At 63.8% G+C, this 56,511-nt stretch carries 51 protein-coding genes and 2 pseudogenes (2 of these 53 running past the window's edge); 29 read left to right on the top strand and 24 right to left on the bottom strand.

Annotation, left to right across the window (positions count from 1 at the left end):
- The 3 genes from ACE103_RS21520 to ACE103_RS21510 all read right to left on the bottom strand — a co-directional run.
- On the bottom strand, positions 1-360 hold the 5' portion of the coding sequence (locus tag ACE103_RS21520) for a hypothetical protein (RefSeq protein WP_375774801.1). Its footprint begins 75 nt before the window's first position; 360 of the gene's 435 nt are visible here — the first part of the coding sequence; its start codon is at positions 358-360; its stop codon lies beyond the left edge, outside the window.
- Between the two features lie 90 nt (positions 361-450).
- Positions 451-3,201, bottom strand: a complete 2,751-nt coding sequence (locus ACE103_RS21515) for a decarboxylase (RefSeq protein WP_375774800.1) — start codon at positions 3,199-3,201, stop codon at positions 451-453.
- A gap of 187 nt (positions 3,202-3,388) precedes the next feature.
- Positions 3,389-5,083, bottom strand: coding sequence for a SulP family inorganic anion transporter (locus ACE103_RS21510; RefSeq protein WP_375781157.1), 1,695 nt, complete (start codon positions 5,081-5,083; stop codon positions 3,389-3,391).
- Positions 5,084-5,247: 164 nt separating this feature from the next.
- On the opposite strand from ACE103_RS21510, the gene ACE103_RS21505 reads away from it, so the two are divergent.
- Together ACE103_RS21505 and ACE103_RS21500 are read left to right on the top strand one after the other, a co-directional pair.
- A complete protein-coding gene (locus ACE103_RS21505; RefSeq protein ID WP_375774799.1) occupies positions 5,248-6,135 on the top strand; it encodes an alpha/beta hydrolase family protein in 888 nt (295 codons plus the stop codon).
- 160 nt (positions 6,136-6,295) lie between these two features.
- Positions 6,296-6,742, top strand: coding sequence for an invasion associated locus B family protein (locus ACE103_RS21500; RefSeq protein WP_375774798.1), 447 nt, complete (start codon positions 6,296-6,298; stop codon positions 6,740-6,742).
- 16 nt (positions 6,743-6,758) lie between these two features.
- Here ACE103_RS21500 and ACE103_RS21495 read toward each other — a convergent pair whose 3' ends face one another.
- From ACE103_RS21495 to ACE103_RS21485, 3 genes are all read right to left on the bottom strand, one after another.
- Positions 6,759-7,133: a response regulator transcription factor gene (locus tag ACE103_RS21495; RefSeq protein WP_223975028.1), complete on the bottom strand. Its 375-nt coding sequence runs from the start codon at positions 7,131-7,133 to the stop codon at positions 6,759-6,761.
- A gap of 176 nt (positions 7,134-7,309) precedes the next feature.
- Positions 7,310-7,942, bottom strand: coding sequence for a response regulator transcription factor (locus ACE103_RS21490; protein WP_375781156.1), 633 nt, complete (start codon positions 7,940-7,942; stop codon positions 7,310-7,312).
- Between the two features lie 82 nt (positions 7,943-8,024).
- On the bottom strand, positions 8,025-9,113 hold the full coding sequence (locus ACE103_RS21485) for a sensor histidine kinase (RefSeq protein WP_375774797.1): 1,089 nt from the start codon (positions 9,111-9,113) through the stop codon (positions 8,025-8,027).
- A 325-nt stretch (positions 9,114-9,438) separates the two neighbouring features.
- Here ACE103_RS21485 and ACE103_RS21480 point away from each other — a divergent pair, with 325 nt between their 5' ends.
- The gene (locus ACE103_RS21480; protein WP_223975031.1) at positions 9,439-10,107 is read left to right on the top strand and encodes a helix-turn-helix domain-containing protein; all 669 of its coding nucleotides are present in this window, start codon (positions 9,439-9,441) and stop codon (positions 10,105-10,107) included.
- An 8-nt stretch (positions 10,108-10,115) separates the two neighbouring features.
- On the opposite strand, the gene ACE103_RS21475 is transcribed toward ACE103_RS21480, so the two are convergent.
- Both ACE103_RS21475 and ACE103_RS21470 read right to left on the bottom strand, forming a co-directional pair.
- Complete coding sequence (locus tag ACE103_RS21475) at positions 10,116-10,553, bottom strand: potassium channel family protein (protein ID WP_375774796.1); 438 nt, start codon at positions 10,551-10,553, stop codon at positions 10,116-10,118.
- Between the two features lie 5 nt (positions 10,554-10,558).
- Entirely contained in the window at positions 10,559-11,632 is a 1,074-nt protein-coding gene (locus ACE103_RS21470; protein ID WP_375774795.1) for an AI-2E family transporter, read from the bottom strand.
- 404 nt (positions 11,633-12,036) lie between these two features.
- Between ACE103_RS21470 and ACE103_RS21465 the strand changes: the two genes are divergently transcribed.
- Positions 12,037-12,435 carry a hypothetical protein gene (locus ACE103_RS21465; RefSeq protein WP_375774794.1) on the top strand — a complete coding sequence of 133 codons (399 nt, stop codon included), beginning with the start codon at positions 12,037-12,039 and terminating at the stop codon, positions 12,433-12,435.
- A gap of 36 nt (positions 12,436-12,471) precedes the next feature.
- Here ACE103_RS21465 and ACE103_RS21460 read toward each other — a convergent pair whose 3' ends face one another.
- Entirely contained in the window at positions 12,472-12,789 is a 318-nt protein-coding gene (locus ACE103_RS21460; protein ID WP_375774793.1) for a hypothetical protein, read from the bottom strand.
- 26 nt (positions 12,790-12,815) lie between these two features.
- Here ACE103_RS21460 and ACE103_RS21455 point away from each other — a divergent pair, with 26 nt between their 5' ends.
- The gene (locus ACE103_RS21455; RefSeq protein ID WP_375774792.1) at positions 12,816-13,592 is read left to right on the top strand and encodes a B12-binding domain-containing protein; all 777 of its coding nucleotides are present in this window, start codon (positions 12,816-12,818) and stop codon (positions 13,590-13,592) included.
- A gap of 8 nt (positions 13,593-13,600) precedes the next feature.
- On the opposite strand, the gene ACE103_RS21450 is transcribed toward ACE103_RS21455, so the two are convergent.
- Positions 13,601-13,780 (bottom strand): hypothetical protein, encoded by a 180-nt coding sequence (locus ACE103_RS21450; protein ID WP_375774791.1) that lies wholly within the window; start codon positions 13,778-13,780, stop codon positions 13,601-13,603.
- 199 nt (positions 13,781-13,979) lie between these two features.
- Positions 13,980-15,611: an aspartate 4-decarboxylase gene (gene aspD / locus ACE103_RS21445; protein WP_375774790.1), complete on the bottom strand. Its 1,632-nt coding sequence runs from the start codon at positions 15,609-15,611 to the stop codon at positions 13,980-13,982.
- A 323-nt stretch (positions 15,612-15,934) separates the two neighbouring features.
- Here aspD and aspT (ACE103_RS21440) point away from each other — a divergent pair, with 323 nt between their 5' ends.
- The 3 genes and pseudogenes from aspT (ACE103_RS21440) to ACE103_RS21430 all read left to right on the top strand — a co-directional run.
- Positions 15,935-17,626 (top strand): aspartate-alanine antiporter, encoded by a 1,692-nt coding sequence (gene aspT, locus ACE103_RS21440; protein ID WP_223975043.1) that lies wholly within the window; start codon positions 15,935-15,937, stop codon positions 17,624-17,626.
- A 14-nt stretch (positions 17,627-17,640) separates the two neighbouring features.
- Positions 17,641-19,335 (top strand): aspartate-alanine antiporter, encoded by a 1,695-nt coding sequence (gene aspT / locus ACE103_RS21435; RefSeq protein ID WP_375781155.1) that lies wholly within the window; start codon positions 17,641-17,643, stop codon positions 19,333-19,335.
- Between the two features lie 166 nt (positions 19,336-19,501).
- Positions 19,502-20,281: pseudogene (locus tag ACE103_RS21430) on the top strand (acyltransferase family protein); the annotation flags it as partial.
- Positions 20,282-20,307: 26 nt separating this feature from the next.
- On the opposite strand, the gene ACE103_RS21425 reads toward ACE103_RS21430, so the two are convergent.
- Positions 20,308-20,646: an alpha/beta fold hydrolase gene (locus ACE103_RS21425; RefSeq protein WP_375781154.1), complete on the bottom strand. Its 339-nt coding sequence runs from the start codon at positions 20,644-20,646 to the stop codon at positions 20,308-20,310.
- A 224-nt stretch (positions 20,647-20,870) separates the two neighbouring features.
- Here ACE103_RS21425 and ACE103_RS21420 point away from each other — a divergent pair, with 224 nt between their 5' ends.
- Together ACE103_RS21420 and ACE103_RS21415 are read left to right on the top strand one after the other, a co-directional pair.
- Positions 20,871-21,341, top strand: coding sequence for a helix-turn-helix domain-containing protein (locus tag ACE103_RS21420; protein ID WP_223975049.1), 471 nt, complete (start codon positions 20,871-20,873; stop codon positions 21,339-21,341).
- Between the two features lie 85 nt (positions 21,342-21,426).
- Positions 21,427-21,594, top strand: coding sequence for a hypothetical protein (locus tag ACE103_RS21415; RefSeq protein ID WP_298372499.1), 168 nt, complete (start codon positions 21,427-21,429; stop codon positions 21,592-21,594).
- Between the two features lie 12 nt (positions 21,595-21,606).
- Here the strand turns inward: ACE103_RS21415 and ACE103_RS21410 are convergent, their stop codons facing one another.
- Positions 21,607-22,425: an aminoglycoside phosphotransferase family protein gene (locus ACE103_RS21410; protein WP_375774789.1), complete on the bottom strand. Its 819-nt coding sequence runs from the start codon at positions 22,423-22,425 to the stop codon at positions 21,607-21,609.
- Between the two features lie 200 nt (positions 22,426-22,625).
- On the opposite strand from ACE103_RS21410, the gene ACE103_RS21405 reads away from it, so the two are divergent.
- Positions 22,626-22,883 (top strand): hypothetical protein, encoded by a 258-nt coding sequence (locus ACE103_RS21405; protein ID WP_223975052.1) that lies wholly within the window; start codon positions 22,626-22,628, stop codon positions 22,881-22,883.
- 49 nt (positions 22,884-22,932) lie between these two features.
- On the opposite strand, the gene ACE103_RS21400 is transcribed toward ACE103_RS21405, so the two are convergent.
- The 3 genes from ACE103_RS21400 to ACE103_RS21390 all read right to left on the bottom strand — a co-directional run bounded on the left by ACE103_RS21400 (position 22,933) and on the right by ACE103_RS21390 (position 32,206).
- The gene (locus ACE103_RS21400) at positions 22,933-24,243 is read right to left on the bottom strand and encodes a PQQ-dependent sugar dehydrogenase (protein ID WP_375781153.1); all 1,311 of its coding nucleotides are present in this window, start codon (positions 24,241-24,243) and stop codon (positions 22,933-22,935) included.
- Positions 24,244-24,411: 168 nt separating this feature from the next.
- Positions 24,412-25,905, bottom strand: a complete 1,494-nt coding sequence (locus ACE103_RS21395) for a sensor histidine kinase (protein ID WP_375781152.1) — start codon at positions 25,903-25,905, stop codon at positions 24,412-24,414.
- Between the two features lie 16 nt (positions 25,906-25,921).
- Positions 25,922-32,206: a HAMP domain-containing protein gene (locus ACE103_RS21390; protein WP_375774788.1), complete on the bottom strand. Its 6,285-nt coding sequence runs from the start codon at positions 32,204-32,206 to the stop codon at positions 25,922-25,924.
- A 283-nt stretch (positions 32,207-32,489) separates the two neighbouring features.
- On the opposite strand from ACE103_RS21390, the pseudogene ACE103_RS21385 reads away from it, so the two are divergent.
- Both ACE103_RS21385 and ACE103_RS21380 read left to right on the top strand, forming a co-directional pair.
- Positions 32,490-32,846, top strand: a pseudogene (locus ACE103_RS21385) (PAS domain-containing protein); the annotation flags it as partial.
- Between the two features lie 12 nt (positions 32,847-32,858).
- Positions 32,859-34,442, top strand: a complete 1,584-nt coding sequence (locus tag ACE103_RS21380; protein WP_375781151.1) for an ATP-binding protein — start codon at positions 32,859-32,861, stop codon at positions 34,440-34,442.
- A gap of 363 nt (positions 34,443-34,805) precedes the next feature.
- Here the strand turns inward: ACE103_RS21380 and ACE103_RS21375 are convergent, their stop codons facing one another.
- Entirely contained in the window at positions 34,806-35,072 is a 267-nt protein-coding gene (locus ACE103_RS21375; RefSeq protein ID WP_375774787.1) for a hypothetical protein, read from the bottom strand.
- A 115-nt stretch (positions 35,073-35,187) separates the two neighbouring features.
- Here ACE103_RS21375 and ACE103_RS21370 point away from each other — a divergent pair, with 115 nt between their 5' ends.
- Entirely contained in the window at positions 35,188-35,388 is a 201-nt protein-coding gene (locus tag ACE103_RS21370) for a DUF3072 domain-containing protein (RefSeq protein WP_223975059.1), read from the top strand.
- 101 nt (positions 35,389-35,489) lie between these two features.
- Positions 35,490-35,744 carry a hypothetical protein gene (locus ACE103_RS21365; protein ID WP_223975061.1) on the top strand — a complete coding sequence of 85 codons (255 nt, stop codon included), beginning with the start codon at positions 35,490-35,492 and terminating at the stop codon, positions 35,742-35,744.
- Between the two features lie 160 nt (positions 35,745-35,904).
- Here the strand turns inward: ACE103_RS21365 and ACE103_RS21360 are convergent, their stop codons facing one another.
- Positions 35,905-36,162 carry a hypothetical protein gene (locus ACE103_RS21360; protein ID WP_223975063.1) on the bottom strand — a complete coding sequence of 86 codons (258 nt, stop codon included), beginning with the start codon at positions 36,160-36,162 and terminating at the stop codon, positions 35,905-35,907.
- Positions 36,163-36,274: 112 nt separating this feature from the next.
- On the opposite strand from ACE103_RS21360, the gene ACE103_RS21355 reads away from it, so the two are divergent.
- Positions 36,275-38,344, top strand: a complete 2,070-nt coding sequence (locus ACE103_RS21355) for an ATP-dependent helicase (RefSeq protein WP_375774786.1) — start codon at positions 36,275-36,277, stop codon at positions 38,342-38,344.
- 145 nt (positions 38,345-38,489) lie between these two features.
- Here ACE103_RS21355 and ACE103_RS21350 read toward each other — a convergent pair whose 3' ends face one another.
- Entirely contained in the window at positions 38,490-39,221 is a 732-nt protein-coding gene (locus ACE103_RS21350; RefSeq protein ID WP_223975068.1) for an adenylate/guanylate cyclase domain-containing protein, read from the bottom strand.
- 82 nt (positions 39,222-39,303) lie between these two features.
- Positions 39,304-39,555 carry a PilZ domain-containing protein gene (locus ACE103_RS21345; protein ID WP_223975071.1) on the bottom strand — a complete coding sequence of 84 codons (252 nt, stop codon included), beginning with the start codon at positions 39,553-39,555 and terminating at the stop codon, positions 39,304-39,306.
- A gap of 270 nt (positions 39,556-39,825) precedes the next feature.
- Between ACE103_RS21345 and ACE103_RS21340 the strand changes: the two genes are divergently transcribed.
- The 3 genes from ACE103_RS21340 to ACE103_RS21330 are packed head-to-tail and all read left to right on the top strand — an operon-like array spanning position 39,826 to position 42,857.
- Positions 39,826-41,232 (top strand): MFS transporter, encoded by a 1,407-nt coding sequence (locus tag ACE103_RS21340; protein ID WP_223975073.1) that lies wholly within the window; start codon positions 39,826-39,828, stop codon positions 41,230-41,232.
- Positions 41,233-41,243: 11 nt separating this feature from the next.
- On the top strand, positions 41,244-42,431 hold the full coding sequence (locus ACE103_RS21335; RefSeq protein ID WP_375774785.1) for an acyl-CoA dehydrogenase family protein: 1,188 nt from the start codon (positions 41,244-41,246) through the stop codon (positions 42,429-42,431).
- Between the two features lie 24 nt (positions 42,432-42,455).
- Positions 42,456-42,857: a VOC family protein gene (locus ACE103_RS21330; RefSeq protein ID WP_375774784.1), complete on the top strand. Its 402-nt coding sequence runs from the start codon at positions 42,456-42,458 to the stop codon at positions 42,855-42,857.
- 260 nt (positions 42,858-43,117) lie between these two features.
- Here ACE103_RS21330 and ACE103_RS21325 read toward each other — a convergent pair whose 3' ends face one another.
- The gene (locus ACE103_RS21325) at positions 43,118-43,870 is read right to left on the bottom strand and encodes a Spy/CpxP family protein refolding chaperone (protein WP_374708067.1); all 753 of its coding nucleotides are present in this window, start codon (positions 43,868-43,870) and stop codon (positions 43,118-43,120) included.
- Positions 43,871-44,325: 455 nt separating this feature from the next.
- Here ACE103_RS21325 and ACE103_RS21320 point away from each other — a divergent pair, with 455 nt between their 5' ends.
- From ACE103_RS21320 to ACE103_RS21290, 7 genes are all read left to right on the top strand, one after another.
- Entirely contained in the window at positions 44,326-45,666 is a 1,341-nt protein-coding gene (locus tag ACE103_RS21320; RefSeq protein ID WP_223975081.1) for an ABC transporter substrate-binding protein, read from the top strand.
- A gap of 118 nt (positions 45,667-45,784) precedes the next feature.
- Positions 45,785-46,723, top strand: a complete 939-nt coding sequence (locus ACE103_RS21315; RefSeq protein WP_375774783.1) for a carbohydrate ABC transporter permease — start codon at positions 45,785-45,787, stop codon at positions 46,721-46,723.
- On the top strand, positions 46,723-47,634 hold the full coding sequence (locus tag ACE103_RS21310; RefSeq protein ID WP_223975086.1) for a carbohydrate ABC transporter permease: 912 nt from the start codon (positions 46,723-46,725) through the stop codon (positions 47,632-47,634). The genes ACE103_RS21315 and ACE103_RS21310 overlap by 1 nt, the downstream gene beginning before the upstream one ends.
- A gap of 31 nt (positions 47,635-47,665) precedes the next feature.
- Positions 47,666-48,766 carry an ABC transporter ATP-binding protein gene (locus ACE103_RS21305; RefSeq protein WP_375774782.1) on the top strand — a complete coding sequence of 367 codons (1,101 nt, stop codon included), beginning with the start codon at positions 47,666-47,668 and terminating at the stop codon, positions 48,764-48,766.
- Positions 48,767-48,795: 29 nt separating this feature from the next.
- The gene (locus ACE103_RS21300) at positions 48,796-49,785 is read left to right on the top strand and encodes a hydroxyacid dehydrogenase (protein ID WP_223975088.1); all 990 of its coding nucleotides are present in this window, start codon (positions 48,796-48,798) and stop codon (positions 49,783-49,785) included.
- 69 nt (positions 49,786-49,854) lie between these two features.
- The gene (locus ACE103_RS21295) at positions 49,855-51,279 is read left to right on the top strand and encodes an amidase (RefSeq protein ID WP_375774781.1); all 1,425 of its coding nucleotides are present in this window, start codon (positions 49,855-49,857) and stop codon (positions 51,277-51,279) included.
- 91 nt (positions 51,280-51,370) lie between these two features.
- Complete coding sequence (locus ACE103_RS21290) at positions 51,371-52,009, top strand: hypothetical protein (protein ID WP_375774780.1); 639 nt, start codon at positions 51,371-51,373, stop codon at positions 52,007-52,009.
- An 89-nt stretch (positions 52,010-52,098) separates the two neighbouring features.
- On the opposite strand, the gene ACE103_RS21285 is transcribed toward ACE103_RS21290, so the two are convergent.
- The gene (locus tag ACE103_RS21285; protein ID WP_375774779.1) at positions 52,099-52,623 is read right to left on the bottom strand and encodes a DUF1993 family protein; all 525 of its coding nucleotides are present in this window, start codon (positions 52,621-52,623) and stop codon (positions 52,099-52,101) included.
- Between the two features lie 86 nt (positions 52,624-52,709).
- Here ACE103_RS21285 and ACE103_RS21280 point away from each other — a divergent pair, with 86 nt between their 5' ends.
- Together ACE103_RS21280 and ACE103_RS21275 are read left to right on the top strand one after the other, a co-directional pair.
- Entirely contained in the window at positions 52,710-53,483 is a 774-nt protein-coding gene (locus tag ACE103_RS21280) for a transporter substrate-binding domain-containing protein (RefSeq protein WP_375774778.1), read from the top strand.
- Positions 53,484-53,669: 186 nt separating this feature from the next.
- Positions 53,670-54,470 carry a DUF2147 domain-containing protein gene (locus ACE103_RS21275; RefSeq protein WP_375774777.1) on the top strand — a complete coding sequence of 267 codons (801 nt, stop codon included), beginning with the start codon at positions 53,670-53,672 and terminating at the stop codon, positions 54,468-54,470.
- A gap of 72 nt (positions 54,471-54,542) precedes the next feature.
- On the opposite strand, the gene ACE103_RS21270 is transcribed toward ACE103_RS21275, so the two are convergent.
- Both ACE103_RS21270 and ACE103_RS21265 read right to left on the bottom strand, forming a co-directional pair.
- A complete protein-coding gene (locus ACE103_RS21270) occupies positions 54,543-54,947 on the bottom strand; it encodes a cupin domain-containing protein (RefSeq protein WP_375774776.1) in 405 nt (134 codons plus the stop codon).
- A gap of 23 nt (positions 54,948-54,970) precedes the next feature.
- Positions 54,971-55,669 carry a ribonuclease activity regulator RraA gene (locus ACE103_RS21265; protein WP_223975097.1) on the bottom strand — a complete coding sequence of 233 codons (699 nt, stop codon included), beginning with the start codon at positions 55,667-55,669 and terminating at the stop codon, positions 54,971-54,973.
- 213 nt (positions 55,670-55,882) lie between these two features.
- On the opposite strand from ACE103_RS21265, the gene pxpB reads away from it, so the two are divergent.
- Positions 55,883-56,511, top strand: the 5' portion of a protein-coding gene (pxpB, locus tag ACE103_RS21260; protein WP_375774775.1) for a 5-oxoprolinase subunit PxpB. Its footprint extends 103 nt past the window's final position; the window shows 629 of its 732 coding nt (coding positions 1-629); its start codon is at positions 55,883-55,885; its stop codon lies off the right edge, out of view.

The following is a 56,511-nucleotide window of genomic DNA, read 5'->3' as shown; positions in this document are numbered from 1 at the left end:
GATCACACCATTGGCATTTTGCAATTGCACGCCGCCGGCGCCCGCGGCGATCGCACCACCGGCACCTGCGGCGCTATAGGAGCCCTCGATTGAGGCAGGCCCCCTGAGATTGATGGCGCGCCCGACGAACTTGGTGGTCGAAGCGCCGATCGTGAAGCCAACGCTCATCCCCGACACTGTGAACGGATAATGCTTGCCGCGCAGCGTCAATACGCCCTCGCCGCCTCCGACACCCACGATGAAGCCGCCCTTGGTGAAGATGACGGCGACCGAGCCGGTTTCGGCCAGTGACGGCGTGCTGAAGCCGGCCAATCCCATCACCACCGCAGCAAGAGCTCCGATCAAACTCACTTTCCTCATGACTCTCTCCAGAAACCGGTTGCGTTACGACTTGTTGTGCAAGGATCATCGCTGCGAGAACGCGACGACGCCTTGCGAGATCTCGTGCCCTTATGATGCGGCCTTCAGTTTCGGCGCTCCCGCCCGCGGCTTGCCCATCCTGCCCAGCGCCTCGGTGGTCACGAGCTTCAGACCCTCGGCCGCATCGTAGCCATGGATTTCCTTCACATCGAGCTTGCGCATGAAGTCGATGGTCTCCTGCGTGATGACCTGGCCAGGCACCATGATCGGGAAGCCCGGCGGATATGGGATCACGAAGCTCGCGGAAACGAGATCGGGCCCGCTCTTCAGCCGCCGGTCGATCTCGGGATCGTTCAGGCGAATGTATTGGCATCCAGCCGCATCATAAGCTGAATAGAACCCACCGCGGATGTCGCCCTCGTTCGTCTTCGTGCCCGCGTCGCCGCGATAAGCGTCGTGGAAATGCGAGAAGTTCGGCAGGTCGGGCACGTCCTTCATCAGGCTGTTGACCCGCGCGTCGAAATCGCGCCTGCCGTTCGCTCCGCCCTTGGCCAGGCCGCGATCGATTTCGCCGGAGACTTCGGCCAGCACCCGGACCAGATGCGCGACGTCGCTCCGCGTGTTGTTGATGTTGGACTGGATCAGGACCGAGTTGCGCGAGGTCTTGTTGACCTGGATGTTGTAGCGGCTGGCGAGCAGGCCCTTGAACTGCGTTCCGTCGTAGCCGGCCGTGCCGCAGACCAGCGTCATGCGGGTCGGATCGAGGCAGAACTCGTCGTCGTTCAGGCTCTTCAGCGCACTCGCCCAGTTGGTGCCATCAGCCAGATAGTCGGTGAACCCGCTCTGGCGATAGGCCTTCGGCACCATCGCATCCGCGCCCAGAACGCGGAAGTACCGGGAGATCAGCGGATTGGTGTTGACCGCATTGCGGATGGCGAACGCGATCTCCATTGCATTGGCCACCAGTCCGTAACCCTCGAGCTCCATCTGCCGGCGCGAGACGTCGAGGCTTGCGATCAGCTGCTGGTTCGGACTGGTCGACGCGTGCGTGAATATGGCCTCCTTGAACTGCGCTTCGACGGTGTGGAATTCGATGTCCTTGACGGCCAGCATCGAGCCCTGCCGGATCGCCGACATCGACTTGTGCGTCGAATTGGTCTGGTATACCCGCAACCGGATCTGGCGCGGGTCGGGAATCAGCCGGGTCTTGAGCAGCACCTCGTCCGAGGGGTTCTTGCCGAGTTCGGCCTGCTGCTTCTCGTAAGCGGCAACCGATTTGGGATCGCGCATCCAGGCTTCGATCTCGTTGGCCGCGCCCATCGCGGTTCGCCGCCGCAGGAACGGCGAGAACCGCGCGAATCCAAACCAGGCCTCGTCCCAGAGGAAGATCAGGTCGGGCTTGATCGCGAGGCATTCCTCCATCACCCGCCGCGTGTTGTAGATGTGACCATCGAAGGTACAATTGGTCAGGTCGATCATCTTGACCCGGTCGAGCCGGCCATCGGCCTTCGCATTCAGCAGCGCCTGCTTGATCGTCTTCAGGGGCACTGCGCCGTACATCGAGTATTCCGTCATCGGGAATGCCTCGACGTAGAGCGGCTGTGCGCCCGCCAGCACCATGCCGTAGTGGTGCGACTTGTGGCAGTTGCGATCGACGATCGCGATGTCGCCGGGACCCAGCAGCGCCTGCACCGCCATCTTGTTGGAGGTCGAGGTGCCGTTGGTGACGAAGAAGACGCGGTCGGCGCCGAGCGCGCGAGCGGCCTTCTCCTGCGCCTTCTTGATGTTGCCGGTCGGCTCCAGCATGCTGTCGAGGCCGCCGGTGGTGGCGCTGCTCTCGGCAAGGAACAGATTCAGCCCGTAGAACTCGCCCATGTCGCGGATCCAGTCCGACTTGAACACGGACTTGCCCCGCGCGATCGGCAGCGCGTGGAAGGTTCCAATCGGCCGCTGCGCATATTTCTTCAGATTGTCGAAGAACGGCGTATCGAAGCGATCCTGCACGCCTTCCAGAATTGACAGATGCAATTCGAGGATATCCTCGACCGAGTAGAACACCCGGCGCGCCACGTCGGCCTCGGGATTGCCGGCCAATTCCTCGACGTCGCGGTTGGACATCAGGTAGAGATCAAGCTCGGGACGGATCCGCTTCAGGATATGGGCCAGCCGGAGCGCGGACGCGTCGGACTCGTCGTTGAGCCCCATGGCGCCGGTCATGGCACGGAGCACAGGCGCGTCGTGGCGCGAGCGCAAGCCAAAGCCTTCGTTGATCACCACCGCCGCAATGTTGGGATTCAGCATTGCCGCACAGAAGGCGTCCTCGAGACTGCCCACGACCACGGGCTCATAGATGAAGGCGTCGACCGGACGCCGCAGCCTGCGCCATTCCGAAAGCAGTCCCGGCCAGTTACCGGCCGGCACCCCGGTCACGATCAGGGTCTCGAAGTAGGGACGGCGGCCCGCCGATTGTCCGAGCGTTGGCGGAAGCAGATCGGGAACGTCGCCATTGCCGTCGTCCTGCGTGCTCCAGTCACCGGCGTGCTGGCGGAAGGACTTTGTTTGAAGTGCCTGCACGATCCGCGTCGCAAGCATATGCGAGGTGGCGGCGTCCCCCGCCGCCGCGGCTTCCTTCAGTGCCGCCATCAAACGAAGGCCCGGGTAGCCGTGAAACTCCTCCGTGACCGCAAGCGCCGACAGCGCCGCGTCATACGCGGCACGGTCGCCGCCTCCGCTCCACCGCTTTGCCGCCTCAACCAGATCGCGCCAATTGTCGGCGCGTCCGCCGGGTCCGGAAAAGAACTGGTCGATGCGCTGCTGTGCCGGCTTCGCGTCGTTGGCCATGAATGACTCCTGATCTCGTGATCCTGGCGCTGGTTCTGTCCGATCGTAGGAACCGGGCGCAACGCTCCCTTTGATCCAAGTCAAGCCGATGCCGGATTGAGACGCGTCTCACAGCCGCCGATAGGCGCCACGCCTTGCGATGCGACAGGGCTACTGTGTCCGGGCGCGATCCGCTCGGTCGCACACGCTAGGTGTTTGCCGGCGACTTCCTGTTGTCCAACACACTGTCAAGCGTGCGCATCCAGTCTCCACGATCGGTCTTGTCGGCAAGGCCATCCGCCTGAAGCAGGTCGCGCAATTGCGCGTGCGCCCCGACGATGCGAAACGTAATTCCGCGCGATGCGAGTTCCTGGTGAAGATCGTGGAGCATGCGCGACCCCGCGAGGTCGATGAATGGCGAGGCCGACAGGTCACAGGCCACCAGCTTGACGTCGGGGGACATCCGAAGCGCCGCCAATACCGTCTCGAAGATCGTCTCGGCATTGACATAAAGGAGAGAGGTTTCCGGGCGAAACGCGAGGATCCCGGCCAAGGGCTCCACGTCGTCGTGCCGCGCCCGGTCGGAATAGCGGCCGCTGCCAGGGAGACGGCCGAGAAACGCGATATTCGGCTGGGACGCGCGCAACAGCAGCAGGAAGATGGTGGCGACAGCGGCCAGCAACACACCCTGCAGGATTCCGAGGAACAGCACGGATACCAGCGCGATGAGCGCGGCATAGAAATCGATCCGGCTGATCCGCCACATTCTGGCGAGCGCGGGAATGTCGACCAGTTTGTAGACGGCCGAAAAGACGATCGCGGCAAGCACGGTCTTCGGCAGATTGGTCAGCAGACCGGTGAAGAACAGCAGGCAGAGTGCGAGGGTCACGGAGCAGAACACCAGCGCCAATGGCGTCCGCGCGCCGGCTGCGTCATTGACGGCCGATTGCGACAGGCCGCCCGCAACGGGGTAGCCGTGCCCAAGGGCTGCCGCGAGGTTGGCCGCACCGAGTCCCAAGAACTCCTGCCGGACATCCAGCGGGTAGCCGTGCTTTGCCGCAAAGCTTCGCGCGGCGGATACGCCTTCCACATAGGCCAGCACCAGGCACCCGGCGGCGATGGGAAAGAGATCGTCAAATTCGAGCAGGCCAAATGTCGGCAACGCAAGGACCGGCAACCCGGTTGGGATCTTTCCGGTCACCGGCAATCCCATTTCCGCAAGCCCGAGCACGGAGACGGTGAGGATCGACAGCGCGACCACCGCCAGCCCAACAGGCTTGCCGGGCAGCCTGCGCTCGCCGAGCAACAGCAGCATGGTCGCAGCCACACCGATGCCGAGCACCAGCGGCCTGGTATCGCCTAGCTGGCCGGCAAGCTTGATCGCGCGGTCGAAAAAATTGTGGCCGCCGCCTGCGACGCCGAACAGGCTCGGCAGCTGGCTCATGATGATGGTGAGCCCTGCCCCGGCCTTGAAGCCCACCAGAATGCTATCGCTGATCAACCGCACTAGCAGGCTGAGCTTGAACAGCCAGGCGATCAGGCAGAGCACTGCCACGCTGAAGGCAACAACGCTGACGATCTGCCCGTAACGCGTGGCATCGCCGCCGGCCAATACGCCGACAGCGCCAGCGATCATCAGCGAGATCGCCGAGGTCGGTCCGACCGCGAGTTGCCGGGAGGAGCCCAACAGGGCGTAGCCTACGCCGCCAAGCAGGTAGCCATAGACGCCGATCTGCGGCGGCAGGCCGGCGAGGCCCGCATAGGCCAGCGACACCGGTATGGCGTAGGCCGCCAGCGTGACCCCGGCAATGGCATCGCCGCGCAGCCAAGAGGCGCGATAGCCGGCGAGCCAGTTGGCCGGAGGAAACCGGCGTATCCAACTCGTCTCCCCCTGGATCGACATCAAGGCCGCCGTTTGAAGCTGCAGTGGTCGCTCGTGGTCGCGCCAGAGGGCCGGATGCTCGTTGACTCAGATCAAGCCTCGTTGCCGGCGATGTGCTTCTTACCTTGCTCGGCTCGATCATCCTGACCGGCACATTTGCCGGAAGACCCGCTGGAGCGCATGGCATGCGTCAGCACCGCTTACGGACCCTCGCTGCCGCAACGCTTCTGTTGCTTGGCCTGACAGCTCCCGCACGCACCGATGATCAAGGCACATCCCAGCGCATCCAGGAGGAGATCTGGGCGTTGCCGCTTCCGCTACCAATGTTCGCCTACCTGGTCCGCCCCGTGGGCGACGGTCCCTTCCCGCTGGTCATCATGAATCATGGCGTGTCGCTGAACGCCAGGGATCGCAGCTTCTTCCCGCTGGTGGAATTTCGCGATGCCGCAATGTGGTTTGCGCGGCGCGGCTATCTCGTGGTGGCACCGGTCGGGACCGGCTATGGCGCGGCGGCGATCGATATTCCCGAACGCGGTCTCTACGGCCCGTTCTTCTCCAAGGTCGGGAAATGCACCAATCCGAATTTCCTCGATCCGGGTCTCGCCGTCGCGCAGGTCGATCTCTGGATCATCGACTACATGGCAGCCGAAAAGCGCATCGTGCCGAAAGACGTCATCGTCGTCGGACAGTCGGCCGGCGGCTGGGCAGCCATCGCACTGTCGAGCCTCAACCCTCCGCAGGTCAAAGCCATCATCACCTTCGCGGCCGGCCGCGGCGGCCGGGTCGATGGCAAGCCCAACAACAATTGCAATCCTGACAAACTGGTCGAAACGACCGGCTTCTTTGGCCATACCTCACGGGTGCCCATGCTGTGGCTCTATATCGAGAACGACACCTTCTTCGGTCCAGCCCTGTCAAAGCGAATGCACGAGGCCTTCACGCGCGCCGGCGGGCGGGCCGAATACCATCTATTGCCGCCGTTCGGCGACGAAGGGCATTTCCTGATCGGCTCTCCCAATTCGATTCCCATCTGGTCGCCATTGGTCGAACGATTTCTGGGCAACGTTCGCTAGGCGGCCAAGCCTCGCTGAAGGAGAATCTATGGTCCGATATGGTGCTTTGGTTACTTCAATGCTGTTTGTGGCGAGCGTCAGTGCCACGCACGGTCAACAGACGCCCTCACCGCCGGCTGCGGTGAAGGATGGTGACGAGGTCGCTCCGCGGGGAGCGCGCGTGGCGCGCGACGTCAAGTATGGCGAGTGGCGAAAGCTCTGCTTCAACGCAGCAGGCGCCAAGACATTATGCCGGACGTCGATCACCGGCACGCTCGGCACCGGCCAGACCGCCGTTCGCATCGATCTGGTCGAGCGTGAGGACGGGACCGCGCGCCTCCAGCTCTTCCTGCCGGTCGGGATGTATCTGCAGGCCGGGGTCAAGCTATCGGTTGACCAGATGGAAGTTCATCGCCTGCCCTACACCTGGTGCGTGACCAATATGTGCATTGCGGCCAATGTTGCCGATCCGAAGCTCCTCGAGGAGATGGACGGCGGAAAGTCGCTGTCGATCGTCACCGTCGACACCAGCATTCTGACGGTGACAACCTCGGTGCCGCTCGACCGCTTTGCGACCGTGCGCAAGGGGGCACCCGCGCTGACACTCGATCAAGCCATCGACGAATGATTGAGGCTCGCAGCCGCTAGACTACGCCGGCCAGCAGCCGCTCGATCGGCTGCATCAATGAATTCGCCGTGAATGGCTTGGTCAGATAGGCCACGCATCCCGATGCCATCGCCGCCATGCGTGTCGCCGGGTTGTCATTCCCGGTAATGTAGATGACCGGGACGTCGACGCCCAGATCCGTCAGTTGGTGACGCAGTTCAATCCCGGAACCATCACTGAGATTGATATCCAGGATGAGGCACAGCGCGCTGTCGAAGCTGCCATGCTTTAGCAGAGCGCTTCCGGTCTCGAACAATCTGGATGCGAATCCATATTCCCTGAGCAGCCGCCCGATTCCACGGAGCATGGAGGGATTATCATCCACGACGAAGACAAATTTCGCGGTCGGCAAATCCGGAGGCCTTCACTCGTTGTTGAATCAAAAGCCCGATTTTTGCCTAACGTCGGCACCTGGACGACGGGCGCATCGGAATCTCACCGGCACGCGACATCGCCGCGGCCAATACCGGAGATATCCGCCGTCACATGGTTTTCATATTGTACCTTGGGACAGGCGGCCGCAGCGGATTATCCCCTGACCGCGCCACCAAGTTGGCGCGTGCCGAGCCGCTCCGCGATCGAGACCAGCTCGGCCAGTGACTGCACCTGCATCTTCTCCATGACCTGATGACGATGCGCCTTGATCGTGCGTTCCGTCGTGCCGAGCTCATAGGCAACCTGCTTGTTGATCCGGCCGCACACGATCAGATCGAACACCTGCCGCTCGCGTGGGGTCAACCTTGCCAGCAGCGCGCGGAGTGAGTCGAACCTGGCTCGCTGGCTACGGGCCAACTCGTGCCGCGCGACGGCGCGCTCGATCGCCTCGATCAGCTGGTCTGACGCGATCGGCTTGGTCAGGAAATCCTCGGCTCCCGCCTTGATCGCCTGGACGGTCGTGGCCGTGTCGGCATATCCGGTGAGAAATACAATCGGGAGCGTGGATTGCAGCTCGTTCAGACGGCCCTGCAGCTCGGGACCACTCATTCCGGGAATGCGCACGTCCAACAGGATACAGCCGGCCTCTTCGTCGCCGGGCAATCGATCGAGCAGTTGCCGGGCCGACGCATACGTCAGAACACGATAGCCCGCGAGCTTGAGCCTGCGCTCAAGTGCCGTACGAAACGAGGCATCGTCATCGACGATATGCACGTAAGCGTGCATGACGCCCTCTCCTGCGCGATCGACAGCGAGATCCTGCATTCGTATTATCACGGCCTCCTACCAAGAAAAGACCCCAAACGAGCTATGCAGCGAGCGGCAACGAAAGATGAAAAGCCGCTCCGCCGCCCGACTGGTTCTCGGCCCAGATCTGACCGCTATGCGCCAGAACGATCGTCCGCGCGATGGACAGGCCAATGCCCATGCCCTGCTCCTTCGTCGTGAAGAACGGATCGAAAATATCGTTCAGCCTGTCCTGGGGAATTCCCGGACCTGAATCGCAGATGGAAATCATCGCCAGCGCGTCGCCGTTGACCTCGGTACGGCCGATGATCGTGCGCCCGTAGGGCATTTTGGCCATCGCGTCCATGCTGTTGACCACAAGGTTGAGAATGACCTGCTGCAACTGAACCGGGTCACCCGTCACCCGCAGGGTCTCCGGTGAGGTCTGCAGGTAGATCGCGACGTTGCGCGCCGAGGCCTGCAGCTTGAGGAAATCGAACGCTTCCCGCATGGTCTGATTGAGATCGATCTCTTTCTTCTCAAATGGCGCACGCTTCAGCAGACTGCGCATCCGACGGATCACCTCGCTCGCGCGCAGATCATCGCGCTTGATGTCGGAAATGATCTCCCGGACCTCCTGAAGGTCGGGCGTCGGCGAAGCCAGGATCAGCTCCGCGGTCTCGGCATTGGTCAGGATCGAGCCAAGCGGCTGGTTGAGCTCATGGGCAATGGAGGACGACAGCTCTCCGGCGGTCGCCTGCCGATTGACGTGGGCAAGCTGGGACAGCTGATTGCGGGATTCGACCTCGGCCTTCCGCCGCATGTGCCGCTCGTGCAGCAGGAACGCGATGAGCAAGGTCTGGGCTAGTATTGCAGCGGCGAGCGCGATCGCCCGCCAGCGGTACCTTTCAATAAAACTCGGTTCACGGAGGCGACTTTGGCTGCCTTGCGGCAGCGCTGCATCGGCTGCCAATTGAAGAGCGGCTTCACGCCGAAATCCGCCTTGATAAGCCTCGCGACCGAAGCGACTGAAATCGAGGCTCTCCGTGTCGACGGTCGTCGGCGCGGGGCCGTGCGCGCTCACGGCATCCCTCAGCCCGACGAACACCTGATCGTAGAACGGACCACGCCGATCGGACTGGTCCGGTACCAGCATCGAATGCGGACGCATCTCTTGCGCCCGGAGACCAGGCGGAGAAAGCAACATAGCCAGCAGGATGATCAGTCCAGAGAGCCGAATTGGCTTGCCCATAGCGCTCGGAGCCGGAGATCAACGGGTTCAAAACCTAGCACCCCGTTATCGTCGAGAGAATTGAATTTTCCTCGAAGACTTCCGCACCAATTACGAACAAATCGCCGCATTCCCGCGCCCTGTCCTTTAGGACAATGACCTCAGGACCAATAGAGGCCGATTGAGCCCTGTCGTAGTCATTGCGTGCGGACAGGCATTTCGAACCGCTCGGACGCCGCAAGTTCATTACAGAGTGAGTTGGTCCATGTTCGCTCACGTCAATGTCAGACCGGCCAATGGACCTAACATCCTCGGTGGGCTGACCGCCCGGCACGCCAACTTCATCACCAGCGAATTCCACTACAGAAAGGGCGCCGAGATCTACGGCGAGAAGGAGCCTGCGGAGTACGTCTACCAGGTCGTCTCGGGGGCCGTCCGCAGCTACAAGCTCCTCTCCGACGGACGGCGCCAGATTGGCGCCTTTCATCTCGCCGGTGACATTTTCGGACTCGAGAATACCGAATTCCATCGCTTCACCGCCGAAGCTGTCGTCGACACCAATGTGCGCCTGGTCAAGCGGATGAGCCTCGAACGGGTGGCCCATTCGGATTCCGCCCTGTCCCGCAACCTGCTGAGCATGACCACGAGCAACCTGCAGCATGCCGAGGATCACATGCTGCTGCTCGGCCGCAAGACCGCGTTGGAGCGGGTTGCAGCATTCTTGCTCGAAATGGATCGCCGGCTGACTGGAGTAGACGTCGTCGCCCTACCGATGTGCCGGCGCGATATCGCCGACTATCTCGGGCTGACCCTGGAGACGGTATCGCGCGCGCTTTCCAAGCTGCACGCCTACGGAGCGCTCAACTTCCTCGGCTCGAACCAGCGCGAAATTATGCTGGTCGACCGCGACCAGCTGTCCAGGCTGGACAACTGACCGCGACTTTACGGGGATTTCACGAGCGCGGCCTGGCGCTCGATGGTCTTTTGCAGCACTTCGAACAGGACCGCCGTCGACCAGCCGAACATCAGAATACCGTTCATGGCCGCCATTGGTCCAATCAGCCGCCACTCCTTGACCGGAATCACGTCGCCGTAGCCGAGTGTCGTGTAGTTCACAAAGGCGAAATAGAGCAGATCGCTGCCGGCGGGGGCTGCACCAGCCGCGAGATAGGCCAGCGACCACACCACGATCTCCAACGTGTGAGCCACCATCAGGATCAGCGCGGCCGCCACCATCACGCCGCTGAGCTGCCGCCCAAACCGGCCGGTGGCGCTCAGGCTGACGTGCCGCAGCAGTCCGATCACCCCGACGGTGAACAACGAATGAAGCACGATATTAATCGCACTGACCGCCGATCCCACGATGAGTTGAAATAGCATCACTGCTATCCCGCCAACCGGGCGCGGTCGTCCCGGATCCATGCCGTGATCAGCTCCCAGGCGACCGCGAGAATGATCGGCCCGATGAACAGGCCCACGATGCCGTGCGCAAGCGTCCCGCCGATTACGCCGACGAAGATGACGAGCGCCGGCGTGGTCAGGCCCCGCCCCATGACCAGCGGCTTCAGCACATTGTCGATGACCCCGACGACCAGGAAGAACAACGTGAAAGCAAGCGCCGTCGCCAGGTCCTTGGTCGACCAGAGCCAGATGATGACCGGAATCAGCACGATCGCCGCCCCGATCTGCACGATCGCCAGCAGCATCACGACAAACGCCAGCAGGCCCGCACTTGGAATCCCCGCCAGCTTGAAGCCGACCCCGGCCAGCAGCGATTGCAGGACGGCAACGCCGATGACGCCCCGGGACACCGCCCGAATGGTTGCGCCGGCCAGGTCGAGGAAGTGCTCGCTCTGCTCCGGCACGATGCGGGACAGGAAGCTCCGGCAGGCTGCGGCAAGCTGCGAGCCATAGGGAAACAGAAACCCCGCCAGGACAACCGCGAGCAGGAATTTCAGCATCCCGACCCCGGCATCGCCCGCAAACGCAAACAAGATCCCGGCGAGCGGCTTTAGGTGCGGAACGACCTCGCGCAGCACGGCGCTCAGATTGGTCGAGGCCCGATCCCAGAGATCGTAGAGCGGGCCGCCGATCAGCGGCCAATCCTTGATCTGCGGCACCGGCGACGGCACGACAACGTTCCCGGCGCTCAATTGTCCGGCCAGCTCCCTCACCCCGTCCACCGCCCCGATCCCGAGCCAGGTCGCCGGTCCGATGACGACTCCCAGTGCGATCAAGGTCAGAACGAGAGCCGCGATGCTGGCGCGGCCACCGAGTATCCTCGTGAGCCAGGTGAAGACGGGATAGAGCGCGACCGCGAGCACCACACTCCAGGCCAGGATCGGCACGAACGGGCGGACCAGGACGAACGACCAGTAGATCAGCAGCGCCAGCAATCCGAGGCGAATTGCGAGCTGGATGAACTCGTCTCCCGCTACGAGCTGGCGAAGGGTTTTCAAGAGCGTGCTTTCGGTTGAGCGTCAGCAGGCACGCAGGAAGCGGTGCCATCGCACTGCCGCGCACGAGTTGATCCAGATCAAGCGTCGCGCGTCCGCTGCCTCGCCAAAGAAACGGCCCCGGTTCGGGGGTAGGAATCGGGGCCGCTTCAACTCGTCGGGATGCGATCACGGCCGGGATCACGATCGCGATCGCGCTCCGATTAGGCGACGGACGGCAGCCCGCGGCAATTGTCCCAAGGTGCAGCATCAATCGTCCGCTTCACCGAGAGCCCCACGGTCACATTGATTCAAATCAAGCGTCGGCCCCCGCCGGCTGACAGTCTGGGCTGCACATGATCTGGAAGCCGCTCGTGATTTGCCAGCCGTTGGATCACGACTGCCTTATCACCCCGATGGAGGACATCATGAAGAACACCAGAACCTTGCTGGCTTTGACCCTGCTTGCGAGCGCGACCGGCGTTGACGCGAGCCAGGCCGCCCCGCTGCCGACCAACATCGCGGCCATGAAAGCCGCGGTCGACAACAGCGCCGTTCAGGTCCGATGGGGCGGATGGGGCGGTGGCTGGGGCTACCGCGGTTGGAGAGGAGGCTACGGCGGCTGGGGCTATCGTGGATGGGGTTATCGCGGATGGGGCGCCGCCGCAGCCGGGGCGATCGTCGGCGGAGCCATCGCAAGCTCCGCCTATGGCGGATACCCCTATTACGGCGGCGGATATGGTTACGGCTCCGGCTATTGCCCGCCTTATGGAGGATATGGAGGTTACGGATATTACGCCCAGCCGCGCGCCTATTACGGATGGTAGATCGGTCGTCGGGCGCTATGCCGGCTTACAGGGAAGTCACCGCAGGCCCAGCAACGATCGCCGATAGCCGCTGTCGCGGGCTTCGTTCCTGCACACGTAACTGCCGTCGAAGCCTCTGGCATAACGGCTCTGTCCCTTGAGATAATAGCGTCCGCGGCGGAGATCGAGCCAGACCACGGTATCCCCGGGACAATGCCGATGCGCCTGGGCCTCATAGCGGAATGGTGTCAGCGGTAGCGCGACCGCCTCTTGTGCGCAGCAGAACAAGAAGGTCGTGACACAGGCCCCGATACCGAGCCTGGCCGAACAGCGGTCTCGACGTCCGGTCGAATTTGCAATTATTCTGAAGCGCATTCATCACCGCCGGGAGTAGCCGTCTCGTGCTGAAATGGTGCTCATACTGCCAACGCTTCACGGGCGAAGCACCTGAATACGGCGATTTCAGCATCACGCACGGCTTGTGCGCGGATTGCGAAGCGAAGCACTACTGGTCCCTCGAGGGGCGCGAGCTCGCGCATGCACAATTCCTCCGCGATATCTTCGGCCGCCTGTTCATTGCCGGGCGCAACAACAACGTCCAAACCGCGAAAGCTGTCATCGACGAGGCAATCGGTGCAAGCTGCCGGCCGGTCGACATCCTGATCGGCATGATCGCCCCGATGCTGTATCAGATCGGTGAGGATTGGAAGACCGGCGTACTCAGCGTCGAAGGCGAGCATCGTTTTACTGCCTTCTGCGAGGAGGTCATCGAACTGATCACGGCGAGGATGAGCGCGCTCGGCCAAGCACCGAGAGCCTCGCCCTCCGGTCAGTTCCTGCTCATGAATGCGCCGGGCAACACCCACACACTGGCGATCCGCATCCTCGCGCTCTGGCTCGGCAGCCGTGGAGTCCACGCCGAGATCGTTGACGGTCCCGTTGACTTCGCTGGACTGCACAAGCGTCTCGTTGCGACCAAGCCAAGATACCTGCTGATCTCAATGGCACTGGCTGAACAACGCGAGGCCGTTGCCGACATTGCCAGACGAGTTGCCGCGCTCCCTGCGTCGGGCCGGCCACATGTGATCGTCGGCGGCTATGCCGTCAAGACCGGGCTCGTGCCTGCGGTTGCCGGCGCCGATCTCGTCACCGACATCAGCTCGCTCGACTTCGGGTAACGGCGCGCTCAGGGCGATAGCAATCCGAATGCAATCGCCATGGTCGACACGGTGCCGGCCACGACAACAATCATCCTGAAAGCAAAATCGCCGTCGATGGCTTCAAGCCAATAATTCAACCAACCGCGAGCGCGGCCTGCACGAACGATTCGACTAAATTTGTCGCCGCCGTTCCTCATGATCGTCATCGTAGATCACGTGGAAATCGGATGACCAGTGCAGCTTGTGCCACGCGATCGAAATCACTTGCGACAGCCTGGCTAACCCAATCGGGCTATGAGAGCCGGGCCGTTGACGACGCGACATCTGGACAGCTGAATGGTGACAACCGTGGCCAACCGTCGCGCCGTAAATCAACGGGTCTCTCCGCCCGTGGAACTCAGTTCATCAGCGCCTCGCGCCTGCGCCCTTCCCTGTCGCAGCTTCATAGGCATCGCGATAGCCTCGGGCGATCGCCCGGACGCCGCGTCCGATGTCGTCGTAGACATCATCGGGGAGGTTCGCGAGCGACACGCGAAGCGACCATTCGGGGGCATCGAAGCCACCTCCGTTCAACAGCACGATCCCGTGGGCCTCGGCCAGCCTGAACGCGAGATCCAGCGGGTGGACGTTCTTCTTGAGATTTTCGACGGCATCGTCGCCGATGTTCTTTCGGGCCCAGAACTCGAAGTCGATCAGGGCATAGTAGGCATCATAGTTCGGATTGGGGGTCAGCTTGTCGGCGAGCCCGAGCCCGTCGAGCAGCGACCACAGGCGCTTGTTGACGATCTCCATGCAGGCGGCCTGATAGGCCTTCTTCACATCCAGCATCTCGGCGAGCGAGAACAGGCTCATCATCACCTGCTGCGGCAACGACAGTCCCGCGGTGTGATTGAGCGCCACGTCGCGGCTGTCGGCGACGATCCGGTCGATCAGCTTGAGCTTGCGCGGCTCGAGCGTCAGCGGCCCGTAACGTTTGTCGAGCGCCTTCACGGCCTCGTCCGGGAGCTTGGCGATCTTCTTGTCGAAGATATTGTCTTCGTGGATCGCGATGGCCCCGAGCCGCCATCCCGTGCAGCCGAAATACTTCGAATAGGAGTAGACGCCGATGGTGTTGTGCGGCAGCTCGCCGAGCAACGAACGGAAGTTGTGCACGAAGGTTCCGTAGACGTCGTCGGTGAGGATCATCAGGTCGGGACGCTTGGTCTTGACCAAATTGGCCAGCTTGGCGATCGTCTCCTTGCTCAACGCCATCCCCGGAGGATTGGACGGATTGACGACGAAGAAGGCCTTGACCTTCGGATCTTCCAGCTTCTTGATTTCCTCGTCGGTGAACTGGAACTTGTTTTCCTGCGGAGCCCTGATCTGAACGACCTTCAGATCGTAGTCCTCCAGGTGCGTCATCTCGATGTAGGGCGTGAAAATCGGCGTCGCCAGCGCAATCGTATCACCGGGCACCAGCAGCCGATTGGCCTTCAGCGACTTGAAGAGGTAGCACATCGCCGCCGTGCCGCCCTCGACCGCATAGATGTCGAACTTCCCGGCCGGCCGCGGCTCGCCGCAGACCGCCCACATCAGATATTCGTGCACGATCCGTTCGTTGTGCACCAGCATGCGATCCGGCACCGGGTAATTGTCGCCGATGATCGAGTCGACGAGTTCGTGGACGAAAGCGTCGGGATCGAAGCCGAATTTCTTCACCGCAAAGGGCAGCATCTCGGTCAGGAAGCTCGCGCCCGGCATGTCCTTGTGCTGTGCGAGCCAGGCCTCGAACCGTCCGGCAATGCCCTTTGCCTGAGCCATGCCTCCGATGCCTGCCGGGTGCTCCATCACCCGCTTGCTCTCGGTCATGGCGAACTGTCCGAGCAGGAAGAAGCCTTCACGCGGCGTCGTGGCCACCCAGTTCGGATTGCCCCGCCCGGCGTTCAGGAAGGGCATCTGACTCCGCTTCGAATTGCTCTTCGCGAGGTTGATCAGCTCGTCCTTGATCTCGAAGGGGCTCAACGCCTCGAATTTCTTTAAGGTCAGAAGATCGGCCATTTGATACTCCCGGGACGATGCAAGGTGTTGGAATGGAGGTGGACAGGCGCCTTGCGCTCAGCATGAGCGGCGGCCGGTGACGAGCCTTGATCTATGTCAACGGTTTCGTGCCGGCCTTGCGATCGCAAGCAGCTCACGCGTGCGTTGTCGGCAAGACAATGAAATCACGAGGCTGTCGCACTCGCGGTTGACATAGATCAACATCCACCTCGTCGGCCACCGTCTGATGTCGATCGATACAGTTGCTCGCCCTTTTCGGCCCCCTGCGTGAGATCGAAGCGGGCGCATGCCGAAGCCCCGGGACAGCATGAACGGGTGACATCATGATCGATTGGTTCTTCCAGACGCTCCGCACCTATCCCGAAATCGCGATCTTCCTCTCGTTGGCCCTGGGCTACTATTTCGGATCCTTCACCTACAAGGGTCTCGGCCTCGGCGCCGTCACCGCGACGCTGGTGGCCGCGGTCATCATCGGCCAGATCGGCATCACCATCTCAGGTCCGCTCAAGCCGTTTTTCTTTCTGATGTTCCTGTTCGCGATCGGTTACGGTGTCGGACCGCAATTCGTGCGCGGCATCGCGCAGGACGGCATTCCGCAGGCGATTTTCGCGGCCGTGGTTTGTGTGTTCTGCCTTCTCTCGGCGTATTTCGGCGCGAAAATCGCCGGCTATGACGTCGGATCGGCCATCGGGCTCTATGCCGGCTCGCAGACGATCTCCGCGTCAATGGGGCTCGCGACCGACGCGATCAATCGCCTTGGCCTGCCGGCGGACGAAGCCAAGAAGCTGCTCGATGCGATGCCGGTCGCCTATGCCGTGACCTATATCTTCGGCACGGTTGGGTCGGCGATCGTCCTTGCCCTGCTCGGGCCCGCGCTGCTCGGCATCGATCTCGAGACCGCCTGCAAGAGATATGAAGAGGAGCATGGCGGCAAGAAGGAGGTGGGCGGTCCGGGTACGGCCTGGCACCAGTTCGATTTGCGTGCCTATCGCGTCAGCGAACGCGGGCCGGTCGTCGGCAAGACGGTCGAGCAGGCCGAGGCGCTGATCCCCGATCATCGCATCTTCATCCTCCGGCTTCGGCAAGCTGGCAAGATCATGGAGGCAAGCTCCGGCACTGTGATTCACGCCGGTGATGTCGTCGCCGTCGCCGGCCGCCGCGACGTGCTCGTGCAGCTGATCGGCGAGCAGGCCGAGGAGGTTGACGATCGCGAACTGCTGGCGGTGCCGATCGAGGGCGTCGATGTCTACGTCACCAGCAAGGACGTCGATGGCAAGACGCTGGCGGAACTGGCGAAGGAACCGGGCGCTCGCGGCGTATTCCTGCGCAAGATCGCCCGGGGCGCGATCGCGACCGAGATACCGATCCTGCCGAACACGAAGATCAACCGCGGCGACATCGTCACCCTGGTCGGCCGCACGTCAGATGTCGCGGCCACCACGAAGCTGCTGGGCCGGCCGGATCGCGCGACCGACGTTGCCGACGTCGCGTTCATCGGGGCGGCCATTGCGATCGGCGCGCTCATCGGCGCCTTCGTCTACAAGATCGGTAGCGTGCCGCTCACCTTGTCCACCTCCGGCGGCGCGCTGATCTCCGGTCTGTTCTTCGGCTGGCTCCGATCCGTGCACCCGACGTTCGGCCGCATCCCCTCACCGACCGTGTGGTTCATGAACTCGGTCGGCCTGAATGTCTTCATTGCCGTGGTCGGCATCTCTTCGGGACCGGGATTTGTCGCCGGATTGCAAAAACTCGGCTTCAGCCTGTTCCTCTGGGGCGTCATCGTGACCACGGTGCCGCTGATCCTGGCGATGTTCGTCGGCAAGTATCTGTTCCGCTTCCACGACGCGATCCTGCTCGGATGCTGCTCCGGCGCGCGCACGACCACTGCATCGCTCGGCATGATCAACGACCGCGCGAAAAGCCAGATACCCGGCCTCGGCTATACCGTCACCTACGCGGTCGGAAACACGCTGCTGACGATCTGGGGCATGGTGCTGGTGATGATGATGACTTAGCCGCGGCCCGGAACATGTTGATCTGGCTGCAGCAGTTTCTGGTCCGCTATCCGGAGCTCGCGCTGTTCCTGGTGATCGCAGCGGGCTACTGGATCGGAAGCTTCAGGATCGGCGCTTTCAGCCTCGGCCCGGTGACGGGCTCGCTGTTCGCTGGCCTTGCGGTCGGCGACTTCGCGCACGTGCCCGTCTCCAGCATGACCAAATCGTTCCTGTTCCTGCTGTTCCTGTTCGGGGTGGGCTATTCGGTCGGTCCGCAATTCGTGCTGGCGATGAAGCGCGACGGGCTGAAGCCGGTGCTGATGGCCGTGGTCGTGAGCCTCACCGGCCTTGCGGCGGCGATCGTCGTGGCACGCGTGCTGCGACTTGACCCCGGCTTTGCGGCCGGGCTCCTGTCAGGTGCGCTCAGCCAGAGCGCCGCAATGGGTACGGCGACCGACGCAGTCAACTCGCTGCCTTTGTCCGACGCACAGCGCGCGTTGTTCGTCTCGCACATCGCGGTGGCCGATGCGGTTTGCTACATCTTCGGCTATGCCGGCGTGATCACATTCTGCACGATCGTCGTCCCGGCGCTGCTGAAGATCGACCTGAAGACGGAAGCGCTCAAGCTGGAGCAGGCCCTGGGGATCACGCGCGCCAAGCCCGGTCTGGCGTCGGCCTGGCGCAAATTCGAACTGCGCGGCTACCGGCTGGATGATCACGCGGCGATCGCCGGACTGACGGTTGCCGCCGCCGAAGCCCGGGTGCCCGGACAACGCGTGTTCATCCACCGCATTCGCCGTGGAGAGCACATCCTCGAGGCGGAGCCTGGAATGACGCTCGCGGCAGGCGACGTGATCGCGCTGTCCGCACCGCGCCAGACCATTGTGGAACTGATCGGACCGCGCGGCGAAGAGGTGGAGGACCGGGAACTGCTCGATATCCCTCTGATCTCGGCAGACGTGTTCCTGATCAACCCGAAGCTTGCGGGCACCAATCTCGAGCAAGCCTCGGAACAGAGCTGGGCTCGCGGCCTCTATTTGCGCTCGTTGAGCCGAGGTGGAGAAGCGCTCCCCGTCGCCGCCGGGGTCGTCCTGCAGCGCGGCGATCTGCTTCGCATCGTTGGTCCTGAATCAGTGGTGCAGAATGCGGCCAAGAGCATCGGCGTCATCGTTGCGCCGAGCACCAGCATCGACTTCGTGGTGCTGGGGCTCGCGATTTTCCTCGGCGGCCTCGTCGGTGTTCTCGTCAGCTTTACGGTCGGCGGCATCAACATCTCGCTAAGCACCAGCGTCGGCACGCTGCTCGCTGGACTTCTGGTTGGCTATCTCCGCACCCGTCTGCCGCATTTCGGCCGGATCCCCGACGGCGCCATCAGCCTGATGACGTCGCTCGGACTGGCGGCCTTTGTCGGCCTGACCGGAATTCATGCCGGCCCGATCTTCCTTTCCGCCATACGCGAGTCGGGCATCGGCCTGCTTCTGGGCGGCATGATCGTCACCCTGTTGCCGCAGATCGTCGGCTTCTGCTTCGGCCATTTCGTGCTGCGCATGAATCCCATCCTCCTGCTCGGTGCATTGACCGGGGCACAGACGGTCACGGCAGCGATGGCCGCCATTCAGGAGCGCTCCGGCAGTTCGGTGGTGGTGCTGGGCTATACGCCCGCCTATCCGATCTCGAACATTCTACTGACCACCTGGGGATCGGTCATGGTGGTCGCCGTCGCTGGATGAGTCATTTCTGGACGGCATTGGCACGATCGCCCAAGCCACGCATTTCCGTTCAGCGACGACCGGAAAGCCCCGTAGAGTCCCGGGTCGCCCTTCGCTGTCGGGTGCGGGAGCCTTTCCGCTCCTCCTGAAGGCGGGGCAAGATGGACACTGCTGCTATCGGCGATCCATGAGCGCGGAACGCAAGGGTCAGTCCGGCCGTTCCGAACCGCTTGACGCGCTCAGGGGGCTGGCCATCTCGATGGTCATCGCCCGGCACTATTTCGGCTTCAAATACGGCATGCTGGGCGTTGATCTGTTCTTCGTCCTCAGCGGCTTTCTGATCGGCGGCATCCTGCTGGATAGCCGCGAACAGCCCGGCTATTTCTCGTCCTTTTATGGACGGAGGGCGTTTCGGATCCTGCCGCTCTATTGGCTGCTGCTGGCGCTCGTGCCGCCAGATCACTGGGGCTACTACCTGTTCTTCATCCAGGCCATCCCGTGGCTGGAGTTCGGCTATCCGCAGTCTGACCTGACCTTCGTCACCTGGACGCTGGCCATCGAAGAGCAGTTCTATCTGATCCTGCCCATCCTGATTTACTGGCTGCCACGCCGATGGCTGATCCCTACCATTTGGGCGGGTGTGCTGCTGGCGCCGGTCTGGCGCTGGCTGTTTCACGCCTATCTGCCCGACCATTCCTGGCAGTTTCTGCTGCCCGGTCGCCTCGATGAACTGTTCGGCGGCGTCCTCCTCGCCTGCTTCATGCGCGGCTACTGCCGCTCCCGCTCCGTGTGGATGATGCTGGCCTGCGTGCCGCCACTTTGCGATGTGGCGTATGCCATCGTGGTTGAACCCTTCGGCTTTCTCTCCATCGCAGCATTCGCATGCTGCGCGATTGTGTGGTTGGGCGCCAACATGGAACGGACAGAACTGCTTCGTCCGTTCGTATGGCCGGGACGCAGATGCTATTCGCTCTATCTATTCCACATGCTCGTCTACGATGTGTTCTTTGACTTCGGCCGTCCGCTTGCAGGGTGCCTTGCACTTCCGAACCCCATGCCGACGGGGCCGCCGAAGTCATGCATGACCAACGTGATGTCGGCGAGATCGAGCGCAACGACCAGCGCTTCGAGATTGTCGACATGGTCCTGCAGCCAATAGCTGCGCTCCGCCGGCGTCGCACTCTTGCCGAACCCCATGTGATCCGGAACGACCACGCGGTGCGTGGTGCTGAGGAGTGGCACGAGATGGCGAAACAGATAGCCCCAGGTCGGTTCGCCATGAAGGCAGAGCACCACCTCGCCGTCCCGCGGGCCTTCGTCGAGATAGTGCATCCGGAAGCCCGGCGCCGAGCTGAAATGCGGTGCGAACGGAAACGTGCCGTCGAAGGTGGCGTCGGGTTGGATCATGGCTGGCCTCGAGTGGTTTTCAATTGAAACCACCCTGTAGCGCTTGAGGTTTTACTTTGCAACCGATATATCGAGCTCCGACTCGGGCGGTCTTTCGGGACCGCGCCACCGATTCACGACGTGGAATGAGGAGCGTCAGGCGGAGCACGATGGCCAAGCGAGTGAGCCACAGGGACTCGATATGCGGCGTGGCCCGGCCGCTGGACGCGATCGGCGATTGGTGGTCGCTGTTGATCGTGCGCGATGCATTCGATGGGCTGCGCCGGTTCGGCGAATTTCAGAAGAGCCTCGGGCTTGCCAAGAACATCCTCTCTGCCCGGCTCCGCAATCTGCTGGCGCACGGAATCATGGAGACCGTGCCCGCCGCGGACGGCAGCCCGTATCAGGAATATGTGCTGACCGAAAAGGGACGCGGGCTGTTTCCGCTCCTTGTCGCGCTCCGGCAATGGGGTGAGGACTTCTTCTTCGAACCCGACGAAGCGCATGTGCTGCTGGTCGACCGAAAGAGCGGGCTGCCGGTGCGCCGCCTCGAACTGAGAGCGCAGGACGGACGCGTCGTTGGTGCAGGAGACACGATGGTGCGGCTGCCGCAGACTTCACCTGAGAACGGCATCGCGTGAGACGCGCGTGCGCCACGCAGGAGCGCTGTCAGCAACCGGATCTTAACTCTCCTTGCCGCAGCATCCGCGCGTGGAGGTTCGACCAATGCAGACATTCCGGATTTCGCTGAGCGATGGGACGCGAAAATTCCACACGGCGATTCAGGCGCCGGATCCCGCGTCCGCACGCATCAAGGCGGCCTACTTCTTCGACATATCGAAGTGGCGGATCTTGAGTGTGTCGCTGAGCGGAGCCAGCGCCGCCGCCGCGTAGTCGCTGCGCGCCCTACGCCATCCGGTCGAGTTCGGCCGCGGCAAGGTTTGCAATCTGCAGGTCGATTTCGGCAAGCGGATCGTCATCGCCGAGAAACCATGCTGCCGACAAGCCGGTCCAGGCGACGATCCATGACAGCAAGCGCCGGCGATCCAGCCTTGCTGCTTCCACGACGATGTCGAGACGCCGCGTAAAACGTCCGGGTTCGGTCGCGACCGGCCGTGTCGGATCGGCAAGATCCGGATTGGTGAAGATGTTGGCGAAGTCGAAGCCACGCTCGCCGACGAGATGCTTGGGATCGATCGCGAGCCAGCCGCGCGCGCCGAAGTCGAGCACGTTGTCATGGTGCAGATCGCCATGCAGCACCACGATCTCGCTGACATCGCCGAGCAGTGCTTCGGCGACGGCAGCCGATCGGTTCAGGATGCCACCGTGCGCCCTCGCCGCCGGCCACAGTTCGCGAAACCAGTCCCTCAATGGCGTCAGGTCCGGCTGCGGTTTCGTGCGCCGGGCGTGAAGCCGATCGGCCGTTGCACAGAGAATTCTGCAGGCCTCATCGTCTTGGCCGGTTCGCGCCATGTCGCTGAGCGAAGCCGAGCCCATCGCCCGTTCGAGCAGGAGCGCCTCGCCGTCACGGGCAAGGACGCGCGCCGCACCGTCGCCGTCCCACCACTCCATGACGATGGCGCCGAGGCGTTCGTCCGGCTCGTGCGAGAGCTTGAGCATCGCCGGTTCGCCGAACTGCCGCACCGGCAGCAACCGTGCGGCGCGCGTCACGATCGGGTCGCCGTCGGGGACAAGGCTCCAGGCCGAGAGATAGGGTTCGAACATCGGGCGGGCTGATTGGGTGATCAGGGGACGTACCCGTCGTTGTAAGCATTGCCTGCGCGCGCCGCCACGCTGGTTCCCTGCGGCGCATCGTGGCAGCGCCGTGCCAACCGGTTCCTGGCCGCCCTGCCCATGTTGGCTGATGACAGCCCCCACCCTTCTCGCGCTACAATGTCGCAGCCGGTGTGATGGAGGGTGTGGTGATGCCGCGAAAGGGAATAACCGGACACGACGATTGGGCGGTCACGGAAGCGCTGGCCACCGCGCTGGTCGCACTCGAGCAGTTGCCGTCGAAGCATCAGCCGCGCGCGCATATGGAGGACGTGCGGAAGATCCTGACCGCGAGATGTGAGGCCGGCGCCGTCACGCTGCATCTTGCACAAGCCAAGTGCCGGTTGTTTCCCGATACCGATCCCCTGACCATCTATGAGGAATACGGCCTCAAGGACGGGCTGGGATAGCAGCCGCCGTCGCGGCGGCCCCTGAAAAGCCCCGGTAAAGATCGAACGGCTAGTCGTGGCTGACGCGCCAGATCGTGCCGTTGCCGTCTTCGGAGACCAGCAGCGCGCCGTCCCGCGCCACGGTGACACCCACCGGACGGCCCCAGACCTCATTGTCCCCGACGACGAAGCCGGTGACGAAATCCTCGTACTCGCCGGTCGGCACTCCGTCCTTCAGCCTGATGCGAATGACCTTGTAGCCGGTGCGCTTCGCGCGATTCCACGAGCCGTGTTCGGCTGCAAACGCATCGCCGCGATATTCGGCCGGAAAACTGCTGCCGGTGTAGAAGGTCAGGCCGAGTGAGGCCGAGTGCGCCTGCAACAGCACGTCGGGAATCGTGACCTTGTCCTTGAGGTCGGGCCGCGCGCCCGTATGCGCCGGGTCTTCGTTGGCGCCGATATAGTACCAGGGCCAGCCGTAGAACGCGCCCTCGCGGACACGCGTCACATAGTCGGGCACCAGATTGTCGCCGCGGCCGTCGCGCTCGTTGGTCGAACACCAGGGCGTACCGCTTCCGGGCTGGATCGCAAGTCCGACGCAGTTGCGGATACCGGTGGCGAACAGTTTCTGGTTCTTGCCGTCGGGATCGAAGGCAAGCACAACCGCACGTTCGGTTTCCGATCCCCAGGCAGCGCCAAGCGCGTGATCGCGACTCCAGTTTTCGATACCTTCCGGCGCCCGGCCAAGGCCCTCGCCGGCGTTGCCGGCGGAGCCGACCGAGACCAGCATCCGTTTGCCGTCCGGCGTGAATACGATGTCACGCGTCGAGTGGCCGTAGCCGTGAGGAAGGTTTGCGACGATGCTCTCAGGCTTTCCCGACGCCTTGAGATCGCCGTTGCGGTAGGCAAAGCGCACGACGCTGTCGGTGTTGGCAACGTAGAGCCATTGCGGATTGTCGCCGTTTGGAAAGAACGCGATGCCGAACGGCCGGTTCAGTCCGGTTGCGTAGACCTCATTGGTCGCCGGCCTGGTGCCGCCGTCGGCGCTGCGCAGGACACGAATGCGGCCGGAGCTGGTTTCCACGACGAAGATATCGCCGTTGGGCGCGGTCCGCATGATGCGCGGACCGCGCCCAACGGCAAACAGCTCGACCTTGAACCCCGCCGGCACCTGCGGCACCGCCGATGCGGGGCGCGACACGACGCGGGACGAATTGCTGCTAGAAGCCGTTGCGCCCGGCTTGGGCAGGTCCTGCGGCGTGATCAGGCGCACCGTGCCGGGTCTGTCGCGCTGCCAGTCGCCGAAGGCCTCCGCGCCCTTCAGCACAGGTTCCGCGCCCGACCGCGCGATGCTGGTCGCTAGGAGGATGACGACGGACATGCTCACGCCGGTAAGATTTGTCTTACGCATTTGCTCCTCGCGCGAGGTCCCTGTCAGACGCGAAGCTCATAGCGCAGTTCGCGCGCAAGCTGCGTTCACAATGTCGTCTGCATCAATGTTCATTGGAAGGCGCCGTGACAGCGACAGGCGAGCGCTCCGCAGGATGCGCTACACGGCCCGGGACCTGACCATGGGCTTGCGCTCGGCTGCCGACGGTTCGCGAAACGCCGGCGTGTCTCCAACAAGCGGCTTGAGAGGAACCGTGAGCCGGCAGATCAGGCCCTCGGCACGCCAATCGAAGTCGGCCCGTCCGCCGAGTTGGGTCTCGATGCTGGCGATGACACTTCGTGTGCCGAAGCCTTTCTGCTTCGGCTTGGTCACCGGAGGCCCGCCGGATTCGACCCAGGCCAGGATCAGCGTGTCGTCCGCCACTTCCCAGGTGATCGCGAGCCGGCCCGGCAACACCGACAGGCTGCCATATTTGGCGGAGTTGGTGACGAGCTCGTGCAGCGCCAGTGCCAGCGTCTGCGCAGTCGCGGGCTGCAACTGCACCTCTCCGCCGGCGATCTGGATCTGCCCGGCCTCGGAGTAAGGCGCGATCTCCTCGGTCACGAGCCGCCGGACTTCGGCGCCCTGCCAGCTCGACAGCGACAGCACGGTGTGAACCCGCGCCAGCGCCGTGATGCGGCCCTCGACCGCCCGCACATAGGCGGTCACGTTCTGCGCGCGCGTCAGGCGCACGATCGACTGCGCCAGCGCGAGCGCGTTCTTGGCGCGATGGTCGACCTCGCGGGTCAACAGGCTCTGCCGTTCCTCGGCCTTCTTGCGATCGGTGATGTCGACGGTGACGCCGCTGACCCGCACCACCCTGCCGTTCCTGTCGCTGGTCGCCGCAGCCGTGCCGACGCACCAGCGGATCTCGCCGTCCGGCCGCACCACGCGGAATTCGGCCTCATAAGACGTGCGGCCGTTGTCGAAACCGGTCCAGCCCTGCCGGAGTTGTTCGACATCGTCGGGATGAAACAGCGCCTGGATATTGTCTGATGTCAGCGCGAAGGACTTCGGTTCGACGCCGAAGATCTTGTATTGTCCCTCGTCCCACATCCAGTCGCCGTTGATCCAATCCCAGTCCCACGAGCCCATCTTGCCCGCGGCAATCGCCATGCTGCGGCGCGCCTCGCTCTCAACCAGCCGCGTGGTCGATTGCTCGAGCTCGGCGGTACGCGCGCGCACCCGGTCCTCGAGCTCGGCATTGAGGCGTTCGAGTTGCCGTGTCTTGCGGTAGAGTTCGGCGAACACCCGGATCTTTGCGCGCAACACTTCCGGCACAACCGGCACCGGCACGTAATCGACCGCGCCCATCTCGTAGCCGCGCAGCCGATCGATGTCGCTGACCTGGATTGCCGAGATGAAGATCATCGCGGTCTTCTGAAAGCGCGGATGCTCGCGGATCATCGCGGCGAGTTCGAAGCCGTCGAGCTCGGGCATGCAGACGTCGACCAGGATGACCGCGACTTCGTTCTTGAGCAGGAACTCGAGCGCCTCGCGGCCCGACGAAGCGGCGACGAGCGTTTCACCGAGCTCCTTCAGGATCACCTCATAGGCCAGCAGCTTGGCCGGCTGGTCATCGACCAGAAGGATGTTCACCTTTTCATGGTCCATCATGTTCGATCGCCGATCAGCGGTGCAGCCACATGCGGATCGCCAGCAGCAGTTGCTCGGTATTCACCGGTTTAGCCAGATAGTCGGATGCGCCTGCCTCCAGGCATTTCTCGCGATCGCCTTTCATCGCCTTCGCGGTCAGTGCAATGATCGGCAGCCGCGCAAAGGCCGGATTTAGCCGGATGGCGCCGATGGTCTGGTAACCGTCCATCTGCGGCATCATGATGTCCATCAGCACGATCGCGATCTTCGGATTGGACTCGACCAGCGAGATCGCCTCGTGACCGGTTGTCGCAGTCAACACCTTCATACCACGCCGCTCCAGCACGCTCGAAAGCGCGAAGATGTTGCGGGCGTCGTCGTCGACCAGGAGCGCGGTCTTGCCAATAAGATCCTCATCGGAACTATTGAGCTTCTCCAGCATCCTCTGTTTTTCGACAGGCAATTCCGTGATCACACGGTGCAGGAACAGTGACGTTTCGTCGAGCAGACGTTCCGGCGACTCCACACCCTTGACGACAATGCTGCGCGCCATCGTGTGTAGTTCCGCGTCCTCTTCGGCCGAAAGTTCCCGACCGGTAAACACCACAACGGGAATATTGGAGAGCGTTTCGTCCTTGCGGATCTGATCCAGCACCTCGAAGCCGCTCATGTCGGGCAGCCGCAGGTCGAGCACGACACAGTCGCACGGATGCTCGCGCAACGTTGCGAGCGCCCCTGCCCCGGTTCCGCTGGTCACGATCTCGATATCCTCGTGGCCGAGCAACTCGGTGATACTGAGCTGCTCCGCCGCATTGTCCTCCACAATCAGCAGACGCTTGCGACGCGGTCTGGCGTATTCCTTGATCTGCGACAGCGCCGCGCTGACGCCCTCGGTCGTGGTCGGCTTGTTGACGAAGGAGAAGGCGCCGCGCGCCAACGCATGTTGCCGGTCCTCGTCGAGCGTAATGATCTGGACCGGAATGTGACGGGTCAGTGGATTGTGCTTGAGCTGGCTTAGCACCGTCCAGCCCAGCATGTCGGGCAGGAAGACGTCGAGCGAAACCGCGCTCGGCTGGAACTGCTTGGCAAGATCCAGTGCCTCGGCGCCGCGGCTTGCGACCAGAACCTTGAAGCCCTTGTCACGCGCCAGATCGATCAGCACCCGCGCGTAATGCGGGTCGTCCTCGACGATCAGGAGGATCGTGTCGCCGGGCTCGAGATCGAGCCGGTCGTCCGGCAGCTGCTCGATCACACGCTCTTGCACGCTGGACGACTGCAGCGACGGCGCCGCCGTGTGCGGCATCGCCAGCGCCTGCGGGCGCAGCGCCGCCGACGGTCCGGCATATTTCAGCGGCAGATAGAGCGTGAAGGTCGAACCCTTGCCCGGCGCGCTGCGCAGATGGATCTCGCCGCCGAGCAGGCCGGCCAGCTCGCGGCTGATGGCAAGGCCAAGTCCGGTGCCGCCATATTTGCGGCTGGTGCCGGCATCGGCCTGCTGGAACGCCTCGAAGATCAGCTTCTGCTTGTCCTGGGGAATGCCGATACCGGTATCCGACACTTCGAATGCGACGACGGCCGTTGCGGCGTTCAGGATCGGATGCTCGGCGCTCCAGCCGCCGACCGCGGCCGACACGGTCAGGCTCACGCCGCCATCCGCGGTGAACTTGAACGCATTCGACAGCAGGTTCTTCAGCACCTGCTGCAGCCGCTTGGAGTCCGTCACCATGCTGCGCGCAAGATTGGCGTCGACGTCGATGCTGAAGGAGAGATGCCGGTTCTCCGCCTCGTGCCGGAACGGCCGCCCGACGGTTTCGAGCAGGCTCGAGGTGAGAATTTCCTCGGCATCGACCGTCACCGTGCCGGACTCGATCTTGGAGAGATCGAGGATGTCGCTGATCAGGTTCAACAGGTCGGTGCCGGCGCCGTGAATGGTGCGGGCGAACTCGACCTGCTTGCCGGTCAGATTGCCATCCGGATTCTCGGTGAGCTGCTGGCCCAGGATCAGGATCGAGTTCAGCGGCGTGCGCAGCTCGTGCGACATGTTGGCGAGGAATTCGGACTTGTACTTCGAGGTCAGCGACAGCTCGGTCGCCTTCTCTTCCAGCGCGCGGCGGGCCTGCTCGATTTCCTGGTTCTTGCGCTCGACGTCGACATTGCGCTCGGCAAGCTGCTGGGCCTTTTGCTCGAGCTGGTCGTTGGTCTGCTGCAACTCCCTCTGCTGGGTCTGAAGCTCGCCGGCGAGCGTCTGCGACTGCTTGAGGAAGGCCTCGGTCTGCATCGTCGCCTCGATACTGTTGAGCACGATGCCGATGCTGTCGGTCAGCTGTTCGAGGAAGGTGATTTGCGAAGTCGTGAACGACGAGATCGAGGACAGCTCGATCACCGCCTTGACCTGGTTTTCGAACAGCACCGGGAACACGACGAGGTTCTTCGGCATGATCCGCATCAGCGCCGAATTGATCGGCACCGCATCGCCGGGAATGTCCGAGACCAGGCGCTGGCGCTTGTCGAGTGCGCACTGGCCGATCAAGCCCTCGCCGAGCTGGACGATCTGCGAATGCGGGTTGCTGCTGTCGTTGGCATAGGCAGCAAGCAGCCGCAGTTGTGGGCTCTCCGGATTGTCGACCTGATAGATCACTCCCATATGCGCGTTGATCAGCGGCGCCAGCTCGGTCAGCAGGAGGCGGCCGACGGTCGCAAGGTCGCGCTGGCCCTGCAGCATGTTGGTGAAGCGTGCGAGGTTGGTTTTCAGCCAGTCCTGCTCGGTGTTGCGCTCCGTGGTGAGACGGAGGTTGCCGATCATGGTGTTGATGTTGTCCTTCAACTCCGCGACCTCGCCGCGAACGTCGACCTGAATCGAGCGCGTCAGGTCGCCCTTGGTCACGGCGGTCGCCACTTCCGCGATGGCGCGGACCTGGGACGTCAGGTTGGCGGCCAGGAGGTTGACGTTGCCGGTCAGATCCTTCCAGGTGCCGGCCGCACCGGGCACGTTGGCCTGGCCGCCCAGGCGTCCTTCGACGCCGACTTCGCGCGCCACGCTGGTGACCTGGTCGGCAAAGGTCGCGAGCGTCTCGGTCATGTTGTTAATGGTGTCGGCGAGCGCGGCCACCTCGCCCTTCGACTTCACCGTCAGGTTCTGCTTGAGGTCGCCGTCCGCGACCGCGGTCACCACCTTGACGATGCCGCGCACCTGCTCGGTCAGGTTCGCCGCCATGACGTTGACCGTGTCGGTGAGGTCCTTCCAGGTGCCGGCGACGCCGCGCACCTCGGCCTGACCGCCGAGCTTGCCCTCGGTGCCGACCTCGCGCGCCACGCGCGTCACCTCGCCGGCGAAGGCATTGAGCTGGTCCACCATCGTGTTGATGGTGTTCTTCAGCTCGAGGATTTCGCCCTTCACGTCGACCGTGATCTTGCGCGACAGGTCGCCGCGCGCCACGGCGGTCGTCACTTCGGCGATGTTGCGGACCTGCGTGGTCAGGTTCGCGGCCAGGAGGTTGACGTTGTCGGTCAAGTCCTTCCAGGTGCCACCGACGCCGGGCACCACGGCCTGACCGCCCAGCCGGCCTTCGGTGCCGACCTCGCGCGCCACGCGGGTCACTTCGGCGGCGAACGAGCGCAGCTGCTCGACCATCGTGTTCAGGGTGTCCTTGAGCAGCAGGATTTCACCGCGGACGTCCACCGTGATCTTCTTCGACAGGTCGCCGCCGGCGATCGCGGTCGCGACCTCGGCGATGTTGCGGACCTGCGCCGTGAGATTCGACGCCATGAAGTTGACGTTGTCGGTCAAATCCTTCCAGGTGCCGGCGACGCCGGGCACTTCGGCCTGGCCGCCGAGCTTGCCTTCGGTACCGACCTCGCGCGCCACGCGCGTCACTTCACCCGCGAAACCGTTGAGCTGGTCGACCATCGTGTTGATGGTGTTCTTCAGCTCGAGGATTTCGCCCTTCACGTCGACCGTGATCTTGCGCGACAGGTCGCCGCGCGCCACGGCGGTCGTCACTTCAGCGATGTTGCGGACCTGCGCCGTGAGGTTGCCGGCCATCGAGTTGACGCTGTCGGTCAGATCCTTCCAGGTGCCGGCAACGCCGGGCACGTTGGCCTGGCCGGCCAGACGTCCCTCGGTGCCGACCTCGCGCGCCACGCGCGTCACCTCGCCCGCGAAGCGGTTGAGCTGGTCGACCATCGTGTTCAGCGTTTCCTTCAGCTGAAGGATCTCGCCGCGGACGTCCACCGTGATCTTGCGCGACAGGTCGCCGCCGGCGATGGCGGTCGCCACTTCCGCAATATTGCGGACCTGCGCCGTGAGGTTGCCGGCCATCGAGTTGACGCTATCGGTGAGGTCCTTCCACGTACCGCCGACGCCGGGCACTTCGGCCTGGCCGCCGAGCTTGCCGTCGGTGCCGACCTCGCGCGCCACGCGCGTCACTTCGCCGGCGAAGGCGTTGAGCTGGTCGACCATCGTGTTGAGCGTTTCCTTCAGCTGAAGGATTTCACCCGACACGTTCACGGTGATCTTCTTCGACAGGTCGCCCTTCGCCACGGCGGTTGCGACCTCGGCGATGTTGCGCACCTGTCCCGTAAGATTGGAGGCCATCGAGTTGACGCTGTCGGTGAGATCCTTCCAGGTGCCGGCGACACCGCGCACCTCGGCCTGGCCGCCGAGCTTGCCTTCGGTGCCGACCTCGCGCGCCACGCGCGTGACTTCGCCGGCGAAGGCGTTGAGCTGGTCCACCATCGTGTTGATGGTGTCCTTCAGCTCGAGGATTTCGCCGCGCACGTCCACCGTGATCTTCTTCGACAGGTCGCCATTGGCGACCGCGGTGGTGACGCCCGCGATATTGCGGACCTGGGCGGTCAGGTTCGACGCCATGAAGTTGACGTTGTCGGTCAGGTCCTTCCAGGTGCCGGCGACGCCGAGCACGTTGGCCTGGCCGCCGAGCTTGCCCTCGGTGCCGACCTCGCGCGCCACGCGCGTCACTTCGGAGGCGAAGGCGTTGAGCTGGTCGACCATCGTGTTGAGGGTCTCCTTCAGCTGAAGGATCTCGCCCGACACGTTCACCGTGATCTTCTTCGACAGGTCGCCGCCGGCGATCGCGGTCGCGACGTCGGCGATGTTGCGGACCTGGGCGGTCAGGTTCGACGCCATGAAGTTGACGTTGTCGGTCAAATCCTTCCAGGTGCCGGCGACGCCGGGCACCTGGGCCTGGCCGCCGAGCTTGCCTTCGGTACCGACTTCGCGCGCCACGCGGGTCACTTCCGAGGCAAACGAATTGAGCTGGTCGACCATCGTGTTGATGGTGTCCTTCAGCTCGAGAATCTCGCCGCTGACGTCGACCGTGATCTTGCGCGACAGGTCGCCGCGCGCCACGGCCGTGGTCACGTTGGCGATGTTGCGGACCTGAGCGGTCAGGTTGCCGCACATCGCGTTCACGGAGTCGGTCAGGTCCTTCCAGGTGCCGGCGACGCCGGGCACGATCGCCTGACCGCCGAGCTTGCCGTCGGTGCCGACCTCGCGCGCCACGCGCGTCACTTCCGAGGCGAACGAACGCAGCTGATCGACCATCGTGTTGATGGCTTCCTTCAGCTGCAGGATCTCGCCGCGGACGTCGACCGTGATCTTCTTCGACAAGTCGCCGTTGGCGACCGCGATCGTCACCTCGGCGATGTTGCGGACCTGGCCGGTCAAATTGTTGGCCATCGAGTTTACGCTCTCGGTCAGGTCCTTCCAGACGCCGGTCACTTCCGGCACCTGGGCCTGGCCACCGAGCTTGCCCTCGGTGCCGACCTCGCGGGCCACGCGCGTGACCTCCGAGGTGAACACCGAGAGCTGCTTGATCATCGTGTTGACGATGTTCGCCGACTGCAGGAATTCGCCGCGCAGCGGCCTGCCCTCGACGTCGAGTTGCACGGTCTGCAGCAGGTCGCCCTGCGCCACCGCGGCGACCGCGCGGGTGACTTCGCGGGTCGGCCACAGCAGATCGTCGATCAGGGTGTTGACCGAGCTTTCCATATCGGCCCAGGCGCCGCTGGCGAGGCCGAAATTGACGCGCTGGCGGGTCTGTCCTTCGCGGCCGACGACTTGTCCGACGCGCGCCAATTGCTGCGCCATGCGCTCGTTGGCGGCTGCGATTTCGTTGAAGGCGTCCGCGATCTTGCCGTCGATGCCGAGATAGTCGCCACGCATGCGAACCGAGAAGTCGCCACCGCGCATCGCCTGCAGCGACTGCAGCAGATCGTGCGAGGAATCGAGGCTTCCGTTCGATGATTGGGCGCGGCGTGTATCAGCACGGGGACGAGGCGGCGAACCGAGATCGGTCATGTAATTTCCCCTACGCGCTCGCCACGAATCCAGGGACTCGGAGAAGCCAGTGCGACCATAAGAATGACTGCCCTTGATCTATTCAAGCGGGAAAACGCCAAAACCGCGATTTGTGACGCAAACCGAGGGGCTTAATCGCCAATGGAACCAAAAGTTCCCATGCGCATTGGAACTTTTTACGCAGTAGCGTAAGCCGTTTGTATTGCCTGGCCGTCGTCGGCGCATTTGATCGCATTGGAACATTGGCCTCTCCGGAACGTTCCCGGCGTTGGCAGGATTGGTGATGGTTAAGAAATCAGGCGGGCTCAGGCGGGGCATTTTCGAGAACGAGCGCAGCTTCCGGCTGCTGGCCGGAGGAGCGGCAGACTACGCGATCTGCACGCTCGCCCCTGATGGACGGGTGATCAACTGGAACAAAGGCGCCGAACGCATCACCGGCTATCCGGCCAAGGCAATCCTCGGCAAGCACTTCTCGGTCTTCTATCCTGCGGAGACGCGTGCATCGGGCCTTCCCGCGAAGGCGTTACAGACGGCGCGGAAGGATAAGCACGCCGTGGCCGAGGGCTGGTGCATCCGCAAGGACGGATCGCAATTCTACGCCTCGGTCGTCATCGATCCGATCTACCAGAAGCGCAAGCTGATCGGCTACGCGATGGTCACCCGCGACGTTACCGAGCACCAACAGGCGCGCGCGGATCTCGACGCCAGCGAAAGCCAGTTCCGCCTGCTGGTGAGCAACGTCACCGACTACGCGCTGTACATGCTGACGCCCGGGGGCATCGTCGCCAACTGGAACGCCGGCGGCGAGCGCATCAAGGGCTATTCGCCCGGCGAAATCATCGGCCAGAGCTTCGCGCGGTTCTACACGCCGGCGGACCAGGCCGTGGGCAAGCCGGCTCGCGCGCTCAAGATCGCGGAAGAGACCGGCCACTACGAGGAGGATGGCTGGCGGGTCCGCAAGGACGGCTCGTTCTTCTGGGCCAGCGTCGTGATCGATCCGATCCGCGACAGCGACGGCAGTCTGGTCGGATTTGCCAAGATCACGCGGGACATTTCCGAGCGGCGTGAGGCGCAGCAGAAGCTCGAACTGGTGCAGCGACAACTGGCGGAATCGCAGAAGATGGATGCGCTGGGCCAATTGACCGGCGGCGTCGCACACGACTTCAACAACCTGCTGATGATCATTTCGGGCAACCTGCACCGGATCAAGCGCGAGGTGACGAGCGAGCGTGGCCAGCTTGCATTGAGTGCGATCGAAACCGCATCCGAGCGCGCCGCATCCCTGACCAGCCAACTGCTCACCTTCGCGCGCCGCCAGAGCGTCAACCCGCAGACCATCGATGTCGCCGACCGGATCACCGCGGTGCGCGAGGTGCTGAGCAGCGCGCTCGGCGGCGCGATCAAGCTCAACATGGAGATCCAGCCGGATCTCTGGCCGATCTTCGTCGACCCGAACGAGTTTGAGACCGCGCTGATCAACCTCGTCGTCAATGCGCGGGACGCGATGGCCAATGGCGGTACGCTGACCGTCTCGGCCCGAAACGTACTCGAAACCACCGAGGTGGCCGTCAGCGTAGCCGATACCGGCGAAGGCATCCCCCAGGATGTACTGAGCAAGGTGTTCGACCCGTTCTTCACCACCAAGCCGGTCGGCAAAGGGACCGGCCTCGGACTGTCCCAGGTCCACGGCTTTGCCCACCAGGCCGACGGCCGGATCGAGATTGCAAGCACGCTTGGCAAGGGCACGACGGTCAGCGTCTACCTCCCGCGCGGGTCTGCGGCCGCAACGGGTACGACCACGCGCCACAGCGTGCGCGGCTCCGCGACCGTCCTGCTGATCGAGGACAATCCGGCCGTTGCGGACGCGAGCACCGGCCTGCTCGAACAACTCGGCTACACCGTGCGCTGGGCTTCGAACGCTGAGGCTGCCTTATCGGAGATCGACGCCGACGGCGTCGACGTGGTGTTCAGCGACATCGTGATGCCGGGCAGGATGGATGGGTTGAAGCTGGCGCGCACGATCCGGGACCGGAAGCCCGAGCTGCCGATCCTGTTGACGACGGGTTACAGCGAGAGCGCGCGCGACGTGCGGTCCGATTTTCCGGTCCTGCGCAAGCCGTACCACATTCACGACCTCAGCCGCGAACTCTCGAAGCTGACGGGGCAAGGATCCGAAACCGCTTCGGATCTCCCAGCGCATCAAGATGCGCCCAGAAAGGTGAGAGTGCGGCAGTAATTCTCAAGTTGAGGACGAACGGTCCGCCGGCCAGGTTCGCCGTACCAATTGCACCCGTTCGATGCGGCTGCATTGTTCGCAGCGATATTGAAGGATGTCCCTGCCCTCGCTGCCCGGAGAGCTGCTCTCAAGCCGCATCGTCCTGATGCAGCTGATGCAGGAGATCAGCGTCAGCAGTGGGCTGCGATCGTCATTCATCGATGCCCGCGGTGGCGCGGTCGGATCGGCGATCATGGCGCTGGGCGATGCTATGGTGTTAGCTCTCACCACAAGGAAATGCCCACCCGCGGCCAGGGTTCCAGCCCGGAAACCTGATTTGAGCGCGAGACGGTGCGGATGCTCCTGTTTAGCCGAGCGGCCGGATCACACCCTAGCGCTGCTGTGGCCCGGCCTGGGCTTGGCCTTGTCTGATTTGACTGGGGCCGGCTTGGCGCTTGCGACCGGCCGATCCGCGAAGCTTCGGCTCAGCCGCTCCCGAACCGTGGGGAGGCGCTCGCCGCCGCCGGCGGCCTTCCAACGGCCGATGAGTTCGGCCACTTCGGCGCGCATCGCCATCAGCCGGTAGGACGCCTCGCTGCAATCCAGATCGCGGTTGACCTGGTCCCGGATCGACGCCTCGACCAAGGTCATCTCAGCCCGCAAAGTGCTGATCCTGCGACGAATTTCATTGATCTTATTGTCCATGACTTGTTAGAACAAAAATAGAACATATTGTCAAGTCACGATCCGGCAAGCGAGGTGAGCGATGAGCATGGCAGCGGTGAGATTTGGCGGGGTTGCGGAGCGGCTTGGCGGGCTGATGTCGCGGGCCCAGGCGCTGCGGTTGAGGAGTCTGGCCGAGGAGGCCTATCAGCCGAACCAGTACGTGCACGGCCTGACGTCAGAGGAAGCCGAACGGCGCATCGATGCGCTCAGGGCCGAGATCGCATTGGCGGATTCCTTCTGAACCGCCCACCCCGCCCGGGCCGGACACTCCCTTAAGGCTTTGATATAGCGGCGCAGCTAGGTCTGGTCTGTTATTGCTGTTTGCCTGTGGGGGAGCCTTTCGTGCTGGAGCTGGAGAAGCGGTCGCCGCTTGCGTTCCCGATCACGCTGAAGGACGGGCGAACGCTCGCAACCGTTGGCGACGCGGCGGACTACCTGTCAGCGCTGAATGTCGATCAGCGCGAGCGCGGGTACTGGAAGACGGCAATCATGATGTTCAACAACGCCATGCGCGAGCCCAGCTATCTGAGGATCGCAACGATGAATCTGCGCTCTGCGCTTGTGTATGACCGTCTCGTCGACGACGTCGGCCACTGATTGTGGTGTTACGGCTACAGCCGAATCGGCGCGCCTTTCGTAAGGCCCGTTCGTTATGGCCGCAAACAAGGTAACGGCGGTACACGCGACGGCCGGGGGCGCATTGCGCCTCGGCCGCACTCTCGGGCCGCCTCGGAGGGCCAAGGCGGCCCATTTCTTTTCAAAGCAATTTGGCGCGGACGAACAGCACCCGCAGCGCGGAGGTTGCCTGCACCGTCAGCATGGCGTTGCCGGCCGCGCGCTCCAGCGCGACCAGCGCGTCGTCATGCAGTGAGCGGAACTCCATCCATTCGACGGCGCTGAGATTGCTGATGAAGCGGTGGGCCTGGCCGACGGTCGCGAGCGTTACCGTCTCGCCGTTCAGCCGCACTCTGAATGTCGCCTTCAGCGGCGTGTCGGATTTGGAAACGTCAGCCATGGCGCGGTTGTGCTCCGCGGTGCGTTAATGTCAATCTAATTTCTCTGCTCCCACGCCGGCGCGCCGGCTCCACGGAATCGCAATGTCTGTTAGCGTTTCGTGGAGGTGATTCGTGCCTGATCTTGCCAACACAGCCTATCTCGATACGCTCAATTCCGAGCAGCGCCGCGCCGTCGAGCACGGGGTCGGCGCGGATGGCATCGTCGGCGCCCCGCTGCTGGTGATCGCTGGCGCAGGCTCCGGCAAGACGAACACGCTCGCCCATCGCGTCGCGCATCTGATCGTCGCGGGCGCCGATCCGCGCCGCATCCTGTTGATGACCTTTTCGCGACGCGCAGCCGCCGAGATGGCGGGCCGCGTCGAGCGTATCGCACGGCGCGTGCTCGGCGATCGCGCATCGATCATGACCGATGCGCTCAATTGGGCCGGCACTTTCCACGGCATCGGCGCGCGGCTGCTCCGCGAATTCGCCGAACGTATCGCGCTCGACCCGGCCTTCACGATCCATGACCGTGAGGACTCCGCCGACCTGATGAACTTGGTCCGCCACGATCTCGGTTTCTCCCGTACCGAAAGCCGGTTTCCGACCAAAGGCACATGCCTTGCGATCTATTCGCGCTGCGTGAACGCGGAGATGCCGATCGAGGCCGTGCTGGGCCAGTTCTTCCCGTGGTGCGCCGGCTGGGCCAGCGAGTTGAAGCAACTGTTTGCGGCCTATGTCGAAGCCAAGCAGCGGCAGAACGTGCTCGATTACGACGACCTTCTGCTCTACTGGGCGCAGATGGTGACGGATACGGCCCTGGCCGAGGAGATCGGCGGCCGCTTCGACCATGTGATGGTCGACGAATATCAGGACACCAACCGCCTGCAGTCCTCCATCCTGCTCGCGCTCAAGCCGGCAGGACGCGGGCTCACCGTCGTCGGCGACGATGCACAGTCGATCTACTCGTTCCGCGCCGCCACCGTGCGCAACATCCTCGACTTCCCGGCGCAGTTCAGCCCGGCCGCCGAGATCGTCACGCTCGACCGCAACTATCGCTCGACGCAGCCGATCCTGGCGGCCGCCAACGGCGTGATCTCGCTCGCCAAGGAGCGCTTCACCAAGAACCTGTGGACCGACCGGACCTCGACCCGCAAGCCGCTGCTGGTCACGATCCGCGACGAGGCCGATCAGGCCCGTTACATCGTCGAGCAGGTGCTGGCCAACCGTGAGGAAGGCGCGCTGTTGAAGCACCAGGCGGTGCTGTTCCGCACCTCCTCGCACAGCGGTCCGCTGGAGGTCGAGCTGACCCGGCGCAACATTCCCTTCGTGAAATTCGGCGGCCTCAAATTTCTCGACGCCGCGCACGTCAAGGACATGCTGGCGCTGCTGCGCTTCACCGCCAATCCGCGCGACCGGGTCGCCGGCTTTCGCATCCTGCACCTGTTGCCCGGCGTCGGGCCGGCCTCGGCGCAGCGCGTGCTCGACCGCATGGCAGAAGCCCCTGATCCGATCGCAGCGCTCGTGGCGCTGCCTGCCCCGCCCCGCGCCGGCGCCGACTGGCGGCTGTTCGTCGAGGCGATCGAGAACCTCCGCTACTCGGAATGGCCGGTCGACATCGAACGCGCGCGCATCTGGTACGAGCCGCATCTCGATCGAATCCACGAGGACAGCGAGGTCCGCCGCGCCGACCTCATTCAACTCGAGCAGATCGCCGCCGGCTATCCTTCACGCGAACGCTTCCTCACCGAACTCACGCTCGATCCGCCCGATGCGACCAGCGACCAGGCCGGGGTGCCGCTGCTCGACGAGGATTATTTGATCCTGTCGACCATCCACTCCGCCAAGGGGCAGGAATGGAAATCCGTCTACGTGCTCAACGTCGTCGACGGCTGCATGCCCTCCGATCTTGGCGCCGGCACGTCGGCCGAGCTCGAGGAGGAGCGCCGCCTGCTCTATGTCGCCATGACCCGGGCAAAGGACGATCTGCATTTGCTGGTGCCGCAGCGGTTTTTCGTCCACGGCCAGGTCGCCAAGGGCGACCGCCACATGTACGCCTCGCGCACCCGCTTCATCCCGGAACGGCTGCTGCCGATGTTCGAGCGGAACACTTGGCCGCGCGCCGCGGCCGCGCAGGCCTCCTCCGCCAGCCGGGCGCCGCCGATCGACATCGGCGCCCGGATGCGCGGCATGTGGCGCTGAAACGGGTCAAAAGAAATTTCGTTTGGGCAGGAACGAAGCCGCCGATCCCGCGTTGAGGCGACGTTCGTAATCGGCAAACGACCATCCCGACGGCTTCGGCGCGCAGCTGCACGCTGGAGCCGTCTTTTTTTTGCGCCGCATCAACTCACGCAGAAAATAGCGTAACCGGCTGGTCGAAGCCCTTCAGCGTATAGTCGGAACCGACCGCGGTGATCATGTCGCGGGTTCGATCCCGAACGGCCGTCGTGACAAGGATCTCGCCGGACTTCGCCGCGGCCTGGGCGCGCGCCGCCCGATTGACCACCGTGCCGACCGCGGTCAGGTCGCGATGGGTCTGGCCGAACTCTCCGAAATTGGTGTCGCCGCTGTCCAATCCGATGCCGATGCCGAGCTCGATGTCGCCGGCGCCGATCGCCCGCACCAGCGCGTCGTGCCTTTCCTGGAAACGGCGCTGGATCTCGCGCGCCGCCAGCAGGGCCTGCACGGCATGATCCTCCCGTCGCACCGGAAAATTGAAGATCGCGAACACGGCATCGCCGATCGTCTTGTTGAGAATGCCGTCATAGCGCCAGATCGCGGCAGCGCAGTCGTCGTAGAACGCATCGAGCAACGATGTCAGCCCGGCCGGCGCGATGGTCTGCGTCAGTGTGGTGTAGCCGCGCAAATCGGCGAACAGGAGGGTGGCGTCGATGGTCACGGCGCGCGCCTTCATGATCTTCGAGAAGGCCATCTCGCAGATCGTGCAGGTGTTCGGATTCATACGGCTCGGCCGGACACCGAACAGGCGGAACGGCGCCGACAAGGGACCGCGCAACGGGATCGGCATATGCAGGTTTTGCCAGCAGCCGAGGCAGATCGTTGCGGGTTCCGGAGTCATCGGCGCCTCACCTGCTGTTCTACCAACCAGACACGCCCCACCTGGCACGGTCGGTCACGGCGTTCCCTGGAGACTGCCGCACTCAGGCGGCCGTCACGAAACTCACTCCAATCCGCGTCTTCTTGCTCCAGATCACCTGGCAGTCATAGACGACCGAGGCGTCCCGGGCCATCACCAAGCGGAATCTGTGCGGGACGAAGGCCGGATTCTCGACCTCGATGGCGGCCCCTTCCGGCGATATGTTCACGATCGTGCAATGCATGACCGAACCGCCCGACGAGACATAGCCGGGTTCGTTGACCTCGATTCGCGGATGCTTGCGCTTTTCGTCCACCCGGCCTTGCCCCCCTCAAACTTTCTTCACGCAAACGTGGGCGATCGGCATTGCCGGAGTCAACGGCTGCCGCGGCTTGCATCGGGCTTTCGCACCACGATTTGTGCGCAGCGGTAAGCCGAATTGCCTATCGCGCCCTTGCAGATGAGCCCCGCGTCGGTGCGGGCTTGCCGTTCGCGACGGCGCAAGGATAGCCTCACCCTATGGGCGATGCGCCGGCGCAGCGCACGCTCCCAACAACAACGAACAGGCGCCATGGGGAGACGCGCCATGTTCGAGATCCTCGATCGCCGGACGACTCTGACCGGCAACCAGATCAAGATCCTTGCGGCGGCCATCATCGGCGATGCCCTGGAATTCTTCGACTACTTCCTGATCGGCTTTGTGCTCGCGTTCCTGATCGGGCCGTGGAAACTCACCTTTGGCCAGTCGGCCACCGTGCTGATGAGTTCCGGCATCGGCGCCATCCTCGGCGCCTATCTCTGGGGCTGGCTGGCCGACCGGGTTGGGCGCCGCATCGTCTTCATCGGCACTGTCCTGAACTTTTCGATCGCGACCGGCCTGCTCTATTTCACGCCCGACAATGGCTGGGTCTATCTGGCAATCCTGCGCTTCTTCGTCGGCACCGGCGTCGGCGGACTTTATTGTGTCGACCTGCCGCTGGTGCAGGAGTTCATGCCCTCGCACAAGCGCGGCTGGGTCGGCGGGCTCGTCACCTGCGTGATCCCGCTCGGTGTCGGCCTCGGCGCGGTGCTGGGCGCGATCATGGGCACCGATCAATGGCGGCTGCTGTTTGCGATCGGCGTGCTGCCTGCTGTCCTGGTGCTGCTGGTCCGGCTCTGGGTTCCGGAATCGCCGCGCTGGCTGTGCCGTCAGGGACGCTATGACGAGGCCCGCAAGTCGCTGGCCTGGGCCCTCGAGGTTCAGCCATCGGAGCTGCCATTGCCAAGCGCGGCCGACGCCGGCCCGATCGTCAAGACAAGCTGGTTCGACCTGTTCAAATATCCGCGCAGCCTGATCGTCTCCTGGCTCGGCAATGCCGGCGCGCAGACCGGCGTCTACGGCATCACGCTGTGGGCGCCCGCGCTGTTCGTGCTGCTCTTGAAGGTCACGCCGCAGGAGGCCGCCAAGATGATGATCCTGCTCAGCATCACCGGCTTCCTCGGACGCATCTCGTTCTCCTGGTTCTCGGAACTGCTGGGACGGCGCATCGCCGGCGGCCTGCTCGGCCTCGGCGCCGGCGCGCTCACGATCATCGCCGGCTATCACTACGACGCGACGCTGTTCGGCATGTCGGCATTCTGGCTGCTGCTCGGCGCCGCCTTCTTCTTCGCCGACGGCGGCTTTGCGATCGTCGGCCCCTATGCCGCGGAGGTCTGGCCGTCGCATCTGCGCACCACGGGCATGGGATCAGCCTATGGCTTCGGCGGTATCGGCAAGATCATCGGGCCGGTCGGGCTTGCCTTGATCGTCGGCTCGAACAACTACCTCAAGCCGGATGTGCCGCTGACCCAGATCCCGACCGCCTTCGTCTATCTCGGCTGCTGGTTCCTGATGGCCGGTGCCGTCTATCTGTTCTTCGGGCTTGAGACCCGGGGCAAGTCGATCGAGCAGATCGACAAGGAGCTCAACGCGACGGCTGACGTCGCGGCCTCCGCAACCATACGGCGCGCCTGAGGGAGGCTGACATGAGCGTGACTTCTGCCGATCTTGCCGGTGATCGCGACGTGATCGCCCGCGCGGAGGCGGTCAGGGAGGCGGTTGCGGCCGCCTCCGACGCGATTGAGATGACCCGCCGCCTGCCGCCCGATCTGCTCGACCGGCTGCATGAGGCGCGCCTTTTCCGACTGCTTCTGCCGCGCTCGACCGAGGGGATCGAGACCGATCCCGTCACCTTCTTCCATGTCATCGAGACCATCGCCAAGGCCGATGCGTCGACGGCGTGGTGCCTGAGCCAGGCCGGCGGCTGTGCGATGTCGGCGGCCTATCTCGACCTGCCGGTCGCGCAGGAGATGTTTGCCAACCCGCGCGCGGTGCTGGCCTGGGGACCCGGCCCGAAGGTCAAGGCGGTCGAGTGCGCGGGCGGCTATCGCGTCACGGGGGTCTGGTCGTTTGCATCAGGCGGGCGGCACGCAACCTGGCTCGGCGCCCACTGCCCGGTCTATGCCGCGGACGGCTCTCCGCGCCGCGACGCCAATGGCGAGCAGGTCGAGCGCACCATGCTGGTGCGGGCCGAAGACGTCGAATGGACCGATATCTGGAACACGGTCGGGCTGCGCGGCACCGCCAGCGACCAGTTCGCGCTCAACGACGTCTTCGTCCGTGCGGACCATTCGATCACCCGCGAATTCGATCGCGAATGCCGCGAGAGTGGCCCGCTATACCGGATGAGCAACCACACCTGTTACCAGGTCGGCTTCGCCGGGGTCGCCTGCGGCATCGCCCGCAGCGCGCTGGACAATTTCGTTGACGTCGCCCGCAACAAGGTGCCGCGCGGCATGAAGAAGACGCTGCGCGACAATGCCGTGGTGCAATCCGGCCTCGCCCAGGCCGAGGTCAATCTGCGCGCCGCCCGGGCCTTCCTGCTTCAGTCGATGGCGGATATCTGGCAGGATCTGGTTGCCGGCCACAGCATTACGGTCGCGCAGCGCATGACGATCCGGATGGCGGCAACCCACGCCATCCACAAGGCGCGGGAAGCCGTCGACTTCGCCTACAACACGGCCGGCGCCACTGCGATCTTCGACGGCCATCCGCTGGAGCGGCGCTTTCGCGACATCCACACCGTGACCCAGCAATTGCAGGGCCGCTTCAGTCATTTCGAGACCGTCGGCGCCTGGATGCTCGGCGTCGATGCCGACCTCAGCTTCGTTTAACCCGATTTCTCAGGGAGAAGAACCATGCCACTGGGCGGACTACAGCATTTCACGATCGAACCGCAGGACCTGGAGAAGACCAAGGCGTTCTATTGCAATGTGCTCGGGCTCGAGAATGGCGATCGGCCGCCGCTCGATTTCCCCGGCTACTGGCTCTATTCCGGCGGCCAGGCCACTGTCCATTTAATGGGCACCCGCAAGCCGCGCGACGGCATCGTGGTGCGCGGCACCGAGAAGAAATATGAAGACACCGGCCGGCTCGATCATATTGCCTTCGCCGCCACCGACGTCGACGCCGTGCGCAAGCGCTTGCAGTCGAACAACGTCAGCTTCCGTGAGCAGATCGTGCCGCGCACCGGCGACACCCAGATATTCCTCTACGATCCCGACGGCGTCGGCGTGGAGCTGAATTTCCCGAACAGCTGAAGCGGTCTTCGCCGGTTTTTTGCCCCTGCTCAACAATTGGCCGGCGCATGTGCCGGCCAATTTCTCATGTCAGCAAACCGGTTCCCGACAAGGCCCTGACTCGGCCATCACTCGGGCGTGATCCGGTCCGCTTTTCTTCAACATTGAATGACGAATTAACCCGGCCGCGCCGCTGCGGCAGAATAGCCGGGTGCTGCGCCTTTAACCTACCCCAGGGCCTGGTGGCCCGGCTATTCGTCCCCACTTCGCCGTCGATGGGCTCAATCGAGCCCGCGTTCGTGGCTGAGGCGGACCATTTCGTTGATGAAGATCTGTTTCTGCTTGTCGTCAAGGCTCGCATAGAGCGGCTCGGCGGCGTCGGCGACGCCGCGCTGATCGCCTGCGCGGTCATTGAGGAACTGGGCCTCGTTGCGCATCTGCTCGATGATGTCATCAGGCGGATCGCGCTGCGCACGCGCAATGCGCAGGTTGAGCCGATCGGCGCCATTGTGCCCGAGATAGTGCATCGCACTGTTGAAGCCGGCCCAATTCTTCTCCTGCTCCGGCGTCAGGTTGAGCTCCTTCTTGATCCGTTCGATGTTGGCGTCGCTATTGGCGACGATCTGTTCGGCCGTAAGCTGCGGCGCGCCTGCCTGGGTCAGCACGGTCGGCGCCTGCTTCGCACCCTTGTCCTTGGCGGCAGCCTTGGCCGATTTGGCGGCCTTGGCGCCCTGCTTGTCACCGGACGCCGGAGCCTGCGCATTCTTGCCGTTGCCGGCATTGGGGTTGGCGTTGTTGTTGCCGGTCAGCACCCCGGTCACACCGGTCACCACCCCGACAACGCCGCCGATTGCTCCGCCCAGCACGCCGCCGACCGGGCCGGCGGCCTTGTTGCCTTCGCGCGCGCCGTTTTCGACGCCCTGCACGATCTGCGCATCGACCATATGAGGCACTGCAAGCAGCGTGACGGCGGCGGCCCCAACCGCGACGCACAATTTCCATTGCGCTCGCAGCTTCGCTACCGGGATGAGCATGATCGGGTCTCCGTGGTCGATGGTGGATTGCAGGACTAACGCGGCGGGCGGGTTCGACGAATCCGGACTTTATCGTTTCCGGCTTCGGCAAGTCTATCGGTCGCGACGGCCATCAACATGACGGAACGCGGCTCGATCAGGCGTGGCCGGAAACCTGCGGCTCAACCGCGCACCGTCTGCAAGCATCGCTTGCGCCAACCTCCGCGTGCGTCGCAGCATGATGACCGGAAGCGCGGCAAACCACGGGCATCTGCGGTGATGCCGATGACACTGCCTGCGATTTGACCACAACGTTAGTACTACTTGGCACAGGCATCTCGTTTCTCGACAGCAGCCGGCAATTCTGTTCTGATCAGTGTGAATGAAATCCCGCGACGTCGCGCGAACGCGACGCACAAAAACAACAACGGGATTCAAAAAGTCTTTTGTCCGTCGGCTACCAGGGAGGGAATGCCATGTCACGGAAGAAGCTTTCGCGCCGAGAATTCGTTGCAGCGACAGCGCTGTCATCGGCGGCGCTCATTACAGCCCCCTACGTCCGTGGCGCCTACGCAGCCGGCAAGCTCTCGATGGGCTTCTGGGATCACTGGGTGCCGGGTGCGAACAGTGCCTCCACCGAGCTCGTCAATGAATGGGCCGCCAAGGAGAAGGTCGAGGTCCAGCTCGACTACATCACCAGCCAGGGCAACAAGAACATCGTCACCATCGCCGCCGAGGCGCAGGCGAAATCCGGTCACGATATCTTCCAGATGCCGACATGGTGGCCACAGTCCAACGCCGAGCTGCTCGAGCCGGTCAACGACATCATGGACCCGCTGATCAAGCTGAACGGCGACGTCAACGGCACGGTGAAATATCTCGGCCAGGCCGACGGCAAATGGCTCGGCGTTCCCGCCAGCGTCGGCAGCCAGATCAAGGGTCCCTGCTCGCGCATCGACCTGATGAAGAAGTATGCCAATATCGACGTCCAGGAGATGTATCCGGCCGGAAGCGCGCCAAAGGCGGACAACTGGACCCTCGATACATTCCTCAAGGCGGCTGAAGCCTGCCACAAGGCCGGCTTCCCGTTCGGCATCGGTCTCGGCGAGACCAGTGACAATGTCGACACCGCCGGCGCGATCTTCCAGTCGTTCGGTGCTCAGCTGGTCGACGCCAAGGGCAACCTCACCGTCAAGACCGACGCGGTGCGCCAGTCGCTCGAATTCTACAAGAAGCTGCTGGCGTTCCTGCCGCCCGACGTTGCCGCATGGGACGATGCTTCCAACAACAAGTGGCTGGTCGCGGGCAAGGGCGCGATGATCATGAACCCGCCGAGCGCGTGGGCGGTCGCCAAGCGCGACGCCCCGCAAGTCGCCGAGCAATGCTGGACGCACGGGTTCCCGGCCGGGCCGAAGGGACGCTTCGCGCCCTATCTGCCGTTCTTCTGGTCGATCTGGTCGTTCTCGAAGAACAAGGAAGCGGCCAAGAGCCTGCTGTCTTATCTGTCGCAACCGGCATCGATCGAGAAGATGGTGGTGGCGAGCGGCGGCTACGATCTGCCGGCCTATGAGAAGCTCACGACGTTGAAGGTCTGGGAAGAGGTTGGGCCGCCGAAGGGCACGCTCTATCACTACCCGAACCCCTTCAAGCACCAGACGCTGTCGATTGCGGCCTCGCCTGCACCGCCCAAGGTCGCGCAGCAGATCTACTTCCAGGCCACCCTGACCAAGATGTGCCTGCGCTACTACCAGGGTGAAGCGATGGAAAAGACCCTCGCCTGGGCCGAGGGCGAGTGCGAAGGCTTCATGCGAAGCTGACGAACGGACGAGTTCGCGCGCGGTCGCCGATCATGTTGGCCGCGCGAGATCTCGCCTCTGCATCCCGGCCGCCGAACACGGCGAGCCGTGCAACCAACCCGCGCGAGGGACCAGCGTAATGGTTGATGTCGCACTCCAATCCAGCCGCACAGCTGCGGCCCAGGCAGGGCGAAAGCGTGCCGGCCTGCGCAACGCACTGCGGCGCAAGTCGATGTCGGCGTTCCTGATGACGCTGCCGCTGATCCTCCTGATCGCCGTGCTGGTGATCTATCCGGCGCTCTATTCCCTGCATCTCGCGACGCTGAACAAGGCGATGACGAAGTTCGTCGGCTTCGGCAATTTCGAGTTCCTGTTCAAGCGCGAAACCTTCTGGCTGGTGGTCAAGCAATCCTGCATCTTTGCGATCTCGGCGGTGGTCTTCAAGGCGCTGATCGGGTTCATCGTCGCGCATTTCGTGCACAACGTCCCCGCCAACAGGCAGCGCAAATGGCGTGGCATGCTGCTGGTGCCATGGGTGATCCCGCCGGCGATGAGCACGCTGGCCTGGCTGTGGCTGTTCGACCCGTCCTACAGCGCCTTCAACTATACGCTTTCGTTCTTCGGCCTCGGCCCGATCCCGTGGACCGGGGACGCGATGTGGGCGCGCTTCTCGGTGATCCTGGTCAACGTCTGGTACGGCGCGCCGTTCTTCATGATCATGTACCTGGCGGCGTTGAAATCGGTGCCTGAACAACTCTATGAGGCGGCCGCGATCGACGGCGCCAATTGGTGGCAGCGCATCTGGTACGTGACCCTGCCGATGATGCGCAACATCATCGCGATCACGACGCTGTTCTCGCTGATCGTGACCTTCGCCAATTTCGATATCGTGCGTATCCTGACCGCGGGCGGACCGCTCGACCACACCCACATCTTCGCCACCTGGGCGTTCCGCGTCGGTATCGAGGGCAGCGACATTCCGCTCGGCGCCAGCGTCTCGCTGTTCATGGTGCCGATCCTCGCGGTCGCGGCGATCTTCATCCTGCGCGACATCACCAAACGCGGGAATGAATCCTGATGAGCACCGTGACGATCGACAAGTCGGGACCGACCCGCAAGGTCAAATACGGCAGCATGAGCCGCGATCGGACCTGGGCGCTCCGCTGGTCCTACTTCTTCCTGACGCTGTTTGCGATCTTCTCGCTGGTGCCGCCGTTCTACATGCTGATCACTTCGCTGAAGAGCAGCGCGGAGATTTCCGCGGCGACCAATCCGTGGTGGGTATATCATCCGACGCTCTCCAACTACGTTGAGTTGCTGACCTCCAATCAGTTCCTGCGCTTCTTCTGGAATTCGGCCTGGGTCTCGATCATCGTGGTCACCATCACGATGCTGATCAGCGTGCCAGCGGCCTTTGCGCTGGCGCGGATGAAGTTCTGGGGCTCGGCGACGCTCGCGACCGGGGTGTTCCTCACCTATCTCATTCCGGACAGCCTGCTTTTCATCCCGCTGTTCAAGATGTTTGCCGTGTTCGGCGACTGGACCGGCATTCAGCTGGTCAATCGCTGGTACGTGCTGCTGTTCATCTACCCGACGCTGACGGTGCCGTTCTGCACCTGGATCATGATCGGCTATTTCGCCTCGATCCCTAAGGAGCTCGACGAAGCTGCGATCATCGACGGCGCGAGCTGGTTCCAGACCCTGACCCGGATCTTCATCCCGGTCGCCCTGCCCGGCCTGATTGCGGCGACGATCTTTGCCTTCACCGTCTCCTGGGCCCAGTTCCTCTACCCCCTGGTGTTCACCACCTCGACCGATCAGCTGGTGCTGCCGGTCGGCATCATCACGACCCTGATCAAGGGTGACGTCTTCAACTGGGGGCAGATCATGACCGGCGCCCTGCTCGGCGCCGCGCCGCCGCTGATCATCTACGCCTTCCTGATGGACTACTACATTGCCGGCCTGACCGCCGGTGCGACCAAGGGTTGAACGCGACAAAGGTAGGATAAGGGTAGGATTCATGGCCGACGTCAGTTTGCGCAAGGTGGTGAAACGTTACGACGAGGTCGAGGCGGTGCGCGGCATCGACCTCGATATCGCCGACCATGAGTTCGTGGTGCTGGTCGGCCCAAGCGGCTGCGGCAAGTCGACGACCCTGCGGATGATCGCCGGCCTCGAGGACATCTCCGACGGCGACATCATGATCGGCGGCGATGTCGTCAACGACGTGCCGCCGAAGGACCGCGACATCGCGATGGTGTTCCAGAACTACGCGCTCTATCCGCACATGACCGTCGCCGAGAACATGTCGTTTGGGCTGCGGCTGAAGCACTACCCCAAGGCCGAGATCAGGAGCCGGGTCACGGAAGCCGCCCGCATGCTCGACATCACCGACCTGATCGACCGCAAGCCGAAGCAGCTCTCCGGCGGCCAGCGCCAGCGCGTCGCGATGGGACGCGCGATCGTCCGCAATCCGAAGGTGTTCCTGTTCGACGAGCCGCTGTCCAACCTCGATGCCAAGCTGCGCGTGCAGATGCGGATCGAGATCAAGAAGGTGCACCAGAAGGTCCGAACCACGACCGTCTACGTCACCCACGACCAGGTCGAGGCAATGACGCTGGCCGACCGCGTGGTGGTGATGAACCACGGCAAGATCGAGCAGATCGGCACGCCCAACGAGCTCTATCACAAGCCGGCGACCCGGTTCGTCGCCAGCTTCATCGGCTCTCCCGCGATGAATTTCGTGCCGTGCCGGCTCGAAGACGTCGGCGGCAAGCTCAATGTGCGGCTGACCGATCGCCTCTCCTTTCCGCTGCCGCCGGCGCGCGCCGCCCGCTACCAGGCCCTTTCCCGAACCGACAAGCTGCTGCTGGGTCTGCGGCCCGAGCATGTCATGGAGGCGCGGCCGCACGCCGAGCCCGGCATCGAGCCGTTCGACGCGGTGCTCGACGTCACGGAGCCGATGGGCATGGAGACGCTGGTCTACTTCACGCTGGAGGGCTCCCAGCTCTGCGGCCGGGTCAATCCCAATGCCGGCGCGCAGGATGGCAGCCCACTCCGATTGGCTGTGGACCTCAACAATATGCATTTGCTAAACGAGGTGACCGGCGCCGTGCTTTGACGGCGCACAAGAAACCTCAAGGGCAGGAAATGGCTACCAACAAGAAGAAGATTTTCATCACCCAGACTCTGTCTCCGGGGGCGCGGGTCCTCCTCAATGAACGGGATGATGTAGAACTCGTCGAATTTCCCAACCTGATCTCGGCCAAGGACTTCCAGGCGATGCTGGAGCAGCATGCGCCGGTCCATGGCGTGGCACTCGGCGCGACCCGCTTCGGCGAGGCGGAGCTGGAGGCGTCCAAGGGCATGTTGGTGGTGACCCGAATCGGGGTCGGTTACGACGCCGTCGACGTGCCGGCGCTGTCCCGCCGCAAGGTGCCGCTGATGGTCGCAGGCACCGCAAACTCGCCGTCGGTCGCAGAGCATGCCGTGTTCATGATGCTGACGCTGGCCAAGCGCGCGCAGGAAATGCACGCGATGGTCAAGGAAGGCACCTGGGCGAGCCGGCTCGGCGTGCTGCCGTTCGACCTCTACGGCAAGACGGTCCTGATCGTCGGCTTCGGCCGCATCGGCACCCGCACCGCCAAGCGCTGCCTCGCGATGGAAATGAACGTGCTGGTCTACGATCCCTACAAGCCCGCGAGCGAGATCACCGCGGCCGGCTGTGAGGCGGTGTCGAGCCTCGAAGCGGCATTGCCGCGGGCGGATTTCGTCACGATCCACTGCCCGAAGTCGCCCGAGACGGTCGGCCTGTTCAACGCCGCGCGGATCAGGCTGATGAAGCCGACCGCCTATCTCATCAACACCGCCCGCGGCGGCATCGTGGACGAGAAGGCGCTGCACGACGCGCTGGCGTCGGGCAAGCTCGCCGGTGCCGGCCTCGACGTGTTCGAGGTCGAGCCTCCACCGGTCGGCCAGCCGCTGCATGCTTTGCCGAACGTGATCATGGCGCCGCACGTCGCGGGCGTGACGGTCGAGGCTGTCGATCGCATGAGCGAGCAGACCGCGCGCAATATCCTGAGCGTGCTGGACGGCAATCCGCTGCGCCAGAACGTGATCAACCAGGACGTCCTCGGCTGAGCTTTCAGCCTTTCTCGTTTGCGCCGCGGCCGATCCCGCGAGGTCGGCCCGGCGATGCGGAGCATGCACATGGCTTTCAAGGAATTCGGCAACTACGATGCGGTCGGTCTCGCCGAGCTCGTCCGCAACAAGGACGTCACGGCAAAGGAACTGCTCGACGAGGCGATTGCGCGCACGGCCGCCGTCGATCCGAAGATCAACGCGGTCGTCGTCAAGCATTACGACCACGCCGAGCGCCAGATCGCCAAGGGGTTGCCTGACGGCCCGTTCACCGGCGTGCCGTTCCTGCTGAAGGATCTCGACCTGCTCGAGGGCACCCGCACCACGTCGGGCGCCAGCCTGCTGAAGGACTTCGTTGCCGACCACAACGGTACGTTGACCCAACGCTTCCTCGATGCCGGTCTTGCGATCTTCGGCAAGAGCGCGAGCCCGGAGTTCGGCCTGATGCCGACGACGGAATCCCGCCTGTTCGGCCCGACCCGCAATCCCTGGAATCTCGACCATTCCTCCGGCGGCTCGTCCGGCGGCGCGGGGGCTGCGGTCGCGGCGCGCATCCTGCCCGTCGCGCATGCCAGCGACGGTGGCGGCTCGATCCGGATCCCCGCCTCCGCCTCTGGCGTGTTCGGCATGAAGCCGACGCGCGCTCGCAACCCATGCGGTCCCGATCGCGGCGAAGGCTGGGGCGGCTTCTCGGTTGGCCATGTGCTGAGCATCAGCGTCCGCGACAGCGCAGTCATGATGGATGCGATCCATGGCGCGGAGCCGTCGAGCCTCTACGTCGCGCCGGCGCCGGAACGGCCGTTTTCCCAGGAGGTCGGCCGCGACCCCGGCCATCTGCGCATCAGCTTCACCGACAAGTCGCCCTACGGCGATGCTGTTGATCCCGAGATCGCCGCGGCGGTTCGCGACATCGCCAAGGTGCTCGAGGGCCTCGGCCATCACGTCGAGGAGCGCGCACCGCCGCTTGCCGCCGATCCCGCCGCGGTCATGACGACCATCGTCGGCGGCAACACGGCGCTGACGATCCGCCTGCTCGAGCAGCGCGTCGGGCGCACGCTGACGTCGGACGATGTCGAGCGGCTGACGCTCGCCAGCGGCCAGAACTCGGTCAAGATGACGCCTGCCGACTACGTCGCCGCGCAGCTTGCGGCTTTCCAGATCTCGCGCGGGCTCGCGACCTTCTTCGAGGGCTGCGACATCTTCCTCAGCCCGACGCTGTGCGCGCCGCCGCTCCGCATCGGTGAACTGAACACGATGTCCGAGGATCTGAGCCACATCGCGCCGGTGCTGCGCCGCTACATGCCGGGCACCTCGATGTTCAACATGTCCGGGCAGCCGGCCATGTCGGTGCCGCTGGCCTGGAACAAGGCCGGATTGCCGCTGGGCATGATGTTCGCGGCCAAGCTTGGCGAGGAAGGACTGCTGTTCCGCCTGGCCGGTCAGCTCGAACAGGTCCGCCCCTGGAAGGACCGGCGTCCGCCGGTCTGCGCCTAGCTCGATCGGGCGCGACAAAGGGCAGTCCAATCAGGTAGATAGGAAGGGCGCCGGCACGATTCCGCCGGCGTCATGCCTGGGAGACCGAACCGTGAGTGACCCGACCGACAATGCGCTCGCCGCCATCGCGAGCATTCTCGATCAGACGACGACGCCTCCCGAGAAGTCCAAATCGTCCGACGACAAGTCGACCGACAAGGACGAGGCATCGGACCCTGCCGAGGAGCCGCCGGCCTCGATAGCGATGCCACCGCCCCTGCCATCGTCCGTCACAGACGTTTCTGTCGAGGCGGTTTCCATCGTGGCCGAGCCGCCGGCGGTGGAGCCGCCGCCGATTGAGCAGGTCGAGCCAAACATCGAGCAGGCCGAGCTCGAAGAACCCGAGCCGGTCGAACCCGAAGCGGTCGCACCGGAGCCGAGCGAGCCGGAGCCGATCCAGCCGGCCCAGCCGATCGAGGCCAATGGCTATTCCAAGTCCGGCCCGGGCCCGATGGCGGCGCTGCGGTTCCGCTGGACGGTGCGCGAGGACGGCGCCCAATACTATGTCGATGAGACTGTCGGCGAAGGATCGAACCGGCTGGTCAACGGCCCGATGGACAAGGACGCCGCGATCAAATTCGTCGACGATCGCGAGGCCGAGGCACGGCAGCGCTTCGAGCATTTCAAGCACGAGATCGTCAGCCGCACGGCAGCCGCCCTTCAGGCAAGCAAGGACCGCCACGAGGCCTAGAGCTTCGGTTCTGATTCAATCAGAACCGAAGCTCTAGATTCTTGTCTTGACGCGTTTTCTTCACGCGAACCGGTTCGCTCGAAAACGCTCTAGCCCTGCGGCGGCCTTGGCGGCCCCAGAAAGTCCTTCTTCGCGAGATCGACGCCGGCATGACGCAGGATGTCGTAGGCCGTCGCGACATGGAAGAAGAACTGCGGGCCGCTGAAGGTCAGGATCAGGGACTTGCCGGTGAATGGCCTGGTCGCGCCGCTCCGGAACGTGAAGACGACGTCCCTGTCGCAGGCGGCGTCGATCACCTCGCGCGGCAGGCCCTGCGCAAAATCAATCGTGGCCGCAATCTGCGCCTTCAGCCCGCCGATGCCGGGCGCCGTGTCGGCCAAGACCGGCGGCGCGCACCCCGCCAGCAACGCGCAGCTCAGGAGGACATGCCGGTTCGCCTCCCTGACCTGCTGGCGAAGACTGTACATGTTCGGCGAGAGCCGCATCTCGAGCAGCACGGCTGGATCGATCTTGCGAGCCCCGGCATGGGCCTCGGCATGATCGAGCAGCGCAGAAAGATTGCGCAGATACGGCACATAGACGCCGACGGATGCTTCGTGGAGCGAGATGGTCACTATTGCGCCCGCTGTGCTGGCCCGAAAGTCTCATCTGGTCTAAATGGTCCGCAACGACATGTCATCGGAATTGACGGAGAAGTCTGATGTTTCGCGCGCTGGCCGGCCTCGCTCTCGTTTTGCTTCTGTCTGCCGCGCACGCGCAGCCGGCGCCGTCCCGGCTCGACGAGATCGTCAAGCGCGGCACGTTGCGCGTCGGCATGACCGGCGACTACCTGCCCTTCACGGCGCTCGAAAAGGAGACCAAGGCGTTTCGCGGCTTCGACGTCGACATGGCGCAATCGCTCGGCAAGGCGCTCGGCGTCAAGGTCGAGTTCGTGCCGACATCGTGGCCGCAGATGACCAGGGATTTCGAAGCCGACAATTTCGACATCGTGATGGGCGGCGTCTCCATCACCTTCGACCGGCAGAAGAAGGGCCTGTTCTCGACGCCGATCATGCGCGAGGGCAAGACGCCGATCACACGCTGCGCCGACAAGGGCAGGTTTGAGACGATCGCCGAGATCGACAAGCCCGGCACCCGCGTCATCGTGAATCCCGGCGGCACCAACGAGCGTTTTGCGCGCGCCAACGTGAAGGCCGCCGACATCCGTGTCTTCAACGACAACATCAAAATCTTCGACGAGATCGCCAAGGGTGACGCCGATCTGATGATGACCGATGCATCCGAGACGCGCTATCAGCAGAAGCTGCATCCCGGCGTGCTCTGCGCCGTGCATCCCGACAAGCCGTTCGACTTCGCGGAAAAGGCCTACTGGATGCAGCGCGACGTCGCCTTGAAGGCGTTCGTCGACCAGTGGCTCCACATCGCGCGCGAAGACGGCAGCTATGCGAAGATCTATGCCGCGTGGTTTGAATAGGCTGCGTCAAGTCTGCTGCTCACGTGCCGCAAATTGATGCGCACGGCCTGAAACCGGATCGCAATCCAGTGATTTGAACCTGAAGCGCGAGGACACGACTCATGTTCTGACCGTGATTTGGGGCACGTTCAGCGAGGCGGCCACCAAATAGCCTCGCGAACGGGATTCCCTGCACTGGAGGTCGAGATGAAGAAGCTTCTGGCGATCGCCGCACTTTTGCTGGCGAGCACGGCGGCGGCGCAGGCGCAATACACGTTCGATTACGGCGGCCGCACCATTCGTATCGATCCGGATCGCGGAACGGTCTCGATCCCCGGCGTCTATGACAATACCGGCCGCAGCACCAAGCGCGCCAAGCACAAGGACGCCGAGCAGAAGCGCGAGACGGCCCCGAAGGACGCCAAAGCGGACCCTCCGTCCATGCCTGCCACGCCACCCGCAGCCGCTGCCTCCCCCTCTCCGCCTGCCGTTGATCAGGCCGCCGCTCCGGCGCCGACCGCAACAACGACAGAGCCCGGAAACACGAGCGTTACGCCAGCCCCGGCCACGGCAGCGACCACACCGCCGCCGCCACCCGCGCCGCCAGTAGTGCAGCAAAGCGCCGCGCCGGCGGCAAAGCCCGCTTCAGCGCCGACGGTCGGCGACGTGTCGCCTGCGCCCAAGCCGATAGCGAATCCCGTGCAAGCAGCCAACTCGCCGCTCGGCGTCTGGCTGACCGAAGAGAAGGAAGGCAAGGTTCGCATCGAGCAATGCGGCGCCAATATCTGCGGTTACTCGGTCGACAAGAAATCAAACGCCAACGGCGAACAGGTTCTGATCAACATGAAGCCGGGCAAGGACAAATGGAGCGGCCGCATCTTCGATCCGAACAGCGGCAGTACCTACGATTCCACCATCGCGTTGAAGAGCCCCGACACGCTGCGCGTCCAGGGCTGCGCGTTCGGTGGCATGTTCTGCGGCGGCCAGACCTGGACGCGGGTGAATTGATCGACGCCGCGTCGTGAAAGCAAAAAGCCCCGCTCAAGAGCGGGGCTTTTTCTTTGGGCAGGCACCGACGGCTCAGCCGAGCTTGCCGTTATATTCCTCGTCGGTGACGTGCTCCATCCAGGTCGAGAACACGCCGTCGAGCGCCTCCTGCATGGCGATGTGGGTCATGCTGTTGTTAGGCGACGCGCCATGCCAGTGCTTCTCGTTCGGCGGGATCCAGACGACATCGCCGGGGCGGATTTCACGGATCGGCCCGCCCTTGGCCTGAACGCGGCCGATGCCTGAGATCACGTACAGCGTCTGCCCGAGCGGATGGGTGTGCCAGGCGGTGCGCGCACCGGGCTCGAACGACACCCGCGAGGCATTCAGCCGTGCTGGCGCCGGCGCCATGTTGATCGGGTCCTGCAGCACGCTGCCGGTGAAGTTCTCTTTCGGCGCGCGGCGGGTCGGCCGCGAGCCGGAAACGTGGATATCCATGGGGTTACCTCCCTTTCTTGACGTTATTTCTTGGATGCGGCGTAGCGTGCCTTGGTCTCGGCGTTCATCGGATAGAGGCCGGGCAGCTGGGCGCCATTGTTCACCTCGTTGACGATCCAGGCTTCCATCCGCTCCTGCTCGGGTCCCTCGGCCAGCACGTGGTCGAGGAACGCCTGCGGGATCAGCACCGCGCCATCCTGATCGGCCACCACCACGTCGTTCGGAAACACGGCAACGCCGCCGCAGCCGATCGGTTCGCCCCAGCCGACGAAGGTCAGGCCTGCGACCGACGGCGGCGCCGCGTAGCCATCGCACCACACCGGCAGGCCGGTGCCGAGCACGCCCTCGAGATCGCGCACCACGCCATCGGTGATCAGCGCCGTCACCCCGCGCTTGACCATGCGGGCACAGAGGATGTCGCCGAAAATGCCGGCATCGGTGATGCCCATGGCATCGACAACGGCAATGCATCCCTGAGGCATCGCCTCGATCGCGGTACGGGTCGAGATCGGCGACGACCAGGATTCCGGCGTCGCCAGATCCTCGCGGGCCGGCACGAAGCGCAGCGTGAAGGCCGGTCCGACCAACCGCTTCTGCCCGGGCTTCAAGGGCTTGGTGCCGCGCATCCAGATGTTGCGCAGGCCCTTCTTGAGCAGGACCGTGGTGATGGTGGCGGTGGACACGTGCGACAGCGTCGCGATCGCTTCGGCGGACAGTGACATCTCGAAAGCTTGCTCCGATGGGAGGAAAAGACCGGCGCATGTTGCCGGGCGAAGGCCCTGCGTCAAGGGCTGCGCGAAAAACCTGCGATCATCCAAATTTATCGCCGGCATGCCGATTAATTTATTGATGTTGCTGCATCATTTTGCACGAAGCGAATTCCGTTTTGAATCGAAACACGCTAGCTTGATGGCTAATCCAATCTGCTTGAGCCGATGGCCGAACCCTTAAGTCCTCCCCGCCTTTTGCCGAGTGGCGACAGCGCCATCACGGTGGAATTCAGCCGCACCATCGATGACGCCGCCAACCGGCGGGTGCTCGCGCTCGACCGCGTGATCGCCGCCGAGCCGATCGCCGGCATCACCGAGACCGTGCCGACCTACCGGTCGCTGCTGGTGCATTACGATCCAGTGCAGATCACCTTCGATGCGCTCGGCGAGCAGTTGCTTGCGCGCGCCGCCAAGGCGCCGCCGACCGAGAGCGGAACGCGGCGCTGGCGGATCCCCATCACCTATGGCGGCGAGCACGGCATCGATCTCGAGGATGTGGCGAAGGCACTCCAGACCACGCCCGATGACATCGTCGCGCGCCACGCCGCCGGCGACTATCGCGTCGCCATGATCGGCTTCACGCCCGGCTGGTCCTATCTCAGCGGGCTCGACAAGTTCCTGCATATGTCCAGGCGCAAGGAGCCGCGGCTCGTGACCCCGGCCGGCACCATCTCGATCGGCGGCATCCAGACCGGCGTGCAGTGCCTCGCCGGCCCGAGCGGCTGGCACCTGCTCGGCCGTACCCCTGTGCGAACCTACCAATTGCATCGCGACCCGACCTTCCTGCTGGAGCC

This window comes from Bradyrhizobium sp. ma5, from assembly GCF_042258955.1.
Taxonomy (GTDB): Bacteria; Pseudomonadota; Alphaproteobacteria; order Rhizobiales; family Xanthobacteraceae; genus Bradyrhizobium.
Note: the sequence above shows the minus strand (reverse complement) of the source record. Positions and strands in the feature narration are given on the sequence as shown.

Coding starts and splice junctions, on each gene's coding strand:
- ACE103_RS21515 (WP_375774800.1), bottom strand. CDS start 3,201: ATGGCCAACGACGCGAAGCCGGCACAGCAGCGCATCGACCAGTTCTTT.
- ACE103_RS21510 (WP_375781157.1), bottom strand. CDS start 5,083: ATGTCGATCCAGGGGGAGACGAGTTGGATACGCCGGTTTCCTCCGGCC.
- ACE103_RS21505 (WP_375774799.1), top strand. CDS start 5,248: ATGCGTCAGCACCGCTTACGGACCCTCGCTGCCGCAACGCTTCTGTTG.
- ACE103_RS21490 (WP_375781156.1), bottom strand. CDS start 7,942: ATGCACGCTTACGTGCATATCGTCGATGACGATGCCTCGTTTCGTACG.
- ACE103_RS21485 (WP_375774797.1), bottom strand. CDS start 9,113: ATGCGTCCGCATTCGATGCTGGTACCGGACCAGTCCGATCGGCGTGGT.
- ACE103_RS21480 (WP_223975031.1), top strand. CDS start 9,439: ATGTTCGCTCACGTCAATGTCAGACCGGCCAATGGACCTAACATCCTC.
- ACE103_RS21475 (WP_375774796.1), bottom strand. CDS start 10,553: ATGCTATTTCAACTCATCGTGGGATCGGCGGTCAGTGCGATTAATATC.
- ACE103_RS21465 (WP_375774794.1), top strand. CDS start 12,037: ATGAAGAACACCAGAACCTTGCTGGCTTTGACCCTGCTTGCGAGCGCG.
- ACE103_RS21460 (WP_375774793.1), bottom strand. CDS start 12,789: ATGCGCTTCAGAATAATTGCAAATTCGACCGGACGTCGAGACCGCTGT.
- ACE103_RS21450 (WP_375774791.1), bottom strand. CDS start 13,780: ATGACGATCATGAGGAACGGCGGCGACAAATTTAGTCGAATCGTTCGT.
- aspD (WP_375774790.1), bottom strand. CDS start 15,611: ATGGCCGATCTTCTGACCTTAAAGAAATTCGAGGCGTTGAGCCCCTTC.
- aspT (WP_223975043.1), top strand. CDS start 15,935: ATGATCGATTGGTTCTTCCAGACGCTCCGCACCTATCCCGAAATCGCG.
- aspT (WP_375781155.1), top strand. CDS start 17,641: ATGTTGATCTGGCTGCAGCAGTTTCTGGTCCGCTATCCGGAGCTCGCG.
- ACE103_RS21425 (WP_375781154.1), bottom strand. CDS start 20,646: ATGCACTATCTCGACGAAGGCCCGCGGGACGGCGAGGTGGTGCTCTGC.
- ACE103_RS21420 (WP_223975049.1), top strand. CDS start 20,871: ATGGCCAAGCGAGTGAGCCACAGGGACTCGATATGCGGCGTGGCCCGG.
- ACE103_RS21415 (WP_298372499.1), top strand. CDS start 21,427: ATGCAGACATTCCGGATTTCGCTGAGCGATGGGACGCGAAAATTCCAC.
- ACE103_RS21410 (WP_375774789.1), bottom strand. CDS start 22,425: ATGTTCGAACCCTATCTCTCGGCCTGGAGCCTTGTCCCCGACGGCGAC.
- ACE103_RS21405 (WP_223975052.1), top strand. CDS start 22,626: ATGCCGCGAAAGGGAATAACCGGACACGACGATTGGGCGGTCACGGAA.
- ACE103_RS21400 (WP_375781153.1), bottom strand. CDS start 24,243: ATGTCCGTCGTCATCCTCCTAGCGACCAGCATCGCGCGGTCGGGCGCG.
- ACE103_RS21395 (WP_375781152.1), bottom strand. CDS start 25,905: ATGGACCATGAAAAGGTGAACATCCTTCTGGTCGATGACCAGCCGGCC.
- ACE103_RS21390 (WP_375774788.1), bottom strand. CDS start 32,206: ATGACCGATCTCGGTTCGCCGCCTCGTCCCCGTGCTGATACACGCCGC.
- ACE103_RS21380 (WP_375781151.1), top strand. CDS start 32,859: ATGGTCACCCGCGACGTTACCGAGCACCAACAGGCGCGCGCGGATCTC.
- ACE103_RS21375 (WP_375774787.1), bottom strand. CDS start 35,072: ATGACCTTGGTCGAGGCGTCGATCCGGGACCAGGTCAACCGCGATCTG.
- ACE103_RS21370 (WP_223975059.1), top strand. CDS start 35,188: ATGAGCATGGCAGCGGTGAGATTTGGCGGGGTTGCGGAGCGGCTTGGC.
- ACE103_RS21360 (WP_223975063.1), bottom strand. CDS start 36,162: ATGGCTGACGTTTCCAAATCCGACACGCCGCTGAAGGCGACATTCAGA.
- ACE103_RS21350 (WP_223975068.1), bottom strand. CDS start 39,221: ATGACTCCGGAACCCGCAACGATCTGCCTCGGCTGCTGGCAAAACCTG.
- ACE103_RS21340 (WP_223975073.1), top strand. CDS start 39,826: ATGTTCGAGATCCTCGATCGCCGGACGACTCTGACCGGCAACCAGATC.
- ACE103_RS21335 (WP_375774785.1), top strand. CDS start 41,244: ATGAGCGTGACTTCTGCCGATCTTGCCGGTGATCGCGACGTGATCGCC.
- ACE103_RS21330 (WP_375774784.1), top strand. CDS start 42,456: ATGCCACTGGGCGGACTACAGCATTTCACGATCGAACCGCAGGACCTG.
- ACE103_RS21325 (WP_374708067.1), bottom strand. CDS start 43,870: ATGCTCATCCCGGTAGCGAAGCTGCGAGCGCAATGGAAATTGTGCGTC.
- ACE103_RS21320 (WP_223975081.1), top strand. CDS start 44,326: ATGTCACGGAAGAAGCTTTCGCGCCGAGAATTCGTTGCAGCGACAGCG.
- ACE103_RS21315 (WP_375774783.1), top strand. CDS start 45,785: ATGGTTGATGTCGCACTCCAATCCAGCCGCACAGCTGCGGCCCAGGCA.
- ACE103_RS21310 (WP_223975086.1), top strand. CDS start 46,723: ATGAGCACCGTGACGATCGACAAGTCGGGACCGACCCGCAAGGTCAAA.
- ACE103_RS21305 (WP_375774782.1), top strand. CDS start 47,666: ATGGCCGACGTCAGTTTGCGCAAGGTGGTGAAACGTTACGACGAGGTC.
- ACE103_RS21300 (WP_223975088.1), top strand. CDS start 48,796: ATGGCTACCAACAAGAAGAAGATTTTCATCACCCAGACTCTGTCTCCG.
- ACE103_RS21295 (WP_375774781.1), top strand. CDS start 49,855: ATGGCTTTCAAGGAATTCGGCAACTACGATGCGGTCGGTCTCGCCGAG.
- ACE103_RS21280 (WP_375774778.1), top strand. CDS start 52,710: ATGTTTCGCGCGCTGGCCGGCCTCGCTCTCGTTTTGCTTCTGTCTGCC.
- ACE103_RS21275 (WP_375774777.1), top strand. CDS start 53,670: ATGAAGAAGCTTCTGGCGATCGCCGCACTTTTGCTGGCGAGCACGGCG.
- ACE103_RS21270 (WP_375774776.1), bottom strand. CDS start 54,947: ATGGATATCCACGTTTCCGGCTCGCGGCCGACCCGCCGCGCGCCGAAA.
- ACE103_RS21265 (WP_223975097.1), bottom strand. CDS start 55,669: ATGTCACTGTCCGCCGAAGCGATCGCGACGCTGTCGCACGTGTCCACC.